Genomic DNA, 54,210 nt, shown 5'->3' with positions numbered 1-54,210 from the left:
TCTCGCCATGTTCGACGGAAGGGGCTCCGTTGCTCCCCGGTTGAACTGTGCTGATGCGCGTGCTGCCCAACTGAGAAGGCGCCGCTGCAGCACCAACGGGATCAGTCTTTGAATCGGTCGGGAGTTGACTTCCGTGTGGCGTCTGAGATTACGAGGGCGGCTGGCTGCCGCTTTTCATGAATAGCAGTGGGGCCGGCCGGGAGGCATCCGACCCCGGCCGCCCTCATTGGCCCTTCCGAATCTCTGGATTGCGTATTTTTGACCGGCTCGGTCCGGGTGGCCTTTTCGACGAGAACGCCCGCGCTGCGCCGCCTACTTGTAAGGAGCTGCTCATGCGGCATGCCCTGGTTCAGGGGCCTTCCACGTCCTCTGCTTCGGCCCGCTGTCCGGCGGCGGGGCACTGGGCATGAAGGTGGCCCCGGCTGTCATCGGCACCGTGGCGCTCGCACCATTCCTCCTGATCGCCCCGCTGGGGATCGCGCTGTCCGGCGCTGACTCAGCTCAGGCGGGTTCTTGTGCACCCGGTGGCACGCAGGCGGTGGACTCTGCGGCCGTGGCCAAGCAGGTGGCTTCATCCCTCAACGGACACGGCGAAGGCTCAGTTTCGGTCTCGGGGCTCGAGGCCCCTGCCGAGCAGATCCCGAATGCCAAGGACATCGTGGCCGCAGGGCGTGTGATGAAGGTTCCGGCTCGTGGCCAGGTGGTCGCCCTGGCAACTTCCCTCCAGGAGTCGGGACTTCGCAATCTCGACTACGGCGACCGGGATTCGCTCGGGCTGTTCCAACAGCGGCCCAGCCAGGGCTGGGGGACGACGGCGCAGGTGCGTGATCCGGTGCACGCATCGACGAAGTTCTACGAGGCGCTGCTCAGGGTTCCCGGGTGGCAGTCCATGACGGTCGCACAGGCTGCGCAGGCGGTGCAGAAGAGCGGCTTCCCTGATGCGTACGCCAAGTGGGAGCCGCTCGCGGCGGCCTTGCAGAAGGGCATCGACTCGTCTCTGCCGACGCAGTCGGACTCCGGTTCCGGAGGGAACACCGACGCGGATGCTGCGAGCGACGCCGCAGACGCCGCGTTCGCCGAGTGTGGCAACGCGGAGGACGGCACCGGCTTCGGCACCATCCCAGCTGGCGCCCTCCCCAAGGGCTACAAGATCCCGGCAGGCTCCCCGAAGCCGGTACGTGCCGCGATCCGTTGGGGTCTTGGCCAGCTCGGTACCCCGTATCAGTGGGGCGGCGAGTGCAGCGATCCGCGCGGCCAGGATCCGATGGGCCGCTGCGACTGCTCGTCCTTGATGCAGGCGTCGTACCGGGCGGGTGGCATCTCCCTCTCCCGGACCACGTACACGCAGGTCAAGGAGGGCAAGGCGGTCAGTGTCGGTGCCCTGATGCCGGGTGATCTCCTCTTCACCGAGGGCACGGCCGAAGTCCCGGAGCACGTCGGGATGTTCATCGGTCACGGTCTGATCCTGCAGGCCCCGCACACCGGCGACGTGGTCAGGATTTCGCCCCTCGCCGACTGGCGAACGGACGTGCTGGCCGCTCGCCGGATCGTCTGATCGGTCCCCCGCCTCTTCCTCTTCTCTCTACTTTCCGGGCCGTTTCGCGCCCACAATCCAACCTGGAGTCCCAGTGAAGCTCATGCAGCACGCCCAGATCCTGGCGTACAACCCCGGCGTCACGCCGAGCGAGGGCGGTCTTCCCGGTCTCGACGTCCTGAAGAAGGTCATCGGCAGCATCAACCTGTTCGGCATCATCGCCGTGGTCGGCGCCCTGGCGATCTCCGCGATCGTGTGGGCCTGGGGACACCACAGCGGTGGCCATCAGGCCGAGGCCACCGGCAAGAAGGGCACGGTCGTGGCCGCCGGGTGCGCCCTGCTGCTGGGTGCCGCGAACGGCATCGTGGCGTTCTTCTCGGCGATGGGGACGCAGGTCCACTGATGCCGAAGAAGCTTCGCCCGTCCTCCGCTGAGCGCCTTCGTCGAGGCCCGTCGTCGGTGGCTCGCCGTGCGGCCATCGGTGGAGTCGTGCTCGCGGTGCTGCTGGCCTTCGCCGGCCTGACCGCCTACCTGACGCGCACGGAATCACCATCCACGTCGAGGCCCACGCCGCAGCCGACGTCCTCACCCGCACCGGACACCTCCCCGTCCACCGCGCCGAAGGATGGCGCGGCGGTGGCCGTGCCACCGAAAACGCGCGATCCGGTCACCTTCGCCAAGGCCGCCACCAACGCCCTATGGACCTACGACACCCGATCCTCCTCGCAGCCCGAGCAACTCGCCGGGCTGAAGCGGTGGATGACCGACGAGTCGAAGGTCGCCGACTGGAAGTCGGTCACCAAGCAGGTACCCAGCCCGGTGCTGTGGTCGCGAATGCACGACAACCATCAACACGCCAGCGCCACGGTCGGCGAGGGCCATTTCCCGCAGGCGTTCAAGACCGCCCTGTCCAACGACCCCGGTGCGATCACCGAGACGTACGTCTACGCCGTCACGGTCTCCGGCAAGCAGTCCATCGACTGGAAGGGCTCCGGCGCCGGAGCCGAGTCCCGTTCCACGACCCTCGCCGTCCAGTGCCGCCCGCACCACGACTGTGCGCTGGTCGGTGTGCTGCCGAATGTCTCGCCGTGAGCACGGCCCTCAACTCCCGTAAGGAGGTGCCCGCATGGGGGCTTGTGACCTTCCTCTGATGAACACGGTGTGCGATGCCGTCGGCGGTGTCGCCGGCGCGACCGGTGAGGCCGTCACTGACGGCATTGGTGCCTGGATCGCCAAGTCGATGGGCGAAATGGCCCAGGCCGCGGCGGACCTGGCGACCAAGGCCGTCGACAAGACCACGGCCATCGATCTGAACGCCGACTGGTTTCGGCATAACTACGAGCTGCTGCTACCCATCGGGCTCGTGCTGACCGTGGGCACGTTCTGCCTGCAGCTCACCCGGGCCGCCTGGCGCCGCGACGAGCGTGCCCTCGCCCAGGCCGTCTACGGCACCGTGGCCGGCGTCCTGTTCGCGTTCGCCGCCATCGCCTGCTCCACAGTGGCGATCACTGTCGTCGACGCGCTCAGCGCAGGCCTGTTCCAAGCTGCCAACACCTCGGCGGACGATGCGGTGCGCCGCATCATCAAGGTCAACGAATTGGGGGCGATGTATGGGCTGGGCTGGGGAACCCCCGCGCTCATCGCGCTCGGCTGCGCCATCGGGGCGTTCTTGTACTGGGCGGTGATGGTCGCCCGCAAGGTCGGCATCCTGATCCTCGTCTCGCTCGCGGTGTTCGCCGGTGCAGGCGGCGGCTGGGAGGTCGCGCGGCGCTGGCGGCGCGGCTGGATCGAGGCAACCGGCACCCTGATCGTCTCCAAGCTGCTGATGACCATCGTGTTCCTGCTCGGTGTGTCCGCCATGGGCAAGACGGATGCCAACGGCGGGCTCGGTGCGCTGTCCGACGCGCTCGCCGGCATGGTCGTCATGGTGCTCGTGCTGCTGTGCCCGTACGCGACGTACAGGTTCGTGCACTGGGCGGCCGACGGTGGCGGCCACGACGACCTGCACCGCACCGGCGTCGCGGGCATCGGAGTCGCAGCGGGTGCGGCAAAGACCGCGGGCCAACTCGCCATGCAGGCCGGCGCTGGCACGCCTGCACCCCAGGGACCGTCCAAGGTGCCCGGCCAGGGCTCGGCCGGGGTGGCCTCGGGGATCGACCCGACCGGCGGCTCGAGTGGCGACAGCACGCCGAAGCAGACCCACTTCCGCTTCGGCGAGGACCCGAACAGCAACGGGGACAAGGGCCGTGCCCTGATCCGTCGGCCTCCCACCCACGGCGACCGCGGCGTCCCGCCCATCCGGCGCCCCGGCCAGGGCGGAGAGGACGCGGCTCCGGTGGCCACCGGCCCGACACCGCAGGGCGCGTCCGTCGCCTCGCCACAGGTCCTGCACGAGGATCCGCCGGCGCCTCGGCGCAGCGGGCCTCCGCCGCAGGGTGGTGGCACCTCGTAGCGCTGAGCCCGTCCCCCGCCCCCATCTGGGCGGATCGGGCTCGTAGCCCGCCTAGGGCGGGGCGGCCAACCCGCCCCGGCCGCCCCATCTCCCCCTTTCCCTCTTCTCCTGTTCGTGTTCCAAGAACGGCTTCGCCATGCTCTCTGACGCTTCCCACCCCGACGGTCCGGCCACCGTGAAGTTCCCACACCGCTCCCGCCGTGGCGTGCTCCTCGGCCTCACCGCGTCGCAGTTGTCCGTGGTGGCGGCCAGCGGCCTGCTGCTGCTCGCAGTGCTGCTCACCTCCGGTGTGCCCGGAGCGCTGAAGCTGTTCCCGCTGTGGGCTCTGGCGCTGGCTGGCGTCTTCGTCCGGCACCGCGGACGCGTCCTCGCCGACTGGGCGCCCATCGTGATCCGTTACGTACTTCGCCGCTTGCGGGGCCAACTCGTCTGGCTTGCCCGCCCCTCCACCCGGCCCCAGCGCGAGGGCCTGCTGCACCTGCCGGGCACCGCCGCCTCCTTGCGCGTGGTCACCACCCCGAGCGGACGCTTCGGCGCCGTGCACGATCCGCACGCCGGCACGCTGACCGCCGTGGTCAAGGTCTCCTCCCGCGCGTACGCCCTCCTCGACCCGGCCACCCAGTCCAGCAACGTCTCCGGCTGGGGCCGCACCCTGGCCGCACTCGCCCGCACCGGACACATCGCCCGCGTCCAGGTCCTGGAGCGCACCGTCCCCGACTCCGGCGACGCACTCCACCGTTACTGGAGCGAGCACGGCGACGCGGCGACCCCGCTGGCCGGGCCGATCTACTCCGAGCTGCTGGCCGCCGCGGGACCCGCCACCGCCCCGCACGAGGCCTACGTCGCCCTCGCCCTGGACCTCAAGGCGGCCCGCCGCCTGATCAACCAGGCCGGCGGCGGACTGACCGGCGCCTTCGCCGTCCTCGCCCAGCTCACCGCCACCTTCGACCAGACCGCCCGCAACTCCGGTCTCGCACCGTCGGGTTGGCTTCCCGCGACCGAGATCGCCGCCGTGATCCGCACCGCGTACGACCCGAAGGCATCGGCCGCCCTCGACCGCTGGTCCTCCTCGGGCCTCCCGCAGGCCGACCCCGCCGCTGCGGGCCCGGTCGTCCTTGTCGAGAAGGCCGACCGCATCCACACCGACTCGGCCCACCACGCCACCTTCTGGATCGAGAACTGGCCACGCATCGATACCAACCCCGGCTTCCTGCACCAGCTCCTGTTCACCACCGGCGTCCGACGCAGCCTCTCCCTCACCTACGCGCCCAAGGCCCTCGATGCCGCGCTGAAGGACGTGCAGCGCAAGAAGGCCACCGTCCTCGCGGACGCGGCCGAACGGGCCCGCAAGGGCCAGGTCGACTCCGAGGAGGACTCGGTCGAGTACGCCGACATCAAGCAGCGCGAACGCCAGCTGATCGCCGGCCACGCCGACGTCGCCCTGACCGGCCTGCTCACCGTCAGCGCGGACAGCGACGAGCAGCTCAACGCTGCCTGCGCCGCCATCGAAACCGCCGCCGTCTCCGCCCTAGTCGACCTGCGCCCGCTGACCTGGCAGCAGGCCGAAGCCTTCACCAGTGCCGCTCTGCCACTCGCCCGCCCGTAGCGCACCCACACCACCGTTTCCCGCGCTCTACCGAAGGGCACCCCGCCATGCCGACCGAGCCCCTGCCCGAACTGGCTCCGGACTTCGTCCCGTTCTCCACCACCGCACTCGACTTCCACCGGGCCATCAACATGCCCGTTGCCCAAGTCGCCGCCGGGCGCACCGAACTGGACGCCCTGCACGCCCACTTGATCGCTCTCTACGGCCTCCTCGATGCACACACTGCGCGCACCACTCCGGTCGCCGCAATCGAGGGCGACCACCTCAGGGCATGCCGGATCCGACTGTGGCAGGCAGCCGACCACCTCCACGCCGCCTTCCACTCGGCACCGGACCCGAAGACCGGGCGCACTCCCACCCGAGAGGCTTGTCGGCCCCGGCTGCCTGAAGGCGCCCCCGAACTGACCGTCTGCCAGCGCCACCTGGCCACCGCCGCGCAAGTCCGCCGCGACCACACCCCGGCCGACCTGCGCGACCCGTTCACCGGCCTCACCCGCCACTGACCACCGGAGCCCACCGCCATGCCTTCCCACACCACCAGCCGTGCCAGCGCCAGCGCCAGCGCCAGCCCACTATTCGTTCCACGCAAGTCCGACAGGCGCACTGCCCGCGCCGCCCGTGAGCAGTTCACCGCAGCCCTCGACCAGGCTCGACACGCCACCCGACCCACCTCCCGTGCCACCGACACCGGCGTCGACCCCGACCAACGCGCCACCTACCCACCCGCCGGACGCCCCGGCCCCGCCTCCGCCCGCGGCAGCAAACTCAAACTCCCCGCCCACCGGATGACCACTGCGGTAGCCGCCGGCGCCTACCCCTTCCTCGCCGAAGGCGGTCTGGGCGCCCAGGGCGTCTACGTCGGCCGCGACGTACACGCCGAGGCCGCCTTCACCTACGACCCGTTCGCCCTCTACGGGCGGCTCGACGGCTTCACCAACCCCAACATCCTGCTCGCCGGAGTCATCGGCATGGGCAAGTCCGCCCTCGCCAAGTCCCTTGCCCTGCGTGCCGTCGCCTTCGGCTACCGCATCTACGTTCCCTGCGACCCCAAGGGCGAATGGACCATCGTGGCCCGCGGGTTGGGCGGGCAGAGCATCGCTCTCGGGCCCGGTCTGCCAGGCCGCCTCAACCCGCTGGACGCCCCGGCCAAACCGTCCGGCGTCAGTGCGGAGGACTGGGCGAGCGAGGTCCGCAAGCGCCGTCTCCTCCTGCTCGGCTCGCTCGCGAAGACCGTCCTGCGCCGCGAGCTGCACCCAATGGAACACACCGCCCTCGACGTCGCGCTCGATCAGGTCGTGGCCGACGCCGAATCCACCAGTACCACGCCCCTACTCGGCCAGATCGCGCACGTACTCGGCTCCCCCGAGCGCCTCGACGGCGCGCTCGGCGAACTCTCCGGACGCCTCGGCCAGGCCGCCGAAGACCTAGCCCACGCACTGCGCCGCCTGGTCCACGGTGACCTGGCCGACATGTTCGACGCCCCCTCCACCGTGGCCTTCGATCCAAGCGCGCCGATGCTGTCCATCGACCTCTCCCGGCTCGGCGGTGCAGGCGACGACACCGCACTCGTCCTGGCGATGACCTGCGCCTCCGCGTGGATGGAATCAGCACTCGCCGACCCCACCGCAGGACGCCGCTGGGTCATCTACGACGAGGCATGGCGAGTCATGCGACACGTCGCGCTCCTGGAGCGCATGCAGAGCCAGTGGAAGCTCTCCCGGGGCCTGGGCATCGCCAACATGATGATCATCCACCGGCTGTCAGACCTGCTGACCGCGGGCGATGCCGGCTCGCGAGGCCGCGCGCTCGCTGAGGGCCTGCTCACCGACTGCTCCACTCGCATTATCTACCGCCAGGAAGCGGACCAACTCACTGCTTCCGCGGCCCTTCTGGGCCTGACTGGCGTCGAGAAGCAGGCCATTTCCGCCCTGACCAAGGGACGCGGCCTTTGGAAAGTAGCCGGCCGTTCCTTCATCACGCAGCACCTGCTCCACCCACAAGAGCGCGAACTCTTCGACACCGACTTCCGCATGGCCGCCAAGCCCAGTGGGGTCACCGAGATTGCGCCCCACGCCCTGGGGCGCTGCCAGCCAGATCAGGGGCGTACGCGTGTGGGGTCCCAGGCAGGTGGAGGTTCTCCCTCGCGGTAGGCCTCTTCGCACTCTTCGATGCGAGCTTTGATGTGCGGGTGGGCAAGCAATCCCTCCGGGATGGTGCTGGAGCGGTAGATCCGGGCTTGGCAAAGCTGTTCCGCACGTAGGTTGTCTGTTCCGGAGAGGTCGGCGTCGTAGAGGTTGGCGTCCGTGAAGACGGTGTTGATGAGGTTCGCGCCTTGCAGTTGAGCCTCTGTGAGGTTGGCGTTGGAAAGGTTGGCTTCTTCGAGGTTGGCTTCGCGCAGGTCGGCTTGAAAGAGTTTCGCGCGCTGCAACTTGGTCTGGTACAGGAGCGTCTCACGCAGAACAGCGGTGTTGAGCCTGGCGTCCCTGAGGTCCGTGCGATGCAGGTCAGCATGGGTGAAATCTGCTCCGTCCGCCTGCACTCGATTGAGTCGGGCCCCATCGAGGTTGGTGCTCCTCAGGATGGCGTGGCGGAGTCTGGCTCGAGGCAAGTGGCCGTTCTTCAGGTCGGCGCCGGTCATCCAGGCACCGGTGAGATCGACCTCGCTGGCGTCCCATCCTTCGAGGACCATGTTGCGCAGGTCGGGGCGCCGGTGTGCTTCTTCTCGCCAATTGCGTCCGAGAACGTTGAGGGTGGCTCGGATGGTTTCCGGGAGAGTCAGAAGCTGAGGTTCGCTCGCCCCTGTTGGGAGGGCTGTCTCGGCGGATGCATCTCTGAGTTCGGCTGCGGTTCCGTCAAGTCGGGTGCGTGCGTATGCGGCTAGCACTTCAACGACAGTGGTTCGATCTTTGGCAGAGTCACGCATGATTCGTTCGAGGCTGTAGATGCCACCGAGAGCTTCGTACTGCTGGTCGGATGCGAGCAGCTTGATCGCCTCTACATAGAGTGCTGTGACCTGCCCTTCGCGGGTGAGCTCGGCTTGCCGCTCGTCCCGTTTCCGCGTTTCCTCAAGAGTGGTTCTGAATTGTGCGTCAGTCTCGGCAAACTGATCCTGCACGTGCTGGAACTGCTTGTGCTCGAGCTTGTGCTTCCTGTGGGTGTAGTAGAGGCCGACGCCAGCAATGACGCCTGCAGCGAGGGCGACAAGTCCCGTACGGAATCCGGTGATGACTACGCCATCGGCTGGCTCGAGCTCCTTGTCCCGAATATGGGCCTCGTCGAACCACCACGGGCCTTGCCAGAACAGGAGCACGAAGGTTGTGACAGCGGCGACGCCGCCGAGGACCGCGCGCGCGACGGCCCAGGCAGTGCGTTGCGTGGGCTCGTCGTCAAGGTCCGTCTCCGGTCCCCCACTGTTGCGGTAGGCGATGGCGAGGACCACACCGAGGGTGAGCGCAGCGCCGCAGAAGCCGATGACAGGTAAATGGCTGGACTGGATCCAGGCGGCCAGCGGCACGGGGTTCATGCCCGACATGATGTCCAGCCGTTCCAGATAGCATGCGGTGAACGGCGTTGCTCAGAGGTGGAGTTGAGGTTGGACGTTCACTCCTTGATCGCTGGCGCCGTGGTCGCCTGCAGTGGCAGTGTCCTCCTGGTCCGTCGCGCTGTTCCTGAGGGCGCGCTCGTTTGGCAGTTCCCTTCAGGCAAGGTCGACTCCGGTGAGACGCCTCTCGATGCCGCCGCTCGGGAGGCGTTGGAGGAAGCGGGTGTCGTCGTGGAACCGCTCGCGCTGATTGGTGAGCGGTTGCATCCGGTAACGAGCCGCCGGGTTGTGTATGTGGCGTGCTTGTGGCGGTCTGGGCAGGCTCGGCCGGCGTCGCCACGGGAGGTCGCGGAGGTCGCCTGGGTGCCGTTCGGTCAGTTGCCGGAGTGGATTCCCGGCGGGGTGTACGCGCCTGTATGGGAGTACCTGACGGGGCCGGCGCTACCTTAGCTGCCGAGTTCTGGCCGAATGGCTACGACTGCCGTGGGCTTACGAGGCGCCGTCCAGGACCTCACGCAGTCGGTGCGCGAACTCGTCCGGCTTGCCCGGATAGCCGAACTCTCCGTCGCAGAAACCAGCGTGGTGACTCGGGAAGACTGCCACCCGCTGTCCGAGCAGTTCGGCGGTCGCCACGGAGGTGCGTCCGGTCTGCACGCCTTCGGACTCCTCGCCCACGGCGATCACGACACGGGTCGGCGCGGCGACGAGCGCGTCGACGTCCGGCCGGTAGCTGCTCACCGCCCACGACCGGTCCGACAGCAGCGGATCGTCACGTGAGCCATCGTCTTCCGTGGGCATTCCGAAGGCGGCGGGATCCGGCTCCGGCTGTGCGAAGTACGCATCGGTGAACTCGCCCTCCCACGAGGTCATGGCCACGAACGCGGCCATCCCGGCACCCCAGCCGCGCTTCTCGTAGGCATCCCGGACACCGGCCCGCGCCCGCACCGCCGCCTCCCCGTCCGGCGTGAGCGTGATCAGCGGCGGCTCGTGCGCGACCAGGGTGGTCACGTCCGCCGGGTACTTCGCCACGACCGCGAGCGCAGTGACCGCCCCGCCACTGCTGGCGAACATCTCGACCGGCCCCGCCCCGAGCGCCTCGATCACGGCGTGCACGTCGCCGGCCTGGATCTCCGGCACGTGGTCGTCCCGCCCGTCCTTACGGACGGTGCGGCCGAGCCCACGCGGGTCATACGTGACCACCGTCCGCTCGGGGAAGCGCGCGGCGAGCGCGGCGAACCCGGAAGCGTCCATGGGCTGCCCGACCATCAACAACGGCGGACGTCCATCCGTGGTCGGCAGCGGCCCGCGAACGTCATACACGAGATCTGCGGCGGCCGTCTCAAGCGTGTGAGTCTTCATGCCGGTACAGACCGGCGCCACGCAGGAAACTCATCGGCGCCGGCGAACGTCGCGCTGCGTTGGGGCAGCACCTCCCCCACCACCCGCCGCCGCCGGTAGCGCAGATCTCCGGCACCACCAAATCCGCCCATGGGCCGCACCCTCGTCTCCCCACACGGCCCCGACCTTCGCGAGGTGCACCTGCGTGGCGGACACCCACCCGCACATCACCATCGGCCACCACGCCCAGTACGTCGTCGTCGCCGCAACCTCCCACGACAACCGCGTAGCGGAGCACATGCTGGGGCGTGTCGGCTTCGAGCGTCTACCCGGCAGCGACATGTACGCCCTGACCGACCCCCACCGAGATTCGGTCCGGCGCGGCGGACAAGCCGTGCAGTCGCTACGGGCCGCGCGGTACAGCGTCGCCTCAGACGCGGCCTACGACCTCCAGCCCATGCCGCTTAAGCCGTCGGATTCGAACGTTTCCTTCGACGTCTTCTCCCACATCACCGGCCACGGTCGGTTCGGTCCGGACCTGGTTACCCAGCCACGGCGGGCCCAGGTCGCCACTGCCGCATCTCCGGCCCGCAGCCCCGCTACGGCCCATCGGCCTGCAGTCACTGCCGAGCACCGCCTCACCCCGGCTCCCGCGCAGCGCATCCGTGCGCGCTGACCACCCGACTACGGCAAGGAGCCCCGACATGCACCTTCACCACCAGGAGCCTGACGTCGCGTTCGGTCTGATCCCGAATCTCGGCATGGCCGCTGCCGTCGCGGACGACCGCCCGAACCTCGATGAGGTCCTGCGTAAGCACCACTTCCTCTACGCACAGACCCACGACATCTATCTGCTTCCGAGCGACACCTCGCACACCGCCGCCGTACGCGCGGTAGTCGGCGCGACGAGGGAGTTCCAGGACACCGGGCTCTCCGTCGCCGTCGACCCCAAGATCCTGTTGTCCGGCTCGCTGCCAGCCACGGCGACACCACTGTCGAGGTCCCTTGATTCTTCGGCCCATGCCCTGACTGGACAACTCCACGATGCGCGACAGGCAATGGATGTCTCCGAGGCTCTGGAGCCCCTTCACTCCATGCGCAACGACGCAGCCTTCAGTGTCGAGCAACTCACCATGCGCCAGGCCGACTTGGCGACGAAGGCGGGCAACCACCCTGAAGGTGTCTCCACTTTGCAGGACGACACCCCGTGGGAACGTCGCGATCGACCAGCGCCCCCGCCATCCACTCGCGCGCAGGCAGCCATCGCGCCTTCCGTACGTCGCCGCCAGCACGCCCCGACATCGGCCACCGACGCTCCGGCAGACTCTTCCATCACCCACCCCGCCATTCCGCGCCACACCCGCTGAACCACCCATCTCTCTGCCTGCAAGGAGTCTTGCTCATGGCCGTCAAGAAGCTGTGGACCATCGATCATGCCTGTGGCCACACCAACGAGGCCGACCTCTCGGACCGTCCCGCGGACCGCAGGTCCGGCTACGCCCGCTGGCTCACCGGACGTGACTGCACCGATTGCTGGCGCGGCTCCCGCAACCGAGACGGTGTCCCCCGGGCCGACTGGCTCGCGCAGAAGCGAGCGAAGGAGCAGCTCGCCGCCGAGGAGTGGTCCGAGCAGTACCTCATGCCACCCCTGGAGGGCACCGCGCGGGCCGCCGACTGGGCCGTCCGCTGTCGCCACCAACTCGTGACCGCCGCTTACACCACGCTCGTCGTCGAGGGCACGGCCAGCGAAACGGAGTGGGAGGCGGTCGAGGACCTCATACGGCAAGTGTCAAACGCGGGTTGGTGGCTCGACCAGCGTGACGCCGACCCGGCCGACCTGCCCGAACTACTGGAAGCCGCCTCCGGCGCCAACCGGCCGACCGAGAACCCGCACTTCTGACACCCGTCCCCCGGAGGCCTCCCATGCCAACCAGCCCGACCGTCACGATCACCCGCGAAGACGACGGCAATGTCATCGCCGAGGGTGGAGATGCCCTCGCCAACACCCTGCTCACCCGCGCCGGCTTCATCTACGAGCAGTCCCTCCGCACCTTCTGGTACCGCCTGCACTGGGACACGGGTAAGCAGCGCGAGAACCAGAGGGCCAGTCACGCCGCCCGGATGCTCACCGCCGTCGGCTACCGCGTCGAGATCAGCCCCGACCTTGTCGTCGGCGCGGTGACTGCGCCGTCCGACCCACAAGGCAATCGCGTATACGGCCATCAGATCCTCGCTCTGACCGACCAGCTCAACGGCGCCAACTCCTCCGCAGCGGCAGCCGAAATCACCGAGCACGTCCTGGATCCGCACGACGGAGTCCTCGTACGCCTCGGCGAGTTCTTCGAGGCCGCCGCCGAGAAGGCAAAGGAGACCGGGAACGAAGAGGGCTGGGACCTCGCGGACGACTTCACCGAGGCGGCAGCCACGCTCACCTCGCTCGGCGAGAACCTGCACATCGCGACCGACCGGTTCAGTGCTCTCGACCGTCCGCCCCAGCCCAGTTGGCAGGACCAAGTCGTGAACTACTACGCCTCCGCGCCTGCCACACACCATCCCGACGCGGCGGCGCCGAGTGAAGCACCTGTAGCCGCTCCGCCCTCCGCGCCCAAGCCGGGCCGGACACGGTGACGACCCAGCCCTGATCACCCTCCACGACCCCAGGAGGTACCCCTCGTGACCGCTAGAAGTCTCCGTCGGCCCCAATTCCCGCTCCGCTCCGCACCACGTCATGGGACCGCGCATTGCCTCCTTCACACACCACCAGCACGCCCTCGACCACCACCGGCACCGACGCTCTTCTGTACCTGCTGATCGCCGTCGCCGCGCTCGGCTTCGGCGGAGGAAGCCTGGCCTGGTTCTTCGGCAACGCCGCCAACGTCGCGACCGGCACCGACTCTTGGGCCTCCTACGCCCCCGCCGATTCGCTGCTCCACCCCGATCAAGTCTGGCCGCACCTCCCCCACCCTGCCGTGATCGTCGGGTGCTACATCCTGCCGATCCTGGTCCTCCTGACTGCCGCGCTGCTCGGCGCAAAGGTATGGCTGCGACTGCACGGCCATCCGAACGGCCTGGCCGACCAGCGAGCCCTCGCCGATCTGCTGCCCAAGAAGATCGCCGCCAAGGCGATCGATCTCCGTCCTTGCCTGAAGGGCGCCAAGCCGAAGAACGTCGCGCCGGACGACCGTGGTGTCCTGCTCGGGACGCTCCCCACAGGCGCACACGAGGTCCGCTCCTCCTGGGAGGACGTGATCGTCGCGATCATGGCGCCCCGGTCCGGCAAGACGTCCGGACTGGCCATCCCCGCGATCCTGCGCGCGCCCGGCCCGGTCCTGCTGACCAGCAACAAGGCCGCCCGTGACGCGTTCACCGCGACGGCCGCCGCCCGCGCCGAGGTCGGCACTGTGTGGACGTTCGACCCACAACAGATCGCCCACGCACCGCAGGAGGTCTGGTGGGACATCCTTGCCGACGCCCACGATCTGACCGGAGCCCGTCGCCTGGCGGGACACTTCGTCACCGCGTCCGTGAACGAATCGAGCGCAGGTGACTTCTGGTCGACCGCCGCCGCGAACACCCTCACCGCACTCTTCCTCGCCGCCGCCCGCGGCCACCGCCCCATCACCGACGTCCTGGCCTGGCTCGCCTCCCCTGCCGACCGCACCCCCATCGACCTGCTGCAGGACGCCGGTCTCGACGCGGTCGCCGCCCAGCTCCACGGCACCGTCGCTGGCGCGGTCGAGACCCGCGACGGCATCTTCGAAACCGCCCGCCAGTACGCCAGCTGCCTCCTCAACCCGTCCATCGCCGCCTGGGTCACCCCGCCCAACAACCTGGCGAAGGTTCGAGAGTTCAAGCCGGAGGCCTTCGCCACCAGCAAGGACACCCTGTTCCTGCTGTCCAAGGACGGCGGCGGATCCGCCTCGGCGATCATCGCTGCCGCCGCCGACGCGGTGATGCGCACCGCCGTCATCCAGGCCGAGCGCGACGGTGGACGACTCGACGCCCCGATGCTGGCGATCCTCGACGAGGCCGCCAACGTCTGCAAGATCTCCGACCTCCCGGACTTGTACTCGCACCTGGGCAGCCGGGGCGTCATCCCCATCACGATCCTGCAGTCCTACCGCCAGGGCGTACGGGTGTGGGGCGAGGCCGGCATGGACGCCCTCTGGTCCGCCGCCACCATCAAGCTCGTCGGGTCAGGCATCGACGACGCCGACTTCGCCGACAAGCTCTCCCGCCTGGTCGGCGACCACGACGTACGCACCGTGTCGGTGTCCACCAATGAGTCGGGCAAGTCAACGTCGGTGTCCACGCGCCAGGAGCGCGTGCTGCCGGCCGATGCGATCCGCGCCCTGCCCAAGGGCTCCGCCCTGCTGATGGCCACCGGCATCCGCCCCGCCCTCCTTGACCTCAAGCCCTGGTACCGCGAACCGGACGCCGACCGGCTCGGCGCCGCCTCCGCCAAGGAGACCGCGGCCATCACGGAGCGCGCACTGGTCAAGTCGCTGCGCCGCGACGCCGTCGGCCCGGCCGCATGACGGCGCTGATCCTTCGATCTGGGCGAGCCAGACCCGGTGTTCTGTCGCCCGCCCCCTCCGGCCCCGCTTCGTTTGTAGGTACCGCATGTCTCACCCCACGCCATCTGACGAGTCACACCATCGCTCCGCACGTCTCGCCGGAACGCCTGCCGTTCGACACGGCACCCACTGGTGGCTGGTCGGCCCGTCCGGTGCCATCCGCGCCTCGGATCCGAACTTCACCGGCGAACTCGACCGCCTCGCCGCCGACTTGGCAGCAGCAGACCAGGCTGTCACAGCGCTCGCCACCGAGCGGAAGACCACACGTAAGGCACGGCCGTGACCCCGCTCGACCATGCCGAACAGGCCGTCCTGGGCGCACTGTTCCTCGACCCCGGACAACTTGACCGGCTCCGTGACTGGCTCCGCCCTGAACATTTCGACCGCCCTGCGCACACCGCGCTGTACGCCGCGATGCTCAAGCTCCACACAGAGCGGCACCCTTCGACCGCAGAGGACGCCACCGGACCCGTGCCACTGTCCTGGATCACGGACACCATTCAGGAGGCGAGCCACCACACCCGAGGACTGACCCCGGTCTATCCGCACCTGTTGGTATCCGCATGCCCGCGCTCCGAACACGCCCCGATGTACGGCCGGATGGTGCTGGAGGGCGCCATTCACCGCAGCGTCACCCGGCACGCGGACCAACTGCATCAGGCCGCGCTCGCCGACCTACGCACCGGCACCGCCGACGAGACCGTGCACCACGCCGAGATCCTCTCCGATGTCCTCGCCGACCTGGCCCGCACCTGGGGGACCGAGCCGCGTCCACTCCAGCCACCCACTACTCAGGTGCCCCGAGTCGATCAGCCGCCCACGGTCGCCACTCAGACCCTCGCCGACGAGGAGTACCTCCTGGGGTGTCTCGCCACTCGTCCCGAACATCTCCTTGGCCTCGTGCACTGGCTTCACCCCGACGACTTCGCCGACCGAGGACATCAGCGGATCTACCGCGCGCTCGGCGCGCTCCACCATCGCGGAGAGCCCATCGACCAGCTGACCATCCTGTGGGAGACCCAACGTCGCGGCGCACTGGCCGACGACACACTCACCACCGAACGGATCCGCCGAATCTGCGGCCCTCTCTCCGGTGGCGGCGCCGCCGAACACTACGGCGAACAGGTCCTCACGGCCTCGCTCGCCCGCACCGCCGCGACCGCGGCCCAACAGGTACGTGCACTCGCCGACCAAGATGCCCTGGCACCCGGCCAGTTGATCAACTACGCCCTGTACGCCCTCAGCCCCCTCGATGGCGTACGCCGCCGTCAGCGCATCGCGAGCGGCACCGATCCGGGTCCGCCCCGCTCCAGTCCGCAGACTCCTCCACCACCAGCTCGGAGCGAAGCCGCCCGCGCCCGCAGCCGCCCTCACCACCCCGGCCCCAAAGAGCCTGCCTCCCCCACGCCCACCGGACCGCAGCACGTCGCCCGCCCCAGCCATCGGAGTCCCTCATGACCGGATGCACCGTCGGCCCCTCGGGCCCGCTGATCGGCAGCCTGTGCTCCGGCTACGGCGGCCTGGACCTCGGGGTCAAGGCCGTCCTCCGCGGTGCGATCGTTTGGCATGCCGAGATCGATCCGGGGCCGGTCAGGATCCTGTCGCGACACTGCTGACTCTCACGACAATGCTCGTGTGGCTTCTCATTGTGATGTCGGCGGAATCGTGGACCGGTCAGCCTCTGCTCGGCATGTGGATGAGACGCTGTCGGATCCCTTTTGAGAATGCACGGTATAGCGGAGCGAGAGTCAGCACGCCGGCGACCTTGTCGGTGGCGGACTCGCGGACCTCGTACTTGGTGGCGGCGAGGTCGGAGTTCGTGGTGCGGCGGAAGTTCATCGCGCACCACCGCTCGCGTTCGCGTCGCGCTGCTCACTGCTGTGCCGCTCGACGGCGCCGGCCGCGTTGGCGGCCTGGCTGCACGCAAACGTCCCCTACCGGGCAGGGCCTGGGGCTGTGTCGTACTCGGAGTAACGATATTGCGTGACCGCGCGCAGAAATGATCGGTGCTCCCCGGTCGTCGGCGGCCGGGGAGCGCACCTCTGCATCCGTTAGGGCCACCGCGGGAGAAGTACTTGCGGGCGCCCCTCGCACCTTGACCCCGTGCGAGGAGCGTTCGCGCCGCCGCGCCCTGTCGTGCGCTCCGGCTTAGGATCCGCTCGTGGCGATCGAACTTCCGGATGACCTGATCAAGCTTCAGCGTGAAGCCGACGAGGAGGGCAAGAAGCTGGAACACCTCGACAGCGACGAGCTCACGGCACAGCGCGAGCGCTGGTTCGACAAGGTGGCCGAGGCTCAGGCCGCGGTAACCGCGTACGCCAAGGACAACGGCCTCAACCGGTACGACGTCGACAAGCAGCTCCGCCAGGTCACCCGGCACCCGCAGCCACCGCAGGAGTAGCCGTACGGGGCGGGTGGCCGTGACGGGCGCAGCTCCATCGATCATGGGGACGGGGAGAGCGGGCTCCTTGCCTGGCTACCAGTTCATGTGGCGGGGCATGCGGCACTTCCCGGCGAAGTACGGCGAGGGGCACGCATCGCCACGGAACTCGATGAAGGCGATGAGGGCCTCGAACAATGCCAGGACGACGAAGGACGACCACCAGGCCGGTACGGGTGAGCAGGAACCGGCTGAGACGGGTGCCGGAGCAGCCGAGCCGCCGGTCGCGCTGCACCGTGGCCCGACACAGGTTCCAGGCACCGAACACGGCGGCGGTGGCGGCCCCGAAGCCTGCGGACACCCGGCCGTCGTGGAAGACGCCTTGGGCGACGTAGGCGACCATGCCGCCGAAGAACAGCGCGTACATGATCCGGGCGAGAACGTTATTGATCATCGCCCCCCCCCCCCCCCCCCCCGGCAAGAGGATCCGGAGCAGGACGGCGATAACGGTGACGCCCACGAGGACACAGACGACGGTTTGCCACCGCCCCGTGTCGACCACACTGGCAATGCCGCCAAAAGACAGGAAGCCGCCAGCTACGCCGAGGCGCAGGTGCTTACTCGTCATCGTCGTCCTCGGCGTACGGGTCGGGCACGAAGCGCTCCACTCGCGGCCAGAGCCGGTCGCCGAGCCAGCACCCACCGGCCAGCACGAACGCCCCGACCGCGAGCATCAGCCAATTCGTGTGCCACACGGCCTGTACGACGGCCCCGACGGCGACCGCGAGGACGACGGCGAAGACGTAGATGAAGCAGCCGCTGACGCAGCCCATGGCTTCGGCACGGTCTTCCGTCTGGAAGGGCCCTATCGGCCCCATGGGGCTACTCATCGTTGTCTTCCTCTTCGTACTCAGGCTGGGCGGTGTGGCCGGTCAACCACTGGGACCAGAGGTTGGCCCCGACGCCGATGACGACGGCGCACGCGACGACGGTCACCACGACCTCCCGGAGGGTGGGCTTCTTCGGCTGTCGCGCAGCCACCCACGCCCATTTCCAGCGCGACGTCATCGGCGCTTCACCTCGTCGCGCATGAGGCGGTCGAGGCGGGTCAGCAGGGCTCGGCGCTCGGTGAGGCGCTTGCAGCGCTAGAGGTCCCAGCACTGAACGCCGATGTTGAAGAGCATCAGGAGCAGCCACCACACGCTGACCGAGCCCGCGTCGGCGATGACGACGGTGGTGCCGCCGACGATCATCCCGACCAGGCCGACAAGCTGCCACTTGTCCGCGCGCGGCATCACTTGCGCCGCCTCGTCCAGGCCCGCCAGCTGGCGATGCCGACCAGCAGGGCGATCAAGGCGATCTCTGTCCAATCCGGGAGAACGTCACCACCGCCGCCGTAGTGTCCGCCTCTCAGGGCGTACGAGTGCGTCACCTGGGCGCCTGCTCGTTCGCGCGCGTCGCTCGGACCATGTAGACCCCGAACGCGCACAGGATCAGCGGAAAGACGGCCGCGCCCCACGGGGAGCCGAACGCGAAAACTCCGATCACGCCGACGATTTCCAACAGGACGGAGGCGCAGAGGGTGGTGATGCTTGCGCCCCGCTGCAACACGACGTTCGCGCGAGGTCGGGGCGTGCCCTCGCGGCGCTGCTTGCGCTGGCCGTAGACGAACAGCGCCATCAAGCCGACGAAGATGAGCACCAGGAACGGCAGCTCCGCCCACTCGGGCAGCACGTCGACTAGGAGTCTGCCGAGGCCGCTGCTGCCGTATGCCAGGTGGGTCACTGTTCTTGCTCCCGCTCGATTAAGCCCCCCGGCTGTCGATGTGTCCGGGGGACGCTAGGCGGCGGGCCGCACGCGGCGGAAATTGATCATGGGGGTTCGTTGCATGTCTCACACAGTTAGGCAGTCGGGCGCCTCGACCACGAGTAGACGCAGCAGACCCGCAAGATCACCCGCCATCCGCAGCTGCCGGAGGAATAGGCCGCTTTCGACTGCTGTGCCTTCCCGATGAGGGCGCAGTAACAGTTCGGGCGAGGGTGCATCCGCGCGCGTTGCCGGGTCGTTTCCCCGGCATGAGCAATGCTGCGCGCACCGACGAAATGGCCGAACTGACCGCCCCGTACTGGCTCGACTCACCTGTTCTCAAGCACGGGTCGTCCCCCTGCCGGTGTGATGATCTCGAACCGTCGCAGAGCGATGTTGCGGCGCTGCGTTTCATCGACGTCGGGGTGGCCGGCGTCTGAAATGTTCGGGGCTGGCCTCGCTGATTCGGATCAGTGAGGCCAGCCCCGAGAGCCCAGCCGAGGGCGCTACTCCCCGTACGCCCAATGTCCGGGGCGCGACGGCCGGTCCCCGTAAGCCCAACGAGTCTCCGACCGCCACGTTATGTCTTGGTGTGGATCTACCATCATTTTCGTTCGCCTGGCTCCCTCGGAGATCGACATGCCAGAGCAGTGCGGCCACGGCACCCTTAAGTGGTGGACAGCGCTCCGATAGTCGTGCATCCGCCGCTCGGCACGGGCGGCCGGCGCGTCACGGCACGCGGAGAGATCCTCGGTCTCGCGCACTCTGATCACGACGTCGTGGAGTTCCTGCGCCGGGCCGGGCTGGAGGATGCGGAGCAGCTGCTCGACGATCCGTCGTGGGTGAAGTGGCGGGGTGGACGCGCCCATCAATACGAGGCGGCGTGAGCCCGGCCGGCTCCAGGATCGAGGACTGGCGCCGGCCGGGGAACGGTAGTGCGCCCCACCGTCTCGCCTACTGCAACGAGGGGACGGGAGGGGCGTCACGATCCCCTGTCCGGCGCGTTGACGCGGGCAAAGGAGTGGGCCCGACGTGTGTAACAGCGTCGGGCCCAAGTGGCATCACGAGCGGAGCGTGGGCGGTCACTCGCGAGGCGATGGCGTCGCGAGTGGCTACAGACATGCGCGGCGCCGTGATCAGTCCTACCCCGGGCCGCGAGCAGAGCGCCGAGGGGACACGCGGGCATCGCCCATCTGGGTCAGCAGGCGTCACGGGTGGAATGGGCTTCGGGGAATGCACCGTTTGCGGGGCCCTGGTGTGCTCGCGTTGGCACGCGTACGCTCCGTTTCAAGCGCTTGTTGCTTGTCGGCTCCCTGCCCCCGATGTCGACGCCAGTCCATCCGGGCCCGCTGGAGCCGCGCATCGCCGACGAAACACGGCTCCAGTATCCCCGCGCTCTGCGCGACTACGAGCGGGTCGCTCCCGCTCCCCGCTGTCGCAGAGGGCGCCCGCGCGAGGAGGCGGTAGGGGAGCTGCCGGTCCTCGCGCTCAACGGCCGCCACCGATCGCGTTGACCGGTGGCGGCCGTTCCAACTTTACGTGTTCCCCGCCCGGTTGAGAGCATGCCGGAGAGGCCGGTACTGGGCGTCTCTCCCCTGGCCTGTTGATGGGAGTCGGCCGACTGGACACACTGACCTCTGCTACGACTGCCGCCTCGGCAGCGGGGCTACCCGGGCTCCCCTTCGAGTACCCGCCGACAGGCCGTGGAGAAGTCGGCAAGCGCCGACCCGTTGGCCTCCCTCTCTGCTCGTAGCTGCTCCCATGGAATAGCCGCTGACGGGTCGGCTCGCGTGCGCAGCATCTCCGCGAAGTCGCGGTGGGAGACCAACGTCTCGCGACTCCTCTCTTGTAGGAGCCTCGCGGCATCCCAGACATCCTCTGGCCCCAGGAGATGCACCCCGTCGGCGGCCAGAGCAAGGTCGATGAACGCCTCGTCCAACTGGGCATTGAGAGCGGTCAAATCCTGCCTGTCCCTCAAAGCCATACGGAATTTGGACACCAGGGCGGCGAACTGGCCGTAAGCGCGGACCACGGCGTCGTAGTCGGCTTTGCGCTCTTGCCGAGTCCACTGCCGAATCTCGTGGGCCTGCTGCTGGACGACCTGATGTTGTACCGCTGCCGCAGCCGTCTGAGCGCCCTTGATAGCGCCCGCCTTCGCGAAGTATCCGCCGATGGCGGCGCCAAGAAGTCCCGTCGCTCCTGCGATCAGAGCTGGCCACAAGTCGTCCACGCATGCCCCCTTCGCCGGTCAGACCTGTGAGGCTACGCCGCGGTCACCCCGCCCGTGGTCCAGATCTGCCCGCATCCCGCACCGTGCGCGACGGGTGGCTGGTGCTGACTCTCACGGCAACGCTCGTGTGGCTTCTCCTTGTGATGTCGGCGGAACCGTGGACCGGTCAGCCCCTGCTCGCCATGTGGATGAGACTCTGCCGGATCCCTTTTGAGAACGCACGGTATAGCGGAGCGAGAGTCAGCACCCGGTCCGGTCTGTGGCTGCACGTTGCCCGCGCCATCGAAGCCCTCAAGCCCTATCTGGTGCATCGACAATGTCCGGGGACTTCTCACCTCCCCGCCGGTCCCCCTAGCTACGTGGAACCCTGCCCGTGGTGTCTGGGAGACACCACAAGTCAGCCTGCTGTGCGCGCACTCGGTGCCGTACTCGGCTCCCTGGCCGACATCGGGTTCGATGCGCGCTGGTGCGTGCTGCGCGCCTCCGATCTCGGCGCCCCGCACCGCCGCGAACGGGTCTTCCTCACCGCCTGGCCCGCCGGACGAGACCCCGCTGTTGAAGACACCAACGAGCAACTTGGCGACGATCGGCGGCAGCCAACACCCGACGGTACGCAAGCAGCGTGGCCACGGACCGAATCTGGCGGACGAGGTGGAGTGGCTGCTGCCCGCCCCGAAGGCATCCGACGGAACGAAGGGCTCGTCAAACCAGCGGCACGGCAATGGGGACTTGACCTTGCCGTCGGCGGCAGCCTCCTTGCGAGCCACCACACCTCCCACCCCGCTCCGCACGTGCGCCGAAGCGCCGCCCGACGCGCAGTTCCGGATCGCCGACAGGGACGCCCCCCTTGTTCGGGCCGGAGGGCCCCAGAGCTGGGGCTCGTACGCACCGGCCATTGCCCGCTGGGAGCGCATCACGCGGCCGGTGCCTCGCCCCACCGACACAGCCGGTCGACTCAGCCCGCTGTTCGTGGAGTGGATGCAAGGACTTGAGGCTGGCTGGGTGACTGGCACCCCAGGGTTGGGACGACCGGCCCAATTCGCCGCCCTCGGCAACGGAGTGGTGCCACAGCAAGCCGCATACGCCCTACGCAACTTGGTGCCTGCAACCACCGCATGTCGGCACCAGCGGCCCTCGTGAAGTCCGGCACGTACACCATCACCCCGGCCGGACCAAACCCCGCTTTCCACGGACCATCACGACCCCGAACACTCGATCTTGCAGAGGGGTAGTGATGGCTGGTCCCGCACAGGAACACGAGCCGGTACGCGTGCCCGACCACGACCTGGACGATCTGGTCGCCACAGTCACGCGACTGGCCGCGGAGAGCCGCAAGCAGAGTGACACGCTCGCCCGGCTTTCCAACGAGGCCGCCTCCGAGCACGGCGCAACTGAGAACGCCGACACACGTGGTGTGCCCGGTCCTGCAGACGCGAACACGTCTGCAGGACCAGACACCCGGCACGAGGGCCCGACGTCAATCTTCATCCTGGCTCTCGACGGCAAGGCCTACGACGAAGAACTCGCCGCCCTGACCCGCTGGGTGCATCACCTGCTGATACCCGTGTACGGACGAGAGATCAGCACCTCGCGCCCATGGTGTCGACAGTGGCAGGAGCACCCCGAGGCGGTCGCGCGCTTCCACGCGCTGTGGCTGGCCTGGCAGCAGCTCACCGACATCGAGGCCGGCCTGACCGGTCCGCAGACGTGGCACCGCGACCACCTCGACCCCACCCTCATGCAACTCCGCGCCCCGGACGGCCCGTTCGGCGCGTGTACCACCAGCACCGCGCGCCCAAATCATCGGCTGCTGTCCGCGCCCGACGTGGACGTGGTGGCCTGACATGGATGACGACTTCTACGCGGGCCTGGAGCACGACTACCGCGTGGCCGGCTTCCAGGCCGCCACCAAGAGCATCGAGGACGACTTCGTCCGGGTCACGCTCTCGGACGACATGTTCGTGGCGATGGCCGACCACCACAGCGCCGACGGCCGCAACAGCTACCTGCTGTTCTACGACCGGGCAGCCATCTGGGACGTTCCCGGGCAAGCTGAGTTCGTCGCCCTGCACATCACCCGTGACCCCGAGCAGTCCACCTTCGACTTCGCTGTCCAGCGCGCTCCAGTAGTGCCAGTTGCCCAGAACTGGCTCATCCAGCGGGGCTGCCCGGCGGAAGCCACCCTGACGACGCGCAACCACGGCCCCCGGCCCGCCGACGCACTCACTTCCCGGCTCGAAGACCTGCTGCGAACCAACCCGGAGAACCGGTACGCGCCCCTCGCCCACTTCACCGACAACCCGGGCAGCTTCGACTTCGGCACCGAAGTGCGCACTCTGGTCTACGACCATCATCCCGACTCGGCATCCGCCCCGTACCGACTGTTCCTGGAAGAGACCGAGAAGAACTTCCAGACGTACACGGTCCGCGAAGGCGCCTTCCCCACCGCAGAGGCTGCCGACGAGTGGGTCATGACTCGCGACACCCCGCTACCCCTCGCTCCTGCGTCGAGCAGCAGCACCACACCGCGAGCTCAGACCGCTCGGGCGCGATCCGCCAGCACGAGCGCCAATCACCTAGCCGGGCCACCAGCCGCCGGAACAGTGCCCCGAACTCCCCCGTCCCCCACACGGCACCCGCGCGGAGGCATGCGGTGAGGACAGCTCGATACGCATTCGCCGCGCACCCCGAAGCGCTCGCCGACCTGCGCAACATCCCGGACCACATCCGAGACCTGGCTCTGCTGGAACTGCAGCACCTGGTCCACGGCAACGAGCGCGGCGCACCTCTCACCCGCGAACTGGCCGGCTGCCACAAGGTCTACGTCGACCCGGAAACCCGCTGGCGGATGGTCATCCAGTTCCGAGACGCCCCCGCCACCTCCCAACACCGCCGCGAGATCTACCTCGTAGCCGTCGGCGAACGCCAGGACCACGCCGCGTACCGCCTGGCCACCCACCGTCTGGAGCGCGAACACTCAGCGGCTCCAACACACCTGCGCCGCGCGCAAGCAGCCCGCTCCCAATCTCCCCACAGCACAGCGGTAAAGCCGCCACCCATCACGGCCTTCGCCCCCACACAGCCCTCGGCCGACACACCCTCACACCGCATCCGCTGAGTCGCCCGACGCGCCCCGTCGGCGCACACGTCTCCCCTGCACAACACAAACGAGGTGGCTTCCCTGACGACCCACAGATCCCCACTCCGCTCACCTGCCTGCACGACAGCCGTCCCGTGCCGTGCGCACGCTCGCGCACCCCCTTGCCTGGAGGCCCTCACGTCCGCACCCGACCTCGACACGCTGGCTCCCGACACTCAAGTCCTCGTCAGCCCGATCTACCTCGCAGGCCCCGGCCCCCGCACACCGGTCCTCGACGTATTGGACAACGCCCCCGGGTGGACCAAGACCGTCCCGTTCGGCAACACGGACACCTACTTCACCAGCCCCTGCCAACGCGTCCGGATCGCCAACACCGCCGACAGCTACTTCGGCGGCTGGACCATCACATACGCAGAGGACCCGCTCGGCGTCCCCGACTGGATCACCACCTTCGACCGGAACACCCCGCAAGAGATCGTCGCCGGATTCGCTACGACGCTCGTCGACAGCCTGCCCAGCAACTTCCGCAACTACTTCAGCGACGGCCCGCACTACCCCGGTGACGGACACGAAGACGTCTTCCGCCGCCACAACTGGCAGCTCGTACGAGGCAGTCGGCCCTACTGGAACATCTCCCCGGACGGCTACGCCGGCGTCCGCACCCGCAGCGGCTGGATCCACGAGTACGACGAACTCCTCACCCCGGCCAAGTCCATGTGGCGAATCTCCGCCGGCGCCGAGCCCCGCCTGACCCCCAACTGGCGGGTGTTCCTCACCCGCACCACACTCCCGCACCTGCGCGCCGCCGCCGCGAATGTCATCACCAGCAACGACGCCGTCGTACGCCGCGTCGAGGAAATCCCCGAACTCCATCGCTCCCTGGTGCATGTACGCCTGCTCGGGCCGCCCACCAAGCCCATCAACGAGGCTGCCCTGGCACGCAGCCCTCACGCACCGCAGCGCAATGCCGCAGCGACGCCGCCTGCGCCAACGGACCCCTCCCCTCAGCACGGCCGCTCTCGCCGTCAGCGCTGATTCACCCCCCGGAGCCCACCATGCCCTCACGCGCGCTCGACGGCGACACCCTAGTCTCCCCGGTCTACCTCGCCGGCTCCACGCACACCGGCGACCCAGCTCTTCAGCCGCTTCTCGACTGTGGGTTCGTCCTCACCGGTGACGAGTACGGGAACGTCTACGTCAACTCTCCCGACCAGCGTCTCCGACTCGGCTACATGCCCGAAGGCCCGGACTGCACCCTCTGGACGATCACGGCTCACCGGAGCCCGTTCGCCGAGCCGGAGTGGATGGCAACCTTCGACGCACCCACCCCCACGGAACTGGTCACCGCCTTCACCTCGGCACTCGCCGACTGTCACCGAGACGACCCAAGTAACACCCCTATCGGCCCGAACAGGTCAGCCGAGGAGACGTGGCTCCCGCTGAAGGACGCGGGTTGGCGACACAGCAGCGCACACCTGGTCACGTTCGTCACCGCAGCCGACGGGTTGGCCGGCCTCACCTACTCGGGACGCTTCCTTCCTCGGAAGGACGAACTCCGCGGTGAACGGCAACGCTGGCTCCTGTGGGGCGGCCAGGACGGCTACCTCGAACGCTGGTACGCCACCTTCACCTCCGGCGTCCCGACGCGGCTCATCGCAGCAACAACCGCCCGTCTCGCCGACCCGGATCCAGTATTCCGTTACGAGCGCGATGTGCCTCGCCGTAACCGCCCCGCCGCCCACGTGCGCCCCGTGCCGCCGCCAATACCAACCCCTCTGGACGTACAACGCGTTGCAGCTGCTCGAGCCCAGTCCCTGGGCCACCAGCACGCAGCCGCCCACACCCCGCCATCGGCCTCCAAGACCACCTCGCCTGCCCCCCAGGCAAGGTCAGCATTCCGCCGCCCGTATCTGAAGCGCGCGGCCCGTAGTGACGTCATCGGCAACCTTCCGTAGACCAACTGCTCCTGGCTCTGCGTCCTCCAACGGTCGCCTCGGATACCGCTCCTGGGGCGGCCGATTGATTCCCTGTTGCGGCGTTACGAGCCATCCCGCTGTGTCCAGTTCACCCACGGCAGACAGGCATCGCGGGATGGGACTGGCAACCTGCTTCTCCGGCATGCCAACGTACGACTGCTCCACAAACCTGCCGATCTACGAAGGGGCTCCCGTACCGGCCAATAACCAGTCCGTCCCTGCTGAACTAGGCGCGCTCTACTGAGAATCAGCACCTCACTCACGCATCGACGTTGGGTGTAGCTCTTCTCGAGGAATGATGTTGTAGAGGCTGCGTGGCAGCATGCGGGGTATGGAGTTCGAGCTCGTTCCGCCGGTTGGTGTTGGTCCGCTGCAGATCGGGATGTCGCGTCACGACGCGAACAGCGCGTTGGAGTCGTTGCGCGCCCTGGAGGAGGTTTCTGCGTCCGACCAGGCAGGGCGGCATATCTTCCGCCCGAGCGGTTTGATGATCAGCATCGGCTGCATGCGCGACCGGCTGGAATCTGTGGAGCTGGGGCGCCCGTCGACGTCGGAGGATGCCGTGTTGTTCCGCGGGATCGATGTCTTTGCCCTGCCAGCCCGCGAGGTCGTGCGTCGGGTGGCCGAGGTCACCAGTATCGAGCCCGCCGAGGAGGATCCCGCGTCCTTCGTCGCGCCTGACTTGTTGCTGAGCTTCTGGCGCCCGTTTGACGGCGATGACGATCCAGATGACGAGCAGGGCTACTTCTTCAACGCGGTGCTCCTTGCCTGTCCTGGCTACTACGACGGCCCCGCGGTGGACTGACCGGGCAACGACGCGAAGGGCACGGGTAGTGGCGATCAGGCCGTGAGGCCGTACTCCTGCTGGTCGGGCGCCGGATAGAGGCGTTGGTGCTCGCGCGTGGTGTGGTGACGCCAGTAGGCATCGAAGTCACCGTTGTCGATCAACGTGCGGAGTCTGAGGACGGCTTCGGCGCCGGTAAGGCCCCAGCGGGCTCCGGTGATGTCCAGGCGGTCGCCGATCAGGTGTCGGCAGGCACCCTCGATCGCGCCAGTGGCGATCGGCCAGCCCGCTGCCAGGGCGGTGTCGTAGCGGAGTTGGTCGAGGTGGCCGGTCAGATAGCGACGACAGGTATCGACGGCTTCTCGCCGACTGGCGCGGAGGCCGGCCTGGTCGGCTTGGGCGGTCATCTCCTGGGCGGCGCGGTCGGCTTGACCCGCCAGGATCGTGGTCAGATGGCCGGCGACCCAGGCGTCGGCTTCTGCGGTGCCGACCTTGTGGAAGGCGTGGGCCGCCGTCCAGACGTACTCGGTGACGTGTACGAGATCGAGGAGCACGTTGATCGTGCAGCCGCGGCGGGCGGCCTCCTTCTGGATCAGGTCGAGTTGGTGGCGGGCCCCGTCGACCAGGACAACCCAACCGCGATGGTGGGCAGGGTCGCGGGCTTCGGCCTGGGCGAAGACGTCGGCGATGACCTTCTCGGGCGGATGCAGGAGGGAAGCGGTGCACCACTTTCGTATCGCGGCCGGGCCGCGGCGGATCCGACGGCGGGTGCTACGGCCGCCGGGCGGATGGATCACTTCGTGCGGGCGCCGGGGAGCGGGGACGGCGTCGAAGACGCAGGCCACGGTGGCCATCCGCTTGCGGTTAGGTTTCTCGCCCGGCGTGAGTCGGCTGCGGTGTCCGGCTTCGGCGGCGAGGCGGGCCTTCTGGGTGGCGGGTCGCAAGGCCTCCGGTCGCATGACCACGCCCTTGCCGTCGACCTCGATGACCAGCAGGACATCCCGGCTGCAGGGGACGGGGATGTGCTGCTGGTAGAAGGAGTCGATGTCACCGGAGGCGGCGGCCACCAGCTGTTCAAGACGGCGCTTGCCCAGCACGGGTCCGCAGCGTCGCTCGACCGCGCTCTGGGCCTGGTCGAATGAGCCCCGCACCGCCTCGGTGACTGCGAGTCGCCGCAGTCCCATTGAGTGCCGGCCCGCAGGCAGCGACAGCGTCGCATCGGCCGGATGAACGTTGCTCATCAAAGGGCCCCGATGGGCGATGCGTTTCACCCGCACCAGGCCGAACATGCAGGCCAGCCAGCGTGCATGGCCCGTCTCCTGCCACGGACGCAGCCGCCCGTCCGAACCGATCACCCGTGGTCGCGCCTCCCGCCTGGCTGCCTCTTCTTCCCTGCGGGCCCGCAGATCCAGGTGATCCTGCAGTAGCTGCCGCAGCAGCCCGCGTCCGGCTTCTTCCAGGTGTTCTTCCAGCTCAGCATGGGTCAACAACTGGGCCGGCTTGCCTTGCAGGGTGCGTAACAGCGATTCGAAGGCACTGACCGAGCCGGCAAGCAGGTCAGCACTCACGCTTGTGTCATACGGTTCCATCCCGGGGCTCTTCTCGACTGCGTCGATTTGGTTGGCACCTTCGACTCTAGAGAGAAGAGCCCCTTCCTCAAGAGGAGTTGGACCCCGTTTCCGTCTCGTGGCGGGCCGTCGTGAACAGGCCCGGATCGCTCTCTGTCAACCAGCCCCTGGCGACCAGCCGCTTCAGCTTTCCCCGCGTCCCCTCGATCTTGCCCACCTCGGCCGGCAGCCCGATTCGCGGCACGATCTGCTTGGCCCTCACTGGCCCGGGCGCGTCCCGGACCACCTCCACGATGTCCCGGTAGATCTTCGGGAGTGCACTCGTGTCCATCCCCGGCCGCCAGTGGGGCACCGCCAGCACCCCCACCATCTGCCGCTCGGCTCCGGCATACGCAGATGTCTCCTCGGTCTCGTCCGCCCCGACGGCTTCCGGCTCCGCATCCACCGCGGCAGATGTATCCGCCGACATCTCGGCCATCACCTCGGACACCGTCTCCCGAGCGATCCGCAACCGCGCCAGATTCTCCCGAGCCTCTTCCAACCGGCCTGTCACCTTGGCCAGTTGCTCCTCAAGCTCGTCCACCCGCACCCGGGCAGTCGCCTCCCGGGCCTCCAACTCCTCGAACAACGAGCCCATCAGGATCGCCTCCTCCACCACCCACGGTAGAGAGCGGCCCAACCGAACACACCCCGATCAGCACCGACCTACCAGCTACTTCCCTTCAGAAGAACCGCACCCTTTGGCAATAAGGGCACAGCCCAAGAGTGGCCTTATTGAGCCCGCCTCAGCAGGGCCGCTCTTGCGACCTCTCCTCAAACAGGCACTCAGGGGCGCGGGCGGCGTTCGAAGACCTGAGGGCTGTGCAGGAGAACGGCAGTGCTTCGCTGCCGCTTCGCTGATGACCGATGTACCTCAACCATGCCGAGATACAGGGCGCTCATGCGGGTGTGGAAGGCAGTGTCGCTGACGTCTGCGGCTGCCATGTACTTCTCGGACTCGGCAAGGCATCGAGTCGCGCACTGCTCGGCATGATCGACTCGTTGCTGCGAGGCCAGCCTCGCCTGTCTTTTGTAGTCCACACCTCGACCGTACGCCTGCGCCCACCACTGTGGACGCATCGGCCCACTCAACGTCACCGAGCATGGCTACCGGAACGGTCCCTCACGAGAGTGGGTCACCCCACGCAGCGGCTTCAATTCCCGTGAACATTTCCGCTACGGAAGAGCACCGAACGACTCCCGAACTGCCGGACAAACGCTGTCGGTTGAAGTGAACGAAGCCACGCAGCTGCCCAGTCGGTGCAACCGCATCTACCGAAACCGCTGTTGTTACCGTGCCCGAAGCCTGGTGTGTGCAGTTGAGGAGGTCGGTGGATGTCCGCACTGGACTTCTATGCCCATGTCGCCGCCCGCAGCGATGTACTTGGCGTCGGCGTGGGTTCTGCTCCCGGCGCCTGGGAAGCGGCCTTGGGCGGCTGTTTCCTCGACGTGCTCGGTGGTGGCCTCCTGCGCAGGGACTATGGACTCGTGGAGGTCAACTTCTCGTCAGAGCAGCCGGGGCTGGAGGGGCAGATGTCATGCTTCGGCTTCGGTGTGAAGATCCAACGGCTGCTGTATGTCCCCTCGGCGGACATGGTGCCCCCTGTGCTTGCGCAGAAGTATGGGGACTTCGCGCCCACCGCCCGTTTCGATGAACTGCAGGCCACCATCCTGGCCCTCGGGCACACTCTCGAGCTCGGCACGGACAACACGTCGCGAGACATGGATTGCTATCGCGTATCCGATTCCGCGGCCCGTATCCACGTCGTCTCCGACCCCGATCCGTACGGGTCCGGGATCCCTGATCCGGATGGGCATCAGGTGGGCGATGTCTGGTCCATCGACGTGTGGTGACCACCTCCTGCTGAAAGGGACCGGGTGATGCTCCTAATGAGCGTCAAGCGGCTGTGTGCTCCGGCTCGGCCTTCCTGTGCTGCTTGCTTGACGCTGCTCTGGCGCCCGCCGTAGGGCATGAGCAACAATGCCTGCACGATCGGGGAAGGGGCAGCGTGGATCGGGATGCCGCAAGCGTGTGGTGGAAAGGTCTTGTCCGTTGGATGGCTGTCGCCGTGCTGGCGTCGACTGTGCTCTCGCTCCTCATCTCGGCCCTTCTCCTCGGTCTCCCTCACGGCTGGAAGACGGCCACGTCCTTGGCCGACATCACACTGCGCACGTCATGGATCGCCCGTCTGCTTGTCCCGGCCACCGTCGTCACGTACCTGGTGGTCCACATCGGTCGCCGCAGGCGGCTGCATCCCCGCGGTCGCCACCAACCCCGGTCCTTCAAGAAAGGCGGTCAGCACCGCTGACCCGGCACGGAAATCGACGGCCGTGCCCCAGAAGGGGCAGGCCGCTGTGAGCGGGAGTGTCCAATGAACGGCGGATCTTTTGATCCAGGAGACACCTGTGATGACGGAGACCACCGTGGAGAACGGCCAACCTGCAGCCCGCCCCACCGCAAGGGCCGTCGGCGTTCCCCGGCGACGGCCCTTCTTACTTGGTGAGCAGAGGGATTGCCCCTGTCAGCGCTGTCGCATCACGCACTTGACCCCGGTGGGATTGAATGCCGAGAGCGTGCGCGAGGTCTTGGTCTTCGCCAGCATGCCGTGGACGTAGGTCTTTTTGGTGACCTTGTAGTACTTCCAGGTTCCCTGCGCATAGGCCTTGTAGACCTGCCTGTTCGAGGAGAACTTCGGGGAAGTGCACGCCGCCGTCACGCTTGCGGAGTTGGACTTACTGAAGTTGATCGAACTGGCGACCGTGCCGCGTGAGATGCCCAGATCGGTTCCGATGGTAGGTGTGACGGAGTACGTCTTCGAGAGCGTGCGGTGGTGCCGAGGAAATGCCGCAAGGACGGCACACGCCTCGACTGGTACATCCGGGACCTGCACGCCGCCGCCCGGTGACCACCAACAGTTACGGGACAGCCCGTAAAGGGCGTTGCACAAGGTCGTGTTTGGGCAGGTCGGGGCCTGTGAGGGCAGTTCTGTGGTCATGAGGCGAGGGCGAGGTTGTGTATGTGGGCAACGGCCTGGACGGCGTGGTGGAGGCCGTCGCCGTGCTGTCGGCAGTCGCGGAGGATCTTGTAGTTCTTCATCCGGCCGATCACGTGCTCCACGCGGGCGCGCACTGTGCGGTGGGCCGCGTTGTCGGCCGCCTCGCCCGGCAGCAGTTGGTGTCGGGGGCGTTTGCGGTGCGGGGTGACCATCCCGCAGTTCAGGTAGGCGCCGTCACCGAGCACGGTCACACCCTGGCAGTGCGCGGCGAGGCCGGAGGCCCGCCAGGCGTGGGCGTCCGCGGTGGTGCCCGGCACCGGCCGGGCCGCCGCGATCACGAGACGGGTGTCGGCATCCACGATGACCTGCACGTTCGCCGAGAACCGGTAGTTTCGGCTGGAGGAGCCGACCTTGCGGTCGCGGACCGGGAGCAGGGTGCCGTCCACGATCCACAACCGGTCGGCGGCATCGGCCGGGCGGGCCACCGGCTCCAGCGCGAGCAGCGGGCCCAGCCGCTGGATCACCCGGCACACCGTCGAGGACGAGACGCCGAACAGTGGGCCGAGCTGCCGCATGGTCAGGTTCGTGCGGTAGTACACGGCCACGATCAGTACCCGCTCGGCCAGCGGCAGACACCACGGCCGGCCCCGCAGCGTCCCGTTGCCGCCCCGCTCCCGCACCGCTTTGAGCAGCCGCCCGAACTGCTCCCACCGCAGCCCCGTGAACGTCTCCACCCACACCCGTTCAGCCCTCAACACCCCAGCCATAAACCGGAGATGCCCAGTACACGGCCTTGTGCAACACCCTTTAGTCCGGCTCGACGCCCGGAAGGTCTGGACGTCCCATGCTGGTACTGGTACTGGGTGGCGAGCTGACTCCGGCGGCGTCCCGGTAGTTGAGAGGGGCGAGAGTCAGAACCCGGCGAGACCGCGGGACGGAGCGAGCTCTGGAGAGTAGGACACCACCGGTTGGTTCCCGTGCAGAGGCCGCTGAGAATCAACGAACTCGCTGGTTTCGGTCGGCCCAGGCGTGCAGCTCCGCGCCCGCGGTGCCGTCCGCGAGCGTGCGGGAGCCGGCCGGCTGGGCGGGTGTGGGGGCTGGGGCGGTACGGCCGAGGAGGTCGAGGGCGGCTTGCGGGCCGTGGTCCCGGCGGGCGGCCGCGACCTCTTCCAGGTCCCATGCCATCTCGCCGACCACGGGGCGCCGGGCCCGGTGTCCTTCGCTGGGGTGGTCGGTGCCGCGCTCTTTCACGGTGCCTCGTACGAGCAGCAACCCGGAGTGGAAGATCGTGTGCGTGACGGCCTCGTGGGAGCCCTCGAAGAAGGCGAGGTCGACCAGGCCGGAGCCGTCCTCCAGGGGCACGAAGATGATGCGCTTGCCGGACGGAATGGGCGGGGTCTGGGTGGAGGCGCGCACGCCGGCGACGAGGACCTTCTGCCCGGGCTGCAGGCGGGTGAGGTGGGCGGCGTCGGTGGCGCCGAGCTCGCGCAGCAGCCGGTGGTGATGCTCCATCAGGTGGGCCGACACGTCGATCGACAGGACCTCCAGCTCGGCGCTCATGCGCTCGCGGCCCGACATCTCTCGCAACCCGGAGGTCTCGGTGCTCACCAGGTCGCCTCTGAGGGCGAGCTGTCCTTCGGCGGTGGTGCGGTTGCGGGCGTGCCGGTGCAGTTCGGTCGCCTGCAGCAGCAGGTCCCTGCGCGTCAACGTGCCCTTCACGGTGTCGAGGGCGCCGATGCGATTCAGTCGTTCGGCGATCGGCAGCGAGGGTCTGGCACGCTGCCAGAAGTCCTGCAGACAGCTGTAGGGCTGGTGGGCGGCGATCCGCGCGGCCTCCTCCTGGCTCATCCCCTTGACCGTGGAGAGCGCCAAACGCACCCCTGGCCCGTCGTGGGTGGTCTCGACGCGGTGCTCGATGTGGGAGCGGGAGACGTCGACGGGAAGGACGGGCACGCCGTGGCGGCGGGCGTCGGCGACGACGACGCGCTGCGGCCACATGCCGGGATCGTGTTCCAGCAGGCCGGCGTAGAGGGCGGCGGGGTGGTGAGCCTTGAGCCAGGCGGACTGGACGGCGGGTACGGCGAACGCGACCGCGTGCGCGCGGCAGAACCCGTACGCACCGAACTCCTTGATCACGTCCCAGACTTCGGCGATGACCTCGTGCGTGTAGCCGCGCGCGGCGGCCGCTTCCTTGCTCGGCCCGAGCACAGCCCTTGAAGCCGGCGACAGCTCCCATTTCCATAAACTATGAATATAAAAGGGCTATGCTTCGGGTATGAGTCGTCAAGACACCGCTCCTGGCGCGTCCGCCGCCATCGGGGCAGCTCTCTACGGGCTGGCCACCAGGGCCGCGAGACGCCTGCCCCGGGACATGAGCCTGACGTCCGCCGCCACCCTGGCCACCCTGGACCGGACCGGCCCGCGGCGCATCACCGATCTGGCCGCGGTCGAGGGCGTCACCCAGCCCGCGATGACCACCCTGGTCCGGGTGCTGGAGGAGTCCAGCCTGGTCGAGCGGCGGGGCGACACGTCCGACAAGCGGGTCACGCTGGTGTGCCTGACCGAGGCCGGCGCCTCCTATGTCCGGACGCGGCGCCAGGCGGGCGTCCACGCGTTCGACCGGTTGATCGGCGAGCTCACCGGCGACGAGGTCCAGGCGCTGACGGCGGCCCTTCCGGCGCTGAAGCATCTCGCAGAGCTAGAAAGCCAGGACCGCGAAGGGCCGAAGCAGTGACCGGGCAGTCGGTCGGCGACGACGCGGTGAAGGCGTTCCCGGTGGCGCGTTCCGAGCCACGGCTGCTGATTCCCGCCCTGATGTTCATCGCTCTGGTCGTGGCGGCGGTCGCCAGCCTCGGGGCGCCGCTCATCACCAGCGTGGCGACCACGTTCCACGTCTCGCTCGACAGCGCGCAGTGGACGCTGACCATCGCGCTGCTCAGCGGCGCCGTCGCCACGCCGGTCCTGGGCAGGCTCGGAGCCGGCCCGCACCGGCGGGCCACGATCCTCACCACGCTAGCGGTCGTCGTCGCCGGCAGCGCGCTCACGGTGCTACCGCTGCCGTTCGCGTGGCTGCTGGCCGGCAGGGCGGCCCAGGGCGTCGGGCTCGGTCTGACGGCGCTGATGATGGGCGTGGCCCGTGACCACCTCCCCGAGGAGCGCAGCGCGGCCGTGATCGCCCAGATCTCGGTGGTCTCGATCATCGGAGCCGGCGTCGGCTACCCGCTGGCCGCACTGCTCGCCGAGCTCGGCGGGGTACGGGCCGCCTACGGCCTCGGCCTGGTTGTCACCGCCGCCGCCCTCCTGACCGCGTGGCGCTCCATACCCGAAGCCCCCGAAGGCCGCTCCGCCCGCGTGGACGTGGCAGGCGCGGTCGTCCTGGCCGCCGCGCTGCTCCTGGTGCTGTTTCTCGCCGGCGAACGGAATCTGTGGATCCGGCACCTCGCCGTGGCGGCGGGCCTCGCCGTCGTCGCGGTGGTGCTGCTCTGCGTCTGGGCCGTCGTCGAGCTGCGCAGCACGACGCCCCTGGTCGATGTGCGGGCGGTGCGGCACCCGGCGGTCGCCGGGGCGAACATCGCCATGTTCGTCGGCGGGATCGGCATGTACCTCCTGCTCACGCTCATCACCCGGTACGCGCAGACGCCGCACGGCGCCGGCTACGGCTTCGGGCTGACGACCTTCGTCGCCGGGCTGGTCCTCATCCCGTTCTCGGTGCTGGGATTCGTCGCCGGCAAGCTCAGGCCGCGGCTGCGGACGCGGATCGCCGACCCCCTGCTCCTGGCCGGCAGCGCCGTCGTGGTCGGCGGCGGGTTCGCCCTGTTCGCGGCGGCCCGGTCGGACCTGGCCGAACTGTTCGCGGCGATGGGCGTGCTCGGCTTCGGCGTAGGCGGCTTCGCGGCCGCGATGCCCGGTGTCATCCTGGCCGTCACCCCCAAGAGCGAGACGTCGAGCGCCATGAGCTTCAACTACGTCGTCCGCAGCGTCGGGTACTCCCTGGGCAGCGCCATCGGTGGCCTGATCCTCGCCGCGGGTACCGGCCCCGGCCACCTCTTCCCCGACGACAGCGCCTACACCACCGCGGCGCTGGTCGGCATCGGCGCCATGGCGATCACGACGCTGACAAGCCTCGCTCTCGCCCGCCGACGCTCGTCCGAAACCAACCCGTAAGAGCTCGCGCAAATACGCGGTGCGGGGAGCCTCGGCAACAAGGCGGGCACCGGTCCCGATGAACATGGAGTCGCGACACTCTGTGCCCACTGGAGAGACTGAGCCCGTCCTGCCGTCACGGCCGTCAGTCCGCCGCCTTGGGCCGCCAACCGGAGGCCCAATCATCGAGCGGGGCGAGAGATTCTTGAAGGGTCCTGCCCTGTTCAGTGAGCAGGTACCCCTCGCCGGCGTTCTCGACGAGGTCGGCCTGTCCGAGCTCGCGAAGCCTGTCTGCCAGGACGCTTGATGAGACGCCGTCACATCGTTGCTGGAGCTGGCGGAAGGTCGGAGATGAGCCGTCCCGTAGCTCCCACAGGACTCGCAGCGCCCAGCGTCGGCCCAAGAGGTCCAGGAGCGCCATGATCGGGCGCCCCGTGTGCGAGCCGCGGACCCGGCGGCCGGGGAGTGGTGTTGGTCGTGTCATCTGCTTCCCTTTCCGAAGCGTCAATGTTAACGTCCCGCTATGCCTCTGAAATCGAAGCAGCCTCGCATCGAGCCGCTCTCGCCGCCCTATGGCGAGGGAGCCAGCGAGGCCCTTGAGCTCCTCGGGCATTCCCCCATCCAGCTGTTCCGGGTGTGGGCCCGCCGGCCCGAGCTCGCCCGCTCCATCGCGGGCTGGGGAAGCTACTACTTCTCTCGGCGCTCCGCTCTCACTCTGCGCCAGCGCGAGCTGGTCATCGACCGGACCACCGCGCTGTGTGGCGCCGACTACGAGTGGGCTGTGCACGTCGCGGGCTTCGCCGAGAAGGTGGGACTCGACGCGGCGCAGCTCGCGTCCCTCGCGAAGGGAGGGCCGACGGACGACTGCTGGCACACCACCGATCGTGCCGTGCTCGAAGCGGTCGACGAGCTCCATGCGACCTTTGACCTCTGCGACGACACCTGGGCGAACCTGGTCGCTGTCGCCGATGAAGATGCCGCACTCGATCTGGTCTTGATCTGCGGTTGGTACCACGCCATCTCGTTCGCCGTCAGGGCGCTCCGCCTGCCCCTTGAACCCGGCACCGAGCCGATCTCCGCACACTGATCTAAGTCACATGCATTCATCCCAACACTGGAGGTTCCATGCCCAAGGGCTACTGGGTCAGCGTCTACCGCACCATTTCAGACCCTGAGAAGCTGGCCGCTTACAACAAGCTGGCCCGCCTGGCCGTCGAGCCCGCGGGCGGCCGGACCATCGTCCTTGGCGGTCGGGTCGTGGCGCATGACGCCGGAATCGCCGAGCGCACCGTCCTGGTCGAGTTCGACAGCTTCGAGCAGGCTGTCGCGGCGCGCGAGAGTGCGGCCTACCAGGAGGCGCTGGTCGCCCTCTCCGACGGCGTCGAGCGCGACTTCCGCATCGTCGAAGGCATCGACTGACCGAGGTCCAGTCGGATCTTCACTGAAGGCTCGCAGAGCTCCAAGAGGCTCGCCCCGCCGAGGTGCTGTGCAACGGCAGCTACACCCTCACCCCGCTCGGCCACGACGCCCGCGAGGCCCTGCGTTCTGTCACCGAGTGGTCGCAGCGGTGGGCTGCCGAGCTTGCCGACGCCCCGCCCACTGCCGCCGAGGGTGCCAGCGCAACCGGTTCTGCCAGCGGTCCGCGCGCGGGACACCTCAGATTTTCGGCACGTAACCACAGGACTGGAGACCACGGACCATGACAGAGTTCCCCTCACAGGCGGCGCGAACCGCCGTCGCCGCTGCCCTGGCCGAGGATCAGTCGGGCCAGGACATCACCACCGCGTGGAGCGTTCCCGAAGGCATGGCGGCCGTGGCCGAGATCCGCGCCCGGCAATGCGGCATCGCCGGCGGTCTTCCCGTTGTTGCCGAGGTCTTCGCCCAGGTCGACCCCGAGGTCACAGTGGAAGCGCTCGTCCCCGACGGCGCCCGGATGACCGGCGACGATGTCCTGGTGCGCCTGTCCGGCTCGGCGCGCAGCCTGATCACCGGGGAGCGTACGGCGCTGAACTTCCTGCAGCGCATGTGCGGCATCGCGACGCTCACCGACCGCTACGTCCAGGCCGTGGCCGGGACCGAGGCGCGCATCCTGGACACCCGCAAGACGGCGCCGGGCCTGCGCGCCCTGGACAAGTACGCGGTGACCGTCGGCGGCGGCCGCAACCACCGGCTCAACCTCGCGGCGATGGTGCTGCTCAAGGAGAACCACATCGCCGCGGCAGGCGGCGTGACCACCGCGATCGACGCGGTCCGGCGCGGGATGGCGCGCACCGGGCAGAAGGTGGAGACCGATGTCGAAGTGCAGACCGTGGCGCAGGCCGTTCAGGCCCTCGATGCCGGGGCCCGCTGGATCATGCTCGACAACATGCCGGTGGCCGACATCGAAATGGTCGTGAAAATCCGGGCCGAGCGTGCCGACGCCTCCCGGATCCTGCTGGAAGCCTCGGGCACCGTCCGTCTGGACAGCGTCCGCGCCATCACCGAGACGGGAGTCGACCTCATCTCGGTCGGCGCGTTGACGCACAGTGCGCCCGCGCTGGACCTGACGATGCTGCTGACGACCGACCCGGTGCCATGCCCGAGGTAGTGGTCATCGACGCGTGTCAGCGGCAGGGCCGGGGCGGCAGCCCGACCGCCGTTCTCGACGAAGCGTCGTTCACCGACGAGGAGCGATGCCGCATTCCCGGGGAACTGGGCACTTCGCACGCCGTCTTCATCCGTGCCACCGGAGTTGAGCGCGGCCGTCCCTCGTACTCGCTCCGGTTCTTCACCGCCGAAGGCGAACTGCCTGCCTGCGGCCACGGAACCGTCGCGGCCCTGGCGCTGCTCGCCATACGCGAAGGCGGCAGCGACCACCACGCCGTGCTGTGTACGACGAGCCGCAGCTTCGAAGGCTGGGCCATCCGAAACCGCGACAGCGTGGCAGCGTCATTCGACCCGGGCCCGGTGAACCTGCGCGTCGCCCAGGCACCCGAGCTAAGGGCGGTCACAGCCGGCCTCGGCCTGGCTGACGAAGCCGTCGTCGGCAACGCCTGCGTGGCCTCGAATGGGCGGCCGAGGCTTCTCCTGCCAGTCCGATCGCGCGCCGCGTTGGCCGACATCTCCCCAGACTTCGCCCTGCTACGTGCCGCCTGCGACCGCTCCGGCCTGTTGGGCTGCTACGCCTACTCGATCCCGGACCGGCACGGCCGGGCAGCCGCTCGGATGTTCGCCCCGTCGATCGGCGTCCCCGAGGACATCGCCAACGCCAACAGCACAGCCTGCCTGGCCGCGCACATGGCCCGATTCGGCACGGACCGCCTCACCGTCGACATGGGCGATCTCCTCGGCAACCCATCCACCATCACGGCAACCATCGACAACACCCACCTGGAACACCCAGTCCGAGTTGGGGGTAGCTCTCGTGTAGTGAGGTCGCCGATCACGCTCGGAGTGTGAAGTTGGCCTGGTCGGCGCCTGGGTGCAGTCGCTGCTGTTCGGCTCGGATGTGGAAGTTCCAGTACGCGGGGAAGTCGCCGTTCTTCTCGATGGCCCTCAGGACGAGGAGGGCCTCGGCGCCGGGAACACCCCACCTGCTGCCGGTAATGTCCAGTCTGTCGGCGACCAGGTGACGTGCTGCTCCCTCGATGACGCCGCTGGCGATCGGCCAGCCGGCCGCGAGGGCCGTCTCGTAGTGGACGAAGTCGGCGTTGTTCTCGAGGTAGTTGCACGCCTTGTCGATGCCGGTGCGCTCCTCGCCCGTCGTCCAACGCCGAGCGTGCGGCCGTTCTGGGGATGGTGCGTGATCGCCTGCCCGGGGGCATCCATGGGGGGCTGCCACGGAACTATTCCTGGCCAGCGAAATTCGACGATCAAGTACGGAAGGACAACCGCCTCTTACGACAGATCCTTGCGCATCATGGTGCACATCGTTTCGTGACGGTGCAGGCTCCCGTTGGGGGCCTGTTCGTCCCATGCGTCCGGCTGGCGGTCGTAAGCGCGGTAGCCCAGCCTCTCGTAGAGCGCACGGGCACGTGGATTGTCGTCCTCCACACCCAACTCCGCCTGACGCAGCCCTCGGCTCCGGATCCGCTGTTCCGCCACCTCGATGAGCACCGTGCCCACACCGCAGGACTGCAGCGCGGGGTGCACGGCGAATTGCCACAGCGTTCCCACGCCGCTCTTGACCCCGTAGTCGACACCGCCCTTGGCGATCGGAATGTCGGCGCGGGCGCAGACAGCCAAATAGTCGACCTCGCCGCGCCCTCTACGGTCCAGCTGCTCCGCGACATTGGCGAGATGGCGGGCGGAACCTGCCCACCCGCACGACGCCAGATCTGCGGGCATCAGATCCCGCACAGTCAACCCCAGGGCAACACTGATCACTTGGAGCACCTCCGACTTGGCAGCATCCCTCCTCGACCAGAATCGGTGCAACACCAATTTCCTCGCTCCACACCGCCTCGTTGCCACACTGCTGCCACACTGGAAGGGTGGGGGCATGCTCACGAAAGGGGTCGACATTCCGTGAAGGACACGCCAGAGGGCGGCATCGCGGGCCAGGTAACCTCACTCATCCCCGCTACGGAAGAGCATCTGCCGTTACTTGCCGAGTGGTTCGCCGACCCCGCGTTCGTCCGCAACTGGGGCGGGCGGCCTCTCACTCGCGAGGAAGTGGCCGCCAAGTACACGGGAAGGCGACGTCCCACAGTGGTCTCATTGCTGGTCCTCAAAGGCGAAGATCCCTTGGGTTACGCCCAGTACGTCACCGCTGGCCCTCACGAAGGCGGCATCGACATGGTGCTGTTGCCTCACGCACAGGGCCAGGGGTACGGCCCGGACGCCGCCCGCGCCCTCGTCCGGCACCTTCATACCGTCGCGGGGTGGGCCCGGGTGACCGTCGACCCTGACGCGTCCAACCACTGGGCCATCAGAGCGTGGAGGAAGGCGGGCTTTCGCCCCGTCGGCCCACGAGGGAGCCAGTTGCTGATGGAGAGCAGGTCTGCGCACAACGGTCCGCTACGAGCGGCCCCGACGGATACCTCTCCCTGAGCTTGGCTCTGTCGGGATCTTGGAATTTCCCGGTGCGGCAGGGTGATCGTCGGGCATGCTCGGTTAGCTCCGCCGGCCGATGCAGCCCTCGAGGTGCCCGTTGTGCGCGCTTGCCGACTTCCGCGATCGCCTCGCCGAGGACGACTGTGCCGGGTCTCTTCTCGACCTCGCGCAGGCCCGACCCAAGGGGGCCAGACTGGTCCGCAACCGCACCGACGCCACCCACGTCCTGGCCGCGGTGGAAGACGGCCCCGGGCTGCTGCTCTCGTCCAGGGCGGTCGTTTCCACCTACGACACCTCGGTCGACATGACAGCACGCCGTGCGCGGCGCTGTTGTCGGCCACTGCCGTGTGGACGGCCTACCAGCGCGGACCACCGGTCCAACGATCCTGTGGTTCCTACGGCATCGCCCCTGACTCCGGCGTGATGCGGCTCTCCGTGCGCCGTACAGGGCCGAGTTGCACGCTGCCTTCGAGGTACTCCGTGGCGGCCGGTCGTTGGGTCCGGGAGGCGCTGCCCTCGGTCTCCGGCGTCCGGTGTGCACCGAAGACGACCAGCGCCCACAGCAGGCAGCCGAAGGCAGCGGTGTGGAGCAGGGCGCGGACTATGTTCCAGGTGGTCCAAGCGCTCTCGAAGTTTTCACGTACGGCTGCGAGGTCCTTGATGTGGTCGGAGCTGGCGGCCTTGGCCAGTTGGTCGTTGAGGGGGACATTGAGAGCGCTGGTGACCACGAAGGCGAGAAGGTAGAGCACTAGCGCGGCGATCAGCCATGGCATCGTGGCCCGTCCGTGGCCGCGCCAGGCCAGGACGACTGCGAGGCCGAGCAAGGGGATCGCGGCTATGAAGGGGAACATGAAGATCGGGTTGAGGATCGCCTTATTGATGTTCTGCATCGCCTCGACGAAGGTGCGGTCGGAAGAGCGCGCCAGTCCCGGCATGACGGAGTAGGCGAAGGCCGCGAACAGTCCGGCCATCAAGCCGGTGGCGAGGGTGGTCAGTATCAGAGTGGCCTGCTGGAGGTTTCTCATGCGTGTCGCCTTTCGTTCCAGATACCGGCGGCGGTGTGTGGCGGGTGTAGTCGCGCGGGGGCGCCCCAGGGCGCGTCGGACGCCGTCCGCGAGTGGGCGATGCGATCGTCGAGGACCGTGTTGGACAGAGGAACCGGACCTGACCACTGCACCGGTACGCATCCGCGAGCCGTACCCGCTCGCTGTATTGGCCCCTGGCTGCCAGCTCTCCCCTGCTGGTTCGGACCCGACACCGGACATCTATGAGCCGGCGCCCAGCAGGTGTCGTCCGCGTGCTCGCGGAATTGCGCACGGTTCATGACCTTGCCGTCAGCCCAGCAGTGCCCAGGCGCCAGGCGCTCGATATCGACGGCTTTGAAGTGTATTGCCCCTGCCAGCTCTTGGGCGGCTGAGAGAGGCCGATCTCCTGCTCTCCTGTAACTGACTTGGGCTGCCGGTCCGGCCAGCCGCGCAGGACTTCAGGACGTACTTCCCCGGCCATTGCGCATCCACTGAGCAGCGTCGCAGCACGGCCCGCAGGTCTCCTTCGAACTGCAGTCCGCTACCAGTACCGCAATCACCGTGACCGCGCCGGAGCTCCGAAGGCGCGCACCAAAGCGGCGTAACCGACTGTCCGCCGTTCGCCCTTACCAGGCCCCCTGGGGCCCTGGCTATCCGAGGGGCTTCAGGTCTTCACGTAGCCGCTGTAGATGAACCCGGCCCTGTGGCCGATGCCGCTGTCGAGATTGTCGGTAATCGCGTACCAGATGTTGTTGTACTTGTTGATGCAGCGCCAGTACGTGTGAACGACGAAGTCCGCAGGAATGGTGTCCCAGACCGGGGCATCACCGTACGGTCCATCGGGATGCGGTTCCACTCCGCGCCGGTGGTGCGGCTCACCGATGCCCGGCCCGTACAACTGGGGCACGCGGCCCAGGGCGCCAGACGAAGTCGGTGTTCTGACTTCGAAGTTCCTCGCGGAGGTCGCGGCTCTCAGGCGTCTGGGTTGTGTCCCGCAGTGATTTTCAGGACGCGCTCCACCTGGCTCTTGGCGACGGTCTGGATGTCTGCAGTGGTCTTGAGGTCCACCCCCCACACTGTGATCACGACGGCTCCGGTGCGCATGACCGCTGTAGCGCTGTATTCATCCGGTCCGAGTTCTTCGGAGAAGGCGTCTGTGTACTGCGCAGAAGTGGTGACCCTGAGCCGCCGGGGGTCGCTGGCCTCGTCACGCTCAGCGTTCGCTATGGCTTTGGCCGTCACCGTCGCGTTCTCGGAGGAGTCGAAGGAGTACACCTTGATGAACATCAATTGGCCGTCGCTGCTTGCCTGCAATTCCTCCAGCGTCTGATTCTCCAGGGCTCTCATCCCCATGGCTGTCAGCCCCGCACACCCCGTCCCGGCATCGAAGCCGCACTTCTTCACCGCCTCCGCACCCTGGTAGACATCGGGTCCACGACCGCCACCGCCCCAGTCCTTCGGGATCCCGTCGTAGCCGGAAAGAGCTGTCTGCATCTGCCCTGCAGACAACACAGCCAGCGTCTTGTCCCCGCGATCGCCCTCTTGGTTCGACTCGATCCGGCGGGCGCCGTCCGCGCCATCACCGTCAGCGCTCCCGGAGCCGTCGCACGCGGTCAGAGATGCCACCAGGGCTGCGGCCACCACCACTGCCCGCACGACCGTTCTCACCACACCCTCCATATCCAACCTGTAGTTGAGGGCCTGCCCCACCCGCGGGCCTTCGCCCCCCTGGACGTCCGAGTCACCGCCACCACTGAACGACTGCCAGTGGACGGCCATGCGTGACCGCAGGGGCACGCCTCTCCCCCGGAAAGCGCCTCGGCATCAGAAGTGATCTCAGGATGCCGTGGACTCAAACACCGAACAACGAACGATCGCGCATGATCCGATAAGCGTGAAGTTATCGATTCACTGATGTGGGACGGCCTCCCTCACCCACTGAGCGGCCCCCATCGTCTTCTCCGCAGCCAGAGGGGTGCTGCCACGAGTCGATGGGCACTCGTGGGCAAGTCAGCCGGTTCGTGGACCGGTGTCCCGTGCGGCCCGTGCCAGTGCGCGGATCGCGTCGGTTTCCTGGGCTGTGGGCCAGATCAGGGCCCACTCCCCTGTCGGCGCATCGTGAGGGCACAGGTAGCGCAGACCGGGCCAGCGGTAGTACCGGGCGGCGTCGCCGTGGACGAGGCTGATGGCATGGCCTGCGGCGACGGCCGCCGCGACTTCCTGGAAGGTGGTGACCTGCGGTCCACGTCGGATAGGACGCCCACTGGGGGTATGGGCGGGGACGAGAGTCTGCAGCCAGTATTCGGGCGTGGGCGGTCCGGAGTAGGGCAGAACCCAGTCCGCGAGATCCTCCATGCCCACCTCGTCCCGAGCTGCCAGCGGGTGGTCGGTGGCCACCATGAGCAGCAGTGGTTCGGCGTCGATCACGGGACCGACGGTGAGATCGGACTCCCGGACGGGCAGCCAGGCTGATGTGATGTCGACGGTTCCGTCACGCAGCGGGCCAAAGGGGTCGGTGAAGTTCATCTCCCGGATGCGCAGCTCGATATCGGGGTGGTGGTTGCGGAACAGGTCCAAGAGGTCGGTCTGGTCGTGTGCTTGGGGGCCATGGAGGCCGAGAGTGAGCGTGGTCCTGGCGCCACGGGCGGCAGTCGTCGCGTCGTCGATGCCGTCACGTATCCGCTGGTAGCCGACGCTGAGGTCTTCACGCAGTTGGACACCAATGGGCGTCAGTTCGACGCGCCGGCTGCTCCGGGCGAACAGGCGGGCCCCGATCCGCCGCTCCTGCTTGGCAATGGACTGACTCACGCGCGCTTGTGACACATGGAGACGCTTCGCGGTCCGGCCGAAGTGCAGTTCCTCGGCCAGCACCAAAAAGATCTCTATATCACGCAGCTCCACTGTCGTCCCCCCAACGGCCGCCTCCGATGGCGCCACGGTCATCTGATCATGCGGACCGACGATTGTTCACGCGCTCGCCGCACTCAGCCCGAACGGGCGCGTGACGCGGCTCGGGACGCAGCGCGTTCCGCGACGGCGCAGCGTGAGCGCGGACAGGCGTGGAACAGAATCACGAGCTCACTCCAGAAGAGCTACACCCATCGACGTTTCGGAAAGCCCCTGCCCTCACGCCTGATTGCCAGAAGCGCCCGAGCGCGATTCGGTATCCCCGCGTCCCGGCACTCCTTCGCCTCCAGCAGACCGCTCCATGCCCCGACCCACCTACCATCCGGCCACCCCTTGACGTCCGTTCCTCATCTCTGGAGAGCCTCTTGCCGAAATCCCTCACCGTCGGGCAACTACTCCACCAGCTCCGCCCCCTCGATCCGGATCTCCCCATCTACCTGGCCATCAACCCCGACTGGCCTTACGCGCACCGAATCGGCTGCGTCATCGAGGACCAACACACGTCGGGGACCCAGGCCGTGTACATCGCCGAGGACGGTCAGGCGAAAGTGTTGCCGTCACGCATCCGCGGGGAACTCGACTGGTCCTAAGCGTCAAGCGCGGGCCTTTGCGCGCAACTGCAGCTTGCCGCAACACCTCACGCCCTGGCGGCATACGCGGCTGTGACTGGGCGTCATAGTTGGCCGGTCGAGCATGCGGATGTCCTCGATGGTGGGCCACGGTGCCCACACACAACCATTGCGGCCCCGCCGAGGTCCTCCGTATCGGGTCCCGGGCGGGCCACGTGGTGCGTGATGACGGAGGGAACGCGTTGGGAGTCCGACGGGCAGCGAAGGGAATCAGCAAGTTCCTGGTGGAAACGGTCGGGGAGGCCGTCGCCGAGGTGGTCCTCACCCTGCTCGCCTGCACTCTGCTCGTTTGCCTGGCCTTCAGCGTCTACCTGAGCTGGTCCTTCAGCCCGCGCGTGACTGTGGCGGGCGCTGGACTCCTGAGTCTGCTCCTCGCCCACGGCGCCTGGAGGACCTTTCGCGATTCCACGAAGGGGCGTCGCCATCGAGGGCTCGCTGCTGTGACCACGGCCGGCTTCACGCTGACCGCCGCGACAAGCGTGTTTCTGTTGGTCTACGGCACGGGATGCGGCTGCTGGTGACAGCAATCCGTAGCGGATCGCACGGTCTGACCTGCGCAACGGCCTGGTCGAGGGCATGCAAGTGCACGGGGCTCCGAGACGCCCGCGATGCGAGGTGACATTGAAGAAATAACAGCTTGAGCCTGTGGATCCCCCCCCCCCCCCCGGCCACAGGCCAGCCGCGCCACGCGGCAGTCGCCTCGGGTAAAGGCGCGCGAGCATCGTCGCCGCGCTCGACCGCGCCGGCGTCCCCGACGACGCCGGCAACCGGGCCGTGAAGGCGAAGCTCGCCGACCTCCAGTTCCCGCCGGATCCGACAAGGTCGCCCGCATTGTCAAGATCCGGCAGAACCGCACCATCGCCGTGCGCCCGGCGCTCGCCCCCGGATGCCGGCGATATCGCCAGTCGGCGCGGGCGAGGCGACGGGGGTGGCCACCCCACGCTGCAGCTTGTCGAGTTCCTCCTGGGCCTCGGCCAGGCGATTGCCCCCGCCCGCTGCTGACCTTTGGCGTTGCCGGTCGAGCGCCCCACAATCCGGCGCACTGCCACCTGTGGATGTCGCCGGCAACCGGCCGTCTCCAATTCAACCTGATTACTCAATTCCACTTTACTCGGGCCGAATTTACGCCTCACACCTCTTGTCATTCCATCAATCACAATAGAAACTTCACGCTCAGAACTAGGTAGATAACCGGTATGGCCGTGGCGCTGAGGGTGGGGCTGGGGCATGTTGCGTCCGGTGCGACATGCCCCATCTATAGAAAGCGCCAGGCCTGAGTCAATGGCGTCATCACGGAGCCGCTGGGGCAATCCGATGGCGTGGCGAGGGGGGAAGTTCTGTGTTGGCACGAAGACATCGAGCATTCGTGGCGCGTCGGCTGCGGGAACTGGCACTGGCCGTGGCCGGCGTGCTGGTGATATCCGGGCCGGCGGTGGCGGCACCGGTCACTGACAACATCGTCCCGACCGGCTCGGTCGGGCCAGGGACACCGGGCTGTACGACGGACCCGGACGGCGGCGACGGGTCTCTTGACTGCCTTACGGATAACGCCACGGTCTACTACTACATGGACTCCGGTGGGGAGTACGAGCTCGAGAGTGAGGACCGGCACTACGTTCAAGAGACGTTCAGGACCGAGTTCTCGCCTACAGATCTCGAAATCCACTACGACTCGAATCCCACGTTCTCCGGTAGCGGTGAGACCGACATCATCTACCAGGAGGGCTCCACGAACCTTGATTCGGACTCCGACGGCGTCACCTGGTGCAACGACGGCGGTGACCCGGACCTGGCGCGGTTCGAGTGCGATCAGCAGTACATCCGGATCCGAGGCAACGGCACCTACAGCTACGACATGGCCTGCCACGAGACCGGACACGCCGTCGGCCTGACCCATGGCAGCGATGCCTATCCGGCGATCAGCGACCACAACAACGCTCTGGCTTGCATGACGACCAGCCCCGTTGAGACATGGTCGTTGGGGTCAAGCAACACGCAGAACATCAACGCCGTCTACAACAAGCCGTGACTGGCCGCGTTCGAAAACGAGGTGAGTAATGTGAAGCATCCCATCCGAATCATGGCGGCAGTCGCGGCTGCCACGGCACTGGCCGTCACGGGCGCCGTGTCCGCCTCCGGTGACAGCACCGACCCCGAGGAGCGCGTGATCACGGTGCATGCCGTCGATCACAGACCGAGCCAGACCGCTTCCGACTGGGTGACGTATGCCGACCATGTTGTGGCAGTGACCGCCACGGCAGAGCAGGAGAGCCCGCCGACGGCGTCCGAGATCGAGCGTGGCGAGGGGCTGATCGGCCGGAAGGTGACCCTGCGGACCGATGATGTCCTCTGGTCCAGACCCGGCGTTTCGAAGGCCCCGCCGAACTCCTGGCAACGCCCCTCTGTGGGCTGGCAGTTCCACGAGGGCGACACCGACAACCGAATCAAGATGGTCAAGGCGGACAGCCCGCGTATCGAAGTCGGCCACAGCTATCTCATCGCCATCGCCTGGGAGGACGTCTCCTGCTCCGGCAACGGTCAGTGGCGCGGCCTCGGTGAGGGCTCGACCCTCCCGTACGACGGCGACGTCATCGGTCAGGGCGAACTGGAGGGCCGAGTCCAGAGCGCAGCCCAGGCCCTTCGAGCAGAGGCCGGCGAAGACCCCAACCGTGGCTTGGAAGAAGAGATGGCGGGCAGGACCGCCACAGATCTTGTCCAGGAACTGAAGGCTGTGCAACCTGCGTCGGCATCAGCCCAAATGGCAGATGCCTCAACGGCGGAGTGCGGATAGGTACATCGTCTGCACCCCATCAAAACTGGGCCCCACAGGGCGATCGAACCTTCCGGGGGCCTTCTCCGTCGTAAGGGAGGGACAAGGGGAGGCTGGGGATGGTCGGCGACCGTAAGGCGGAACCAAGAGCCCAGGGCGAGGTGTTGACCGATCCCGCGCAACACTCCCGGATCCGCGGGATCCTCGCCCTGGGCGGTGTCCCCTGGGACCAGCTTGACGACGGAGTCCAGCAAGTGCGTTTGAAATTGCTGGAGTCGCGACGCGGGACAGCCATACGCAACGAGACCGCCTGGCTGGCGGTGGTGGCCACGCGCGTTGCCGCGGACTGGCACCGAAGTCGCAGCCGGGATACCGCGCTGCGCGACAGGCTGGAAGCACGCTGGTCGCGGTCCACCGACGGGCATCCACAGGAGGAGCGCCTCCTCGCATTGTCCGTAGCGGAAGGGCTGGAAGACGTCCCCACCGCCCAACGCCAGGTCCTTGTGCTGCGCTTCTACGCGGACCTGGCGCTCGGCGACATCGCCCGCCTGCTGGACATTCCAGAGGGCACCGTGAAGAGCCGGTTGCACAGCGGCGTGGCCGCGCTGCGCACAACGCTGCGCGAAAGGAAAGTGATCTGACGTGACACCGGCAACGGAGTCGGAAGAGGAACTCCTGCGACGCGCCTTCCACATCATCGGGGACGAGGCTGGGAAACCCGATCGCGAGGCTTCGCCTCGGATCCTCGGGAGACATCGCGGTCGCACCGTTGCTCTGATCGCCGCCGCAGCTGTGAGTATCGGTCTCCTCGCCTACGGCTTGACCGGTAACGACGACGAGAGCGCAAGCGGCGAGGCCTCATCGCGGGCCCTGAAACCCGCAGAACGAATCGCCTGCGCAGCACAGATCGTGGACGGCACGGTCCTCACTGTGCGTCCCGCCCCTGAACAAGAGGGTCAGCGCCCTGAGGTCACCGTGAGCCTGACAGTGAAGGACTGGGTCAAGCCGACGCAGGGACCCGGGAAACTGGAGATCGAGATCCCGGAACCCAAGCAGGCGGGCGCACCGCTGCTGCGTACGGGCGATCGGGTGCTCTTCGAGGTCTGGAACCATCCCGACATCGACAACACCTACTTCACCGGCCGCAAGATCGAGGTGACACGTAAGTCTCTGTACGGGGCTCTGGGAGACCGATCGAAGAGCACTTGCCCGGACTTCTGGAAACGCCGACAAGACCAGTAGTCCAGGCGCGAGGTCGTCCCTGTGTTGGCACCACCCACTCCAGCCAGGCCACCAGGGTCTGCTGCGAAAGTGGATCTTGGCCGTAGGTGATCACTTTCTGGGGGTGCGGGATCTGGCGAACGTCGGATCCCGCACCCCCCCCAAGACCCCAGCGGAGATCGCCCCTCTGTGCGGCGAGTACGGCGTGCCCGTCTCCGAGACGCAGGTACGCATTGCCACCCGCGCGGGGCGCTCACCTGCGGAGGTACACCCCGCGCCTGTACTTCCCGAGCTGCCGGAGCCGGAGACCGTGTACGAGCGGGGGCTTGCCCTCGACTTCGCGCCGGGTAGCGCCCGGTAGTTGGCCCCGCTGTTCACCCCGTGACGGCGGGGCCTCCTTGTGTCACGAATCAAACACTTCCCTTCACAACTTCCACACAAGGTCGCATCATGCGCAGGTAGAGCACATCCCAGGGGGACCCATGAACGACACCACGCCACCACCACCCAACTTCCCGCCAGACCCGGCCGAGCCGGCGGAAGGAATGGCGTCGACCACACCGCCAGCACCGGCCAGTCAGGGCCGCAGCAACGGGATCATCATCGGCTCGGCCGCCGCGGTCATCGCCGCGATCATTGGGACCGGCATCTTCGTCGTGCAGTCCAGCGGCGACGACAGCAAGCCGACCGCCGCCACCAAGACGAGCATTCCGCCCAAGGACGACGCCGCGGCCGTGGCGGACGAGGAAGAGCCGGAGCCCTCGTACTCCGACCCGGATGCGGACAGCTTCTCGATCAAGCTGCGCACCACAGATCGGCAGTGCTTTGGTTCGGCAGGCTGCAATGTGACGGTAAAGCCGAGCCTGACGTTGCTGGCCGACGAGGAGAGCATCGACCCGGATGCCGTGTACGAAATCACGTACGAGGTTCGTGGCGACGAGTCCGGCCCGGTCATTGCGACGGCAGAGCTGTCGGAGCAGACGAGTCTGAACTTCACACCGACGTCGATCAGCACCGCGTCGGCGGGCACCAAAGTGTCCGTGAAGATCACCGACGTCACCCTCCAGGGGTAGCGCATGAGCAACTACTCGACAGAGCGGACGGGGTATGCCGAGTTCGAGTCTTGGCACGCTGCTGGGAAGCGACGGATCCGCTTTGCCGTGACACTCGGCGTGCTCGTCGCCGTGGCAGCCTTGCTTTTCTTCATCGGCCGGTCCTCCGTGGACACCGCTACACCGACGCCCGCCAAGACGCCCTGCGGCGTGACGGGCGCCATGTGCACAGTGGGGGACGACGAGGAGGCAGCGCCCACCTCAAATCCCATGGACTCAAGTCAACGGATTGCGGAGCAGCGGCGGCAGGCAGTCGCCGCATGCAAGGCAGAGGCGGCGGCGAACAACGGGGGCCAGCCCTTGTCGGAGTCACAGATCCTCGCGTGCAACACGTCGCAGTGAGCGGCACTTCGAAGACCTGGACGCCGTGGTCCACGGCCAGCCGTACATACCGCAGGGGGAAAAGCGCATGCCGAACTACACCGAAGTGCAAACAGCAGTGTGGGTCGAGAAGATCAAGCTGTGGTTCGCGTGGGCCTCAGGCAACGTGATCATGCTGATCATCGCGGCGGCCACGCGGGACATAGCCGTCGTCAGCGTGATCACTCAAGTGCTGCTCGTCGCTGTATTCATCGGACTGACGGTCGCCCTGTTTCGCATGACGGGCGCCCTCACCCGCAAGGCTGACGCGGCACGACGTGAGGTGCTCGGCGAGTAGCACCGGCGCGAACGATACGGCCCCGCCTGGTGATCCGGGCGGGGCCGTCGTCATGCGATGGGCTCGTCGCCCTCCGGCTGGAAGTGTCGATCAAGGACATCGACCGACCGATCCGTCGGCACTTACCGTCCCAAATCCTCGCCCTGCTCCGCGACCAGCTCTATGAACGGGGACGCGTCGACCTCCTCGGCGGCCACCTTCAGCCGCTCGTAGGCCGCCGGGAACGCCTCCTTCGCCCACTCGTCCCGCTCCTTCGCGCATCGCACCCCGTCTGCCACGAGGATCCGCTCAACGGTGTGGGTGGGGCAGTCGGGCAGGCCCCCGCTTCAGCGCTCACGCACTACTCCCCGCCGCTTTTGGCGAGCCTGCGCAGGTGTTCGCCGGTCCATCCGGTGATGCGCGCCGCGTCGAGCACGGCCTCGGCTTCGCGGTAGCGGTTGGCGTCGAGTTCGAGCTTGGCTGTGCCCATGAACGCGAGCGCTGCATGGACACTGTCGCCCGCAACACTGAACTCCGTGTGCAAGGACGCACGTTCATGCAGAGCGCCGCCGAGCTCGACCTCGACTAAGGCAGCGCATGTCGCGCCGTACAGAACGCGCGCGCCGACGTCGCCCGGCCGGCCGTGACCAATCTGATCCAGGCCGAGATTGAGCAGCTCGACGACGCGCAAGGGCCAGCTGAAACGATCAGTTTCCGGCATGGAGAGCAACGTTATGGCCTGCGCCCGTTCGACGCGCACGTCGACGCGTAGATCACCGTGCGCCTGGCCGCCAGCAGCATGCGCCTCGTCTATCGGGTCGGACGGATCATGACAGTGAGCCTCGGCGAAGCCGGAGAGGGCTGGCTGTGGCCGATGTCCTCGTACCCCCACGCCCGGTACAGGGCATGCACCTTCCCGTCCCCCGCCGCCTCGTTGACCATGAGCGTGACGTACGGCTCGTCCCGGCCGGCGAGGAGCGCATCGTGGATGCGGCGTGCTACCCCCGTCCCGCGCCATCCCGGACTAACTCCGATCTCCTTCAGCGCGATCGCGGCCTGAGCCGTGTACTTCTCGCTGGGAGACGGGCTGGTCCGCTGCCAGTAGCGGTCTCCGTCCTCGATCTGGTTGCCGTAGGCGTAGCCCACAGGCTGCGCGTCATCGTAGGCCAGCACGGCCTTGAAGCCCGGCTCGGAGCCGTGTCGGTCCAGACGTTCTCCGAAGGACGTGACCGCGTAGTTCGGCAGGTGCAACAGCGGGGCGCGTACCTCGGCGTACACGTCGAGCAAGTCGCCACGCGCGGCGTCCAGTTCGGTGAACGTGCGGAGTTCGATGGCGGGTGCCGAAGTCATGCTGAGGGCCTCCATGCAGCGGTGTGCTCGGTCCAGTTGTGGGCGCTGGCGCTGCCCGGCGCGGTGGCGCGCAGGGCAGCACTGAACTCTTGAAGCATGCGGGAAACCCTGGCGTGTTGGGTGGCGGCTTCGGCTGGCACGCTCATCGCGGTGTACGTGGCAGCATCGACATCACCCTGGGCGAGTTGGGCGTGCGCCAGGCGGCTCGTCGCGATGGCGCGGGACCGGCGCATGTGCGGGCGGAGAGCGGCCAGGCAGCGGTGCGCATGGAACTCGGCCGTGGGCCAGTCTCCGGCAGCGAGGTAGGCGCTCAGCGCGAGAGAGTGCAGTTCTGCTTCGTCATAGAAGGCCGTGAGCCAGACAGGGCGGCGGTCTTCGGATGCGCGCGCCATGGCTTCTTCGGCCTGGTCGAATGTGCGCCGCAGATTTCCGTGTTCGTGGGCCACGCCTTGGATGGCCATCTGTCGTGCTATGCCCAGCGAGGCGAACATCGGGTCACGGCGTGTGATGTGGAGGCTGCGCGCGACGTCGTTGGCGGCGCGGGCGTCAGCGGGACGCCCCAGATGCCGGTACAGGCTGCCCGCGTGCGACCAGATGCGGAACTTGATCGCCTGGTCCCCCGACAGCTCCGCGAGCGTCTGCGCCTCACGCATGTGCGTGATCGCGTCCTGGAAGCGTCGACCGTCAATCGCCGCCCACATCGCCGAGGAACGGAACGACGCGGCAGCGGCGTAGAGGGTGGAGCGTACGCGCTGGGTGGCCGAGCCGGAGTTCTGGAGGTTCAGGGCCTCGTCGGCCAGGCGCGCCGCGCGCTGTTCGATGTCGCGTTGCCCGCCTCGGTTGTGGTCACTGGCGATCACAGCCGAGAACTTCTCCTGCAGGCTCTCGACGTCGCTCATGCCGATCCTGCGGGTAGAGCTGGGGCCTGGCGCGGCGGCGGCCACGGCTGCCGAGAGCGTGCCGGCGACCAGGGTGCGACGGTGCATGGGGTCCTCGTCCTCCTGCCGTGGGGTCACCGTGAACGAAGGCCGACCCCGTGGCATGAACCCTAGTTCCATCGCGTGCCGGCCCGTCACGTCCTCCAGAGCCTTACGCGTAGCGGTGTTGGGCCACCTGACTCGCCCGGATCGCCAATCCCTGACCTGGCGTCCGTCACACTTTCCGAGCCGCCCTGTGAGGCGTTCCAGGGCCAGATTCACAGCGTTGGCAAGGCTGTTGGAGCTGAATCCGTGCTCGTCCATCCACGCCTCAAGGACGATGTTGCGCGTGGCGTCCATGACCGCACCGTAGCTCCGTCGCGTACGCACCGTCAGGTAAATGGGGAGTCAAAAGCCCCTAGGGGGCGCGCCAGAATGCCGTGCCGCATCCCCTAACTCACGCTGCCCATCGCCTAGTTGGCTATGGGGAAGGCGCAGGACGCGACCTCGCCGCCGTCCGCGCAACACCTCGACGAGC

65 protein-coding genes and 1 pseudogene are annotated in these 54,210 nt (G+C 67.9%); 43 read left to right on the top strand and 23 right to left on the bottom strand.

Annotated features, from left to right (window positions below):
* The first annotated feature begins 406 nt into the window (after window positions 1–406).
* The 7 genes from ACYSUO_RS23545 (at window position 407) to ACYSUO_RS23515 (ending at window position 7,742) form a co-directional block, all read left to right on the top strand.
* The gene (locus ACYSUO_RS23545; RefSeq protein ID WP_461778215.1) at window positions 407–1,555 is read left to right on the top strand and encodes a C40 family peptidase; all 1,149 of its coding nucleotides are present in this window, start codon (window positions 407–409) and stop codon (window positions 1,553–1,555) included.
* Between the two features lie 82 nt (window positions 1,556–1,637).
* Window positions 1,638–1,937, top strand: a complete 300-nt coding sequence (locus ACYSUO_RS23540) for a DUF6112 family protein (protein WP_267072966.1) — start codon at window positions 1,638–1,640, stop codon at window positions 1,935–1,937.
* On the top strand, window positions 1,937–2,626 hold the full coding sequence (locus ACYSUO_RS23535) for a hypothetical protein (protein ID WP_461778214.1): 690 nt from the start codon (window positions 1,937–1,939) through the stop codon (window positions 2,624–2,626). Before ACYSUO_RS23540 ends, ACYSUO_RS23535 begins: the two co-directional genes overlap by 1 nt.
* Window positions 2,627–2,660: 34 nt before the next feature.
* Entirely contained in the window at window positions 2,661–3,986 is a 1,326-nt protein-coding gene (locus tag ACYSUO_RS23530) for an SCO6881 family protein (protein ID WP_461778213.1), read from the top strand.
* 136 nt (window positions 3,987–4,122) lie between these two features.
* Window positions 4,123–5,592 (top strand): SCO6880 family protein, encoded by a 1,470-nt coding sequence (locus tag ACYSUO_RS23525; RefSeq protein ID WP_461778212.1) that lies wholly within the window; start codon window positions 4,123–4,125, stop codon window positions 5,590–5,592.
* A 47-nt stretch (window positions 5,593–5,639) separates the two neighbouring features.
* Entirely contained in the window at window positions 5,640–6,095 is a 456-nt protein-coding gene (locus ACYSUO_RS23520; RefSeq protein ID WP_461778211.1) for a DUF6238 family protein, read from the top strand.
* A gap of 18 nt (window positions 6,096–6,113) precedes the next feature.
* Complete coding sequence (locus ACYSUO_RS23515; protein ID WP_461778210.1) at window positions 6,114–7,742, top strand: ATP-binding protein; 1,629 nt, start codon at window positions 6,114–6,116, stop codon at window positions 7,740–7,742.
* Here the strand turns inward: ACYSUO_RS23515 and ACYSUO_RS23510 are convergent.
* Window positions 7,688–9,115, bottom strand: coding sequence for a pentapeptide repeat-containing protein (locus tag ACYSUO_RS23510; protein ID WP_461778209.1), 1,428 nt, complete (start codon window positions 9,113–9,115; stop codon window positions 7,688–7,690). The genes ACYSUO_RS23515 and ACYSUO_RS23510 overlap by 55 nt on opposite strands.
* Between ACYSUO_RS23510 and ACYSUO_RS23505 the strand changes: the two genes are divergently transcribed.
* Complete coding sequence (locus ACYSUO_RS23505) at window positions 9,074–9,583, top strand: NUDIX domain-containing protein (RefSeq protein ID WP_461778208.1); 510 nt, start codon at window positions 9,074–9,076, stop codon at window positions 9,581–9,583. The two genes, ACYSUO_RS23510 and ACYSUO_RS23505, sit on opposite strands and share 42 nt — an antisense overlap.
* A gap of 39 nt (window positions 9,584–9,622) precedes the next feature.
* Here the strand turns inward: ACYSUO_RS23505 and ACYSUO_RS23500 are convergent, their stop codons facing one another.
* Window positions 9,623–10,492: an alpha/beta fold hydrolase gene (locus tag ACYSUO_RS23500; protein WP_461778207.1), complete on the bottom strand. Its 870-nt coding sequence runs from the start codon at window positions 10,490–10,492 to the stop codon at window positions 9,623–9,625.
* A gap of 184 nt (window positions 10,493–10,676) precedes the next feature.
* On the opposite strand from ACYSUO_RS23500, the gene ACYSUO_RS23495 reads away from it, so the two are divergent.
* The 8 genes from ACYSUO_RS23495 to ACYSUO_RS23460 all read left to right on the top strand — a co-directional run bounded on the left by ACYSUO_RS23495 (window position 10,677) and on the right by ACYSUO_RS23460 (window position 17,449).
* Window positions 10,677–11,147: a hypothetical protein gene (locus tag ACYSUO_RS23495; RefSeq protein WP_461778206.1), complete on the top strand. Its 471-nt coding sequence runs from the start codon at window positions 10,677–10,679 to the stop codon at window positions 11,145–11,147.
* Between the two features lie 28 nt (window positions 11,148–11,175).
* Complete coding sequence (locus tag ACYSUO_RS23490) at window positions 11,176–11,838, top strand: hypothetical protein (protein ID WP_461778205.1); 663 nt, start codon at window positions 11,176–11,178, stop codon at window positions 11,836–11,838.
* A gap of 35 nt (window positions 11,839–11,873) precedes the next feature.
* Window positions 11,874–12,371 (top strand): hypothetical protein, encoded by a 498-nt coding sequence (locus ACYSUO_RS23485; RefSeq protein ID WP_461778204.1) that lies wholly within the window; start codon window positions 11,874–11,876, stop codon window positions 12,369–12,371.
* A 23-nt stretch (window positions 12,372–12,394) separates the two neighbouring features.
* Window positions 12,395–13,099, top strand: coding sequence for a hypothetical protein (locus ACYSUO_RS23480; protein WP_461778203.1), 705 nt, complete (start codon window positions 12,395–12,397; stop codon window positions 13,097–13,099).
* A 113-nt stretch (window positions 13,100–13,212) separates the two neighbouring features.
* On the top strand, window positions 13,213–15,009 hold the full coding sequence (locus ACYSUO_RS23475) for a type IV secretory system conjugative DNA transfer family protein (protein ID WP_461778202.1): 1,797 nt from the start codon (window positions 13,213–13,215) through the stop codon (window positions 15,007–15,009).
* A 318-nt stretch (window positions 15,010–15,327) separates the two neighbouring features.
* Window positions 15,328–16,506, top strand: coding sequence for a DnaB-like helicase N-terminal domain-containing protein (locus ACYSUO_RS23470; protein ID WP_461778201.1), 1,179 nt, complete (start codon window positions 15,328–15,330; stop codon window positions 16,504–16,506).
* Entirely contained in the window at window positions 16,503–16,664 is a 162-nt protein-coding gene (locus ACYSUO_RS23465) for a hypothetical protein (protein ID WP_461778200.1), read from the top strand. Before ACYSUO_RS23470 ends, ACYSUO_RS23465 begins: the two co-directional genes overlap by 4 nt.
* Window positions 16,665–17,209: 545 nt before the next feature.
* A complete protein-coding gene (locus tag ACYSUO_RS23460) occupies window positions 17,210–17,449 on the top strand; it encodes a hypothetical protein (RefSeq protein ID WP_461778199.1) in 240 nt (79 codons plus the stop codon).
* Window positions 17,450–18,045: 596 nt separating this feature from the next.
* Here ACYSUO_RS23460 and ACYSUO_RS23455 read toward each other — a convergent pair.
* From ACYSUO_RS23455 to ACYSUO_RS23440, 4 genes are all read right to left on the bottom strand, one after another.
* On the bottom strand, window positions 18,046–18,318 hold the full coding sequence (locus tag ACYSUO_RS23455) for a hypothetical protein (RefSeq protein ID WP_461778198.1): 273 nt from the start codon (window positions 18,316–18,318) through the stop codon (window positions 18,046–18,048).
* Window positions 18,311–18,469: a hypothetical protein gene (locus ACYSUO_RS23450; protein WP_461778197.1), complete on the bottom strand. Its 159-nt coding sequence runs from the start codon at window positions 18,467–18,469 to the stop codon at window positions 18,311–18,313. The genes ACYSUO_RS23455 and ACYSUO_RS23450 overlap by 8 nt, the downstream gene beginning before the upstream one ends.
* 104 nt (window positions 18,470–18,573) lie before the next feature.
* A complete protein-coding gene (locus ACYSUO_RS23445) occupies window positions 18,574–18,723 on the bottom strand; it encodes a hypothetical protein (protein ID WP_461778196.1) in 150 nt (49 codons plus the stop codon).
* Window positions 18,724–18,856: 133 nt separating this feature from the next.
* Window positions 18,857–19,213, bottom strand: coding sequence for a hypothetical protein (locus ACYSUO_RS23440; protein ID WP_461778195.1), 357 nt, complete (start codon window positions 19,211–19,213; stop codon window positions 18,857–18,859).
* A 290-nt stretch (window positions 19,214–19,503) separates the two neighbouring features.
* Here ACYSUO_RS23440 and ACYSUO_RS23435 point away from each other — a divergent pair, with 290 nt between their 5' ends.
* Entirely contained in the window at window positions 19,504–19,674 is a 171-nt protein-coding gene (locus tag ACYSUO_RS23435; protein ID WP_461778194.1) for a hypothetical protein, read from the top strand.
* Window positions 19,675–19,908: 234 nt separating this feature from the next.
* Window positions 19,909–20,121, top strand: coding sequence for a hypothetical protein (locus ACYSUO_RS23430; protein WP_461778193.1), 213 nt, complete (start codon window positions 19,909–19,911; stop codon window positions 20,119–20,121).
* A gap of 779 nt (window positions 20,122–20,900) precedes the next feature.
* Here ACYSUO_RS23430 and ACYSUO_RS23425 read toward each other — a convergent pair.
* Complete coding sequence (locus tag ACYSUO_RS23425) at window positions 20,901–21,464, bottom strand: hypothetical protein (RefSeq protein ID WP_461778192.1); 564 nt, start codon at window positions 21,462–21,464, stop codon at window positions 20,901–20,903.
* A gap of 2 nt (window positions 21,465–21,466) precedes the next feature.
* Between ACYSUO_RS23425 and ACYSUO_RS23420 the strand changes: the two genes are divergently transcribed.
* The 7 genes from ACYSUO_RS23420 to ACYSUO_RS23390 all read left to right on the top strand — a co-directional run bounded on the left by ACYSUO_RS23420 (window position 21,467) and on the right by ACYSUO_RS23390 (window position 27,345).
* Window positions 21,467–22,456 carry a DNA cytosine methyltransferase gene (locus tag ACYSUO_RS23420; protein WP_461778191.1) on the top strand — a complete coding sequence of 330 codons (990 nt, stop codon included), beginning with the start codon at window positions 21,467–21,469 and terminating at the stop codon, window positions 22,454–22,456.
* Window positions 22,457–22,698: 242 nt separating this feature from the next.
* Window positions 22,699–23,307: a DUF4913 domain-containing protein gene (locus ACYSUO_RS23415; RefSeq protein WP_461778190.1), complete on the top strand. Its 609-nt coding sequence runs from the start codon at window positions 22,699–22,701 to the stop codon at window positions 23,305–23,307.
* Window position 23,308: 1 nt separating this feature from the next.
* Window positions 23,309–24,121, top strand: coding sequence for a hypothetical protein (locus ACYSUO_RS23410; RefSeq protein ID WP_461778189.1), 813 nt, complete (start codon window positions 23,309–23,311; stop codon window positions 24,119–24,121).
* Window positions 24,118–24,582, top strand: a complete 465-nt coding sequence (locus ACYSUO_RS23405) for a type II toxin-antitoxin system RelE family toxin (RefSeq protein WP_461778188.1) — start codon at window positions 24,118–24,120, stop codon at window positions 24,580–24,582. The genes ACYSUO_RS23410 and ACYSUO_RS23405 overlap by 4 nt, the downstream gene beginning before the upstream one ends.
* A gap of 261 nt (window positions 24,583–24,843) precedes the next feature.
* Window positions 24,844–25,599, top strand: a complete 756-nt coding sequence (locus ACYSUO_RS23400; RefSeq protein ID WP_461778187.1) for an SPDY domain-containing protein — start codon at window positions 24,844–24,846, stop codon at window positions 25,597–25,599.
* A 20-nt stretch (window positions 25,600–25,619) separates the two neighbouring features.
* Window positions 25,620–26,519 carry an SPDY domain-containing protein gene (locus tag ACYSUO_RS23395; protein ID WP_461778186.1) on the top strand — a complete coding sequence of 300 codons (900 nt, stop codon included), beginning with the start codon at window positions 25,620–25,622 and terminating at the stop codon, window positions 26,517–26,519.
* 352 nt (window positions 26,520–26,871) lie between these two features.
* A complete protein-coding gene (locus ACYSUO_RS23390) occupies window positions 26,872–27,345 on the top strand; it encodes a hypothetical protein (protein WP_461778185.1) in 474 nt (157 codons plus the stop codon).
* Window positions 27,346–27,380: 35 nt separating this feature from the next.
* Here ACYSUO_RS23390 and ACYSUO_RS23385 read toward each other — a convergent pair whose 3' ends face one another.
* Both ACYSUO_RS23385 and ACYSUO_RS23380 read right to left on the bottom strand, forming a co-directional pair.
* Window positions 27,381–28,913, bottom strand: a complete 1,533-nt coding sequence (locus ACYSUO_RS23385) for an ISKra4 family transposase (RefSeq protein ID WP_461778184.1) — start codon at window positions 28,911–28,913, stop codon at window positions 27,381–27,383.
* A gap of 67 nt (window positions 28,914–28,980) precedes the next feature.
* Complete coding sequence (locus ACYSUO_RS23380; protein ID WP_461778183.1) at window positions 28,981–29,547, bottom strand: hypothetical protein; 567 nt, start codon at window positions 29,545–29,547, stop codon at window positions 28,981–28,983.
* Window positions 29,548–30,266: 719 nt separating this feature from the next.
* Here ACYSUO_RS23380 and ACYSUO_RS23375 point away from each other — a divergent pair.
* Together ACYSUO_RS23375 and ACYSUO_RS23370 are read left to right on the top strand one after the other, a co-directional pair.
* Window positions 30,267–30,785 (top strand): hypothetical protein, encoded by a 519-nt coding sequence (locus ACYSUO_RS23375; protein ID WP_461778182.1) that lies wholly within the window; start codon window positions 30,267–30,269, stop codon window positions 30,783–30,785.
* Window positions 30,786–30,988: 203 nt separating this feature from the next.
* Complete coding sequence (locus ACYSUO_RS23370; protein ID WP_461778181.1) at window positions 30,989–31,240, top strand: hypothetical protein; 252 nt, start codon at window positions 30,989–30,991, stop codon at window positions 31,238–31,240.
* Between the two features lie 213 nt (window positions 31,241–31,453).
* Here ACYSUO_RS23370 and ACYSUO_RS23365 read toward each other — a convergent pair whose 3' ends face one another.
* The 3 genes and pseudogenes from ACYSUO_RS23365 to ACYSUO_RS23355 form a co-directional block, all read right to left on the bottom strand.
* Window positions 31,454–31,927, bottom strand: a complete 474-nt coding sequence (locus tag ACYSUO_RS23365) for a hypothetical protein (RefSeq protein ID WP_461778180.1) — start codon at window positions 31,925–31,927, stop codon at window positions 31,454–31,456.
* The gene (locus ACYSUO_RS23360) at window positions 31,924–32,694 is read right to left on the bottom strand and encodes a transposase family protein (protein ID WP_461778179.1); all 771 of its coding nucleotides are present in this window, start codon (window positions 32,692–32,694) and stop codon (window positions 31,924–31,926) included. Before ACYSUO_RS23360 ends, ACYSUO_RS23365 begins: the two co-directional genes overlap by 4 nt.
* Window positions 32,695–32,944: 250 nt before the next feature.
* Window positions 32,945–34,120, bottom strand: a pseudogene (locus ACYSUO_RS23355) (helix-hairpin-helix domain-containing protein); the annotation flags it as partial.
* Window positions 34,121–34,202: 82 nt separating this feature from the next.
* Between ACYSUO_RS23355 and ACYSUO_RS23350 the strand changes: the two are divergent.
* Both ACYSUO_RS23350 and ACYSUO_RS23345 read left to right on the top strand, forming a co-directional pair.
* On the top strand, window positions 34,203–34,661 hold the full coding sequence (locus tag ACYSUO_RS23350) for a MarR family winged helix-turn-helix transcriptional regulator (protein WP_461778178.1): 459 nt from the start codon (window positions 34,203–34,205) through the stop codon (window positions 34,659–34,661).
* Window positions 34,658–36,091 (top strand): MFS transporter, encoded by a 1,434-nt coding sequence (locus ACYSUO_RS23345; RefSeq protein ID WP_461778177.1) that lies wholly within the window; start codon window positions 34,658–34,660, stop codon window positions 36,089–36,091. The genes ACYSUO_RS23350 and ACYSUO_RS23345 overlap by 4 nt, the downstream gene beginning before the upstream one ends.
* 124 nt (window positions 36,092–36,215) lie before the next feature.
* Here the strand turns inward: ACYSUO_RS23345 and ACYSUO_RS23340 are convergent, their stop codons facing one another.
* Window positions 36,216–36,491, bottom strand: a complete 276-nt coding sequence (locus ACYSUO_RS23340) for a winged helix-turn-helix transcriptional regulator (RefSeq protein ID WP_461778176.1) — start codon at window positions 36,489–36,491, stop codon at window positions 36,216–36,218.
* 102 nt (window positions 36,492–36,593) lie between these two features.
* Here ACYSUO_RS23340 and ACYSUO_RS23335 point away from each other — a divergent pair, with 102 nt between their 5' ends.
* The 4 genes from ACYSUO_RS23335 to ACYSUO_RS23320 all read left to right on the top strand — a co-directional run bounded on the left by ACYSUO_RS23335 (window position 36,594) and on the right by ACYSUO_RS23320 (window position 39,508).
* Entirely contained in the window at window positions 36,594–37,157 is a 564-nt protein-coding gene (locus ACYSUO_RS23335) for a carboxymuconolactone decarboxylase family protein (protein WP_461778175.1), read from the top strand.
* A gap of 38 nt (window positions 37,158–37,195) precedes the next feature.
* A complete protein-coding gene (locus ACYSUO_RS23330; RefSeq protein ID WP_383633581.1) occupies window positions 37,196–37,489 on the top strand; it encodes a DUF1330 domain-containing protein in 294 nt (97 codons plus the stop codon).
* 280 nt (window positions 37,490–37,769) lie between these two features.
* Window positions 37,770–38,657: a carboxylating nicotinate-nucleotide diphosphorylase gene (nadC, locus tag ACYSUO_RS23325; RefSeq protein ID WP_461778174.1), complete on the top strand. Its 888-nt coding sequence runs from the start codon at window positions 37,770–37,772 to the stop codon at window positions 38,655–38,657.
* The gene (locus tag ACYSUO_RS23320) at window positions 38,645–39,508 is read left to right on the top strand and encodes a PhzF family phenazine biosynthesis protein (RefSeq protein ID WP_461778173.1); all 864 of its coding nucleotides are present in this window, start codon (window positions 38,645–38,647) and stop codon (window positions 39,506–39,508) included. The genes nadC and ACYSUO_RS23320 overlap by 13 nt, the downstream gene beginning before the upstream one ends.
* Here the strand turns inward: ACYSUO_RS23320 and ACYSUO_RS23315 are convergent.
* Window positions 39,492–39,890 carry a hypothetical protein gene (locus ACYSUO_RS23315; protein WP_461778172.1) on the bottom strand — a complete coding sequence of 133 codons (399 nt, stop codon included), beginning with the start codon at window positions 39,888–39,890 and terminating at the stop codon, window positions 39,492–39,494. The two genes, ACYSUO_RS23320 and ACYSUO_RS23315, sit on opposite strands and share 17 nt — an antisense overlap.
* Window positions 39,891–39,946: 56 nt before the next feature.
* Entirely contained in the window at window positions 39,947–40,396 is a 450-nt protein-coding gene (locus ACYSUO_RS23310; RefSeq protein WP_461778306.1) for a GNAT family N-acetyltransferase, read from the bottom strand.
* A 180-nt stretch (window positions 40,397–40,576) separates the two neighbouring features.
* Here ACYSUO_RS23310 and ACYSUO_RS23305 point away from each other — a divergent pair, with 180 nt between their 5' ends.
* Entirely contained in the window at window positions 40,577–41,101 is a 525-nt protein-coding gene (locus ACYSUO_RS23305; RefSeq protein WP_461778171.1) for a GNAT family N-acetyltransferase, read from the top strand.
* Between the two features lie 398 nt (window positions 41,102–41,499).
* On the opposite strand, the gene ACYSUO_RS23300 is transcribed toward ACYSUO_RS23305, so the two are convergent.
* From ACYSUO_RS23300 to ACYSUO_RS23285, 4 genes are all read right to left on the bottom strand, one after another.
* Complete coding sequence (locus tag ACYSUO_RS23300) at window positions 41,500–42,129, bottom strand: anthrone oxygenase family protein (RefSeq protein WP_461778170.1); 630 nt, start codon at window positions 42,127–42,129, stop codon at window positions 41,500–41,502.
* Between the two features lie 664 nt (window positions 42,130–42,793).
* Window positions 42,794–43,036, bottom strand: coding sequence for a hypothetical protein (locus tag ACYSUO_RS23295; protein WP_461778169.1), 243 nt, complete (start codon window positions 43,034–43,036; stop codon window positions 42,794–42,796).
* Window positions 43,037–43,101: 65 nt separating this feature from the next.
* On the bottom strand, window positions 43,102–43,908 hold the full coding sequence (locus ACYSUO_RS23290; RefSeq protein ID WP_461778168.1) for a hypothetical protein: 807 nt from the start codon (window positions 43,906–43,908) through the stop codon (window positions 43,102–43,104).
* A 231-nt stretch (window positions 43,909–44,139) separates the two neighbouring features.
* The gene (locus ACYSUO_RS23285; protein WP_461778167.1) at window positions 44,140–45,030 is read right to left on the bottom strand and encodes a LysR family transcriptional regulator; all 891 of its coding nucleotides are present in this window, start codon (window positions 45,028–45,030) and stop codon (window positions 44,140–44,142) included.
* 371 nt (window positions 45,031–45,401) lie between these two features.
* On the opposite strand from ACYSUO_RS23285, the gene ACYSUO_RS23280 reads away from it, so the two are divergent.
* From ACYSUO_RS23280 to ACYSUO_RS23240, 9 genes are all read left to right on the top strand, one after another.
* Window positions 45,402–45,626, top strand: a complete 225-nt coding sequence (locus ACYSUO_RS23280; RefSeq protein ID WP_461778166.1) for a hypothetical protein — start codon at window positions 45,402–45,404, stop codon at window positions 45,624–45,626.
* 131 nt (window positions 45,627–45,757) lie between these two features.
* Complete coding sequence (locus tag ACYSUO_RS23275; RefSeq protein ID WP_461778165.1) at window positions 45,758–46,186, top strand: lysine transporter LysE; 429 nt, start codon at window positions 45,758–45,760, stop codon at window positions 46,184–46,186.
* An 845-nt stretch (window positions 46,187–47,031) separates the two neighbouring features.
* Window positions 47,032–47,694, top strand: a complete 663-nt coding sequence (locus ACYSUO_RS23270) for a hypothetical protein (RefSeq protein WP_461778164.1) — start codon at window positions 47,032–47,034, stop codon at window positions 47,692–47,694.
* A gap of 30 nt (window positions 47,695–47,724) precedes the next feature.
* Window positions 47,725–48,456: a hypothetical protein gene (locus ACYSUO_RS23265; protein WP_461778163.1), complete on the top strand. Its 732-nt coding sequence runs from the start codon at window positions 47,725–47,727 to the stop codon at window positions 48,454–48,456.
* A 98-nt stretch (window positions 48,457–48,554) separates the two neighbouring features.
* Window positions 48,555–49,076 carry an RNA polymerase sigma factor gene (locus ACYSUO_RS23260; protein WP_461778162.1) on the top strand — a complete coding sequence of 174 codons (522 nt, stop codon included), beginning with the start codon at window positions 48,555–48,557 and terminating at the stop codon, window positions 49,074–49,076.
* A 1-nt stretch (window position 49,077) separates the two neighbouring features.
* Window positions 49,078–49,677: a hypothetical protein gene (locus ACYSUO_RS23255; RefSeq protein WP_461778161.1), complete on the top strand. Its 600-nt coding sequence runs from the start codon at window positions 49,078–49,080 to the stop codon at window positions 49,675–49,677.
* Window positions 49,678–50,138: 461 nt separating this feature from the next.
* The gene (locus ACYSUO_RS23250; protein WP_461778160.1) at window positions 50,139–50,729 is read left to right on the top strand and encodes a hypothetical protein; all 591 of its coding nucleotides are present in this window, start codon (window positions 50,139–50,141) and stop codon (window positions 50,727–50,729) included.
* Window positions 50,730–50,732: 3 nt separating this feature from the next.
* Window positions 50,733–51,110 (top strand): hypothetical protein, encoded by a 378-nt coding sequence (locus tag ACYSUO_RS23245; protein WP_461778159.1) that lies wholly within the window; start codon window positions 50,733–50,735, stop codon window positions 51,108–51,110.
* A gap of 67 nt (window positions 51,111–51,177) precedes the next feature.
* Window positions 51,178–51,426: a hypothetical protein gene (locus ACYSUO_RS23240; protein ID WP_461778158.1), complete on the top strand. Its 249-nt coding sequence runs from the start codon at window positions 51,178–51,180 to the stop codon at window positions 51,424–51,426.
* 122 nt (window positions 51,427–51,548) lie between these two features.
* Here ACYSUO_RS23240 and ACYSUO_RS23235 read toward each other — a convergent pair whose 3' ends face one another.
* The 4 genes from ACYSUO_RS23235 to ACYSUO_RS23220 form a co-directional block, all read right to left on the bottom strand.
* Complete coding sequence (locus ACYSUO_RS23235; RefSeq protein WP_461778157.1) at window positions 51,549–51,704, bottom strand: hypothetical protein; 156 nt, start codon at window positions 51,702–51,704, stop codon at window positions 51,549–51,551.
* A gap of 62 nt (window positions 51,705–51,766) precedes the next feature.
* Window positions 51,767–52,126, bottom strand: a complete 360-nt coding sequence (locus ACYSUO_RS23230) for a hypothetical protein (RefSeq protein WP_461778156.1) — start codon at window positions 52,124–52,126, stop codon at window positions 51,767–51,769.
* Between the two features lie 89 nt (window positions 52,127–52,215).
* Window positions 52,216–52,755: a GNAT family N-acetyltransferase gene (locus ACYSUO_RS23225; RefSeq protein ID WP_461778155.1), complete on the bottom strand. Its 540-nt coding sequence runs from the start codon at window positions 52,753–52,755 to the stop codon at window positions 52,216–52,218.
* The gene (locus ACYSUO_RS23220; protein ID WP_461778154.1) at window positions 52,752–54,032 is read right to left on the bottom strand and encodes an XRE family transcriptional regulator; all 1,281 of its coding nucleotides are present in this window, start codon (window positions 54,030–54,032) and stop codon (window positions 52,752–52,754) included. The genes ACYSUO_RS23225 and ACYSUO_RS23220 overlap by 4 nt, the downstream gene beginning before the upstream one ends.
* Between the last annotated feature and the right edge of the window lie 178 nt (window positions 54,033–54,210).

It is taken from the genome of Streptomyces sp. UC4497, from assembly GCF_054871485.1.
Note: the sequence above shows the minus strand (reverse complement) of the source record. Positions and strands in the feature narration are given on the sequence as shown.

Excerpts from the sequence above, each read along its gene's own strand:
- ACYSUO_RS23545 (WP_461778215.1), top strand. The coding sequence starts at position 407 with ATGAAGGTGGCCCCGGCTGTCATCGGCACCGTGGCGCTCGCACCATTC.
- ACYSUO_RS23540 (WP_267072966.1), top strand. The coding sequence starts at position 1,638 with ATGCAGCACGCCCAGATCCTGGCGTACAACCCCGGCGTCACGCCGAGC.
- ACYSUO_RS23535 (WP_461778214.1), top strand. The coding sequence starts at position 1,937 with ATGCCGAAGAAGCTTCGCCCGTCCTCCGCTGAGCGCCTTCGTCGAGGC.
- ACYSUO_RS23530 (WP_461778213.1), top strand. The coding sequence starts at position 2,661 with ATGGGGGCTTGTGACCTTCCTCTGATGAACACGGTGTGCGATGCCGTC.
- ACYSUO_RS23525 (WP_461778212.1), top strand. The coding sequence starts at position 4,123 with ATGCTCTCTGACGCTTCCCACCCCGACGGTCCGGCCACCGTGAAGTTC.
- ACYSUO_RS23520 (WP_461778211.1), top strand. The coding sequence starts at position 5,640 with ATGCCGACCGAGCCCCTGCCCGAACTGGCTCCGGACTTCGTCCCGTTC.
- ACYSUO_RS23515 (WP_461778210.1), top strand. The coding sequence starts at position 6,114 with ATGCCTTCCCACACCACCAGCCGTGCCAGCGCCAGCGCCAGCGCCAGC.
- ACYSUO_RS23505 (WP_461778208.1), top strand. The coding sequence starts at position 9,074 with ATGGCTGGACTGGATCCAGGCGGCCAGCGGCACGGGGTTCATGCCCGA.
- ACYSUO_RS23510 (WP_461778209.1), bottom strand. The coding sequence starts at position 9,115 with ATGAACCCCGTGCCGCTGGCCGCCTGGATCCAGTCCAGCCATTTACCT.
- ACYSUO_RS23500 (WP_461778207.1), bottom strand. The coding sequence starts at position 10,492 with ATGAAGACTCACACGCTTGAGACGGCCGCCGCAGATCTCGTGTATGAC.
- ACYSUO_RS23490 (WP_461778205.1), top strand. The coding sequence starts at position 11,176 with ATGCACCTTCACCACCAGGAGCCTGACGTCGCGTTCGGTCTGATCCCG.
- ACYSUO_RS23485 (WP_461778204.1), top strand. The coding sequence starts at position 11,874 with ATGGCCGTCAAGAAGCTGTGGACCATCGATCATGCCTGTGGCCACACC.
- ACYSUO_RS23480 (WP_461778203.1), top strand. The coding sequence starts at position 12,395 with ATGCCAACCAGCCCGACCGTCACGATCACCCGCGAAGACGACGGCAAT.
- ACYSUO_RS23465 (WP_461778200.1), top strand. The coding sequence starts at position 16,503 with ATGACCGGATGCACCGTCGGCCCCTCGGGCCCGCTGATCGGCAGCCTG.
- ACYSUO_RS23455 (WP_461778198.1), bottom strand. The coding sequence starts at position 18,318 with ATGAGTAGCCCCATGGGGCCGATAGGGCCCTTCCAGACGGAAGACCGT.
- ACYSUO_RS23445 (WP_461778196.1), bottom strand. The coding sequence starts at position 18,723 with ATGCCGCGCGCGGACAAGTGGCAGCTTGTCGGCCTGGTCGGGATGATC.
- ACYSUO_RS23435 (WP_461778194.1), top strand. The coding sequence starts at position 19,504 with ATGAGCAATGCTGCGCGCACCGACGAAATGGCCGAACTGACCGCCCCG.
- ACYSUO_RS23420 (WP_461778191.1), top strand. The coding sequence starts at position 21,467 with ATGCCCCCTTCGCCGGTCAGACCTGTGAGGCTACGCCGCGGTCACCCC.
- ACYSUO_RS23415 (WP_461778190.1), top strand. The coding sequence starts at position 22,699 with ATGGCTGGTCCCGCACAGGAACACGAGCCGGTACGCGTGCCCGACCAC.
- ACYSUO_RS23410 (WP_461778189.1), top strand. The coding sequence starts at position 23,309 with ATGGATGACGACTTCTACGCGGGCCTGGAGCACGACTACCGCGTGGCC.
- ACYSUO_RS23395 (WP_461778186.1), top strand. The coding sequence starts at position 25,620 with ATGCCCTCACGCGCGCTCGACGGCGACACCCTAGTCTCCCCGGTCTAC.
- ACYSUO_RS23390 (WP_461778185.1), top strand. The coding sequence starts at position 26,872 with ATGGAGTTCGAGCTCGTTCCGCCGGTTGGTGTTGGTCCGCTGCAGATC.
- ACYSUO_RS23385 (WP_461778184.1), bottom strand. The coding sequence starts at position 28,913 with ATGGAACCGTATGACACAAGCGTGAGTGCTGACCTGCTTGCCGGCTCG.
- ACYSUO_RS23375 (WP_461778182.1), top strand. The coding sequence starts at position 30,267 with ATGTCCGCACTGGACTTCTATGCCCATGTCGCCGCCCGCAGCGATGTA.
- ACYSUO_RS23370 (WP_461778181.1), top strand. The coding sequence starts at position 30,989 with ATGGCTGTCGCCGTGCTGGCGTCGACTGTGCTCTCGCTCCTCATCTCG.
- ACYSUO_RS23365 (WP_461778180.1), bottom strand. The coding sequence starts at position 31,927 with ATGACCACAGAACTGCCCTCACAGGCCCCGACCTGCCCAAACACGACC.
- ACYSUO_RS23360 (WP_461778179.1), bottom strand. The coding sequence starts at position 32,694 with ATGGCTGGGGTGTTGAGGGCTGAACGGGTGTGGGTGGAGACGTTCACG.
- ACYSUO_RS23350 (WP_461778178.1), top strand. The coding sequence starts at position 34,203 with ATGAGTCGTCAAGACACCGCTCCTGGCGCGTCCGCCGCCATCGGGGCA.
- ACYSUO_RS23340 (WP_461778176.1), bottom strand. The coding sequence starts at position 36,491 with ATGGCGCTCCTGGACCTCTTGGGCCGACGCTGGGCGCTGCGAGTCCTG.
- ACYSUO_RS23335 (WP_461778175.1), top strand. The coding sequence starts at position 36,594 with ATGCCTCTGAAATCGAAGCAGCCTCGCATCGAGCCGCTCTCGCCGCCC.
- ACYSUO_RS23330 (WP_383633581.1), top strand. The coding sequence starts at position 37,196 with ATGCCCAAGGGCTACTGGGTCAGCGTCTACCGCACCATTTCAGACCCT.
- nadC (WP_461778174.1), top strand. The coding sequence starts at position 37,770 with ATGACAGAGTTCCCCTCACAGGCGGCGCGAACCGCCGTCGCCGCTGCC.
- ACYSUO_RS23320 (WP_461778173.1), top strand. The coding sequence starts at position 38,645 with ATGCCCGAGGTAGTGGTCATCGACGCGTGTCAGCGGCAGGGCCGGGGC.
- ACYSUO_RS23310 (WP_461778306.1), bottom strand. The coding sequence starts at position 40,396 with ATGCCCGCAGATCTGGCGTCGTGCGGGTGGGCAGGTTCCGCCCGCCAT.
- ACYSUO_RS23300 (WP_461778170.1), bottom strand. The coding sequence starts at position 42,129 with ATGAGAAACCTCCAGCAGGCCACTCTGATACTGACCACCCTCGCCACC.
- ACYSUO_RS23290 (WP_461778168.1), bottom strand. The coding sequence starts at position 43,908 with ATGGCCGTCCACTGGCAGTCGTTCAGTGGTGGCGGTGACTCGGACGTC.
- ACYSUO_RS23260 (WP_461778162.1), top strand. The coding sequence starts at position 48,555 with ATGGTCGGCGACCGTAAGGCGGAACCAAGAGCCCAGGGCGAGGTGTTG.
- ACYSUO_RS23250 (WP_461778160.1), top strand. The coding sequence starts at position 50,139 with ATGAACGACACCACGCCACCACCACCCAACTTCCCGCCAGACCCGGCC.
- ACYSUO_RS23245 (WP_461778159.1), top strand. The coding sequence starts at position 50,733 with ATGAGCAACTACTCGACAGAGCGGACGGGGTATGCCGAGTTCGAGTCT.
- ACYSUO_RS23240 (WP_461778158.1), top strand. The coding sequence starts at position 51,178 with ATGCCGAACTACACCGAAGTGCAAACAGCAGTGTGGGTCGAGAAGATC.
- ACYSUO_RS23230 (WP_461778156.1), bottom strand. The coding sequence starts at position 52,126 with ATGCCGGAAACTGATCGTTTCAGCTGGCCCTTGCGCGTCGTCGAGCTG.
- ACYSUO_RS23225 (WP_461778155.1), bottom strand. The coding sequence starts at position 52,755 with ATGACTTCGGCACCCGCCATCGAACTCCGCACGTTCACCGAACTGGAC.
- ACYSUO_RS23220 (WP_461778154.1), bottom strand. The coding sequence starts at position 54,032 with ATGGACGCCACGCGCAACATCGTCCTTGAGGCGTGGATGGACGAGCAC.